This is a genomic window from Enterococcus sp. M-BR2, assembly GCF_056612775.1.
In genome coordinates, this window is sequence record NZ_CM152743.1 from 1,992,844 (window position 1) to 2,040,000 (window position 47,157).

Sequence of the window (47,157 nt, forward strand, 5' to 3'; positions counted from 1 at the left end):
CAATCGGCATCATGTATAACAACGGTGAAGCCAACTCTAAGATCCAAGCTGATTTGGCAGAAAAAGAATTGAAAAAAGCGGGCGTAAAAGTCAAAGTACTGACAGCAAATTCCACAAATGATGTCCAACAAGTGACGAAAAGTCTAGCTAAAGATGTAGATGGAATCTATATTCCTACTGATAACACGTTCGCAAGTGCGGCAAGTGTTGTCGGTGAAGTCGCAAAAGAAACAAAAACACCTGTCGTTGCTGGCGCAGTTGATCAAGTCAAAGACGGCGGTCTAGCAACAGTAGGAATCGATTACGAAAGCTTGGGCAAACAAACGGGGATCATGGCAGCAAAAATCTTAGACGGCAAGAAGCCAAGTGAACTTCCTGTCGAAACAGCGAATGATTTGGAACTGTATGTCAATAAAGACATGGCCAAAGCATTAGGCATCAATCCAGACAGCATCAAAGAAGCTGAATAAAACACAGGAGGATTCTCATGACAAATCTGCTCTCTCTTTTCTTATCATCTGCATCGCAAGGGGTCTTATGGGCCCTACTTGCGATTGGTGTGTATGTCACTTTCCGTATCTTGGACATTGCCGACTTGACTGCTGAAGGAAGCTTTCCTTTAGGTGCAGGGATTGCGGCAGTAAGTATTACAAATGGCTATCATCCATTGACAGCTTGCCTCCTAGGATTTTTAGGAGGTGCGGCAGCGGGACTTGTTTCCGGACTGCTTCACACAAAATTAAAAATTCCCGCCCTTCTTGCAGGGATCATCACCATGACTGGTTTATACTCTGTCACATCCCGTGTGATGGGTGCGCCGAACATCTCTTTATTGGGTCAGCCAACGATCTTTCATTGGGTCGAGTCATTCGGCATAACAAAAGACAACGCTGTACTGATCGTCGGTCTGCTTTTTGCTTTGATCGTTGTATGTTTACTTGTTTTGTTCTTACGTACTGAAACAGGTCTTGCCATTCGTGCAACTGGCGATAATCTGGCAATGAGCGAAGCAAACGGGATCAATACAGATAATATGAAGATCATCGGTTATATGATCTCTAATGGATGCATTGCTCTTTCTGGCTCCTTGCTTGCGCAAAACAACGGCTTTGCTGATTTGAATTCTGGTATTGGAACAATCGTGATCGGACTTGCCTCCATCATCATTGCAGAAGTTTTGTTACGTAACCAGCCGCTATTTCTCCGTCTCTTGACTGTCGTTTTAGGTGCGGTCATTTACCGCTTTATTTTGGCGTTAGTCTTCGAACTGAATGTTGAGCCAAGTGATTCGAAACTTGCTTCTGCTTTCGTGCTAGTAATCTGTCTTTCTTTCCCGCAGATTCAGCAAAAATTCCATTTATCTCAAAAAAAGAAAGGCGGTAGTGTCAAATGAATGACGTCTTAACATTGGAAAATCTCCATCATACCTTTGAAAAAGGAACGATCAACGAAAACCATGTCCTGAAAGGTATCAATCTTTCCCTGAAACCCGGTGACTTCGTGACGATCATCGGCGGAAATGGTGCAGGTAAATCTACTTTGCTGAACAGCATCGCCGGTACATTTTCTGTCGATCAGGGACAGATTTTATTGAATGAAAAAAATATCACGAAAAAATCCGTTGTTGAACGTTCGAAATCCATCAGTCGCGTATTCCAAGATCCTAAACTAGGGACAGCCGTGCGTTTAACGGTAGAAGAAAATCTCGCTCTTGCTATGAAACGAGGAAAAAAGCGCGGCTTCTTTCGTGGTGTCAAACCGCAAGATCGAACGTTTTTCAAAGAACAGCTGGCTCGGCTGAATTTGGGTTTGGAAAATCGTTTATCCTCAGAAATCGGTTTGCTGTCTGGGGGACAACGTCAAGCCATCACGCTGTTAATGGCTACATTGCAGCGTCCAGAACTAATCTTATTAGATGAGCACACCGCAGCGCTTGACCCGGCTACTTCCAAAACGGTGATGGAATTGACAGAAAAGCTGATCACCGAGCAGAATCTTACTGCTTTCATGGTCACACATGATATGGAAGACGCGATCCTCTATGGAAATCGACTGATCATGTTGCATCAAGGAAGAATCGTCGTTGATATCCAGCAAGAGGAAAAACAGCAACTCACAGTACCTCAACTATTGGCGTTGTTCAAACAAAACAGCGGCACGACGTTGAAAGACGATCAAGTACTTTTATCTTCATAATCAGAAAGAGGCTGGGAGAAAAATGAACGCCCACCCTCTTCTTTTTTCTCTTTCCTTCTTTCGTTTTTGTTTTATGTATCAACCGTTGTTTCTTCAAAAACTATTTTGTTCTCTCCTTCTTCCTGATAGAATGGATGGGAAAGGAGCTTGGTGCCATGACAACAAAAGACAAAGTACTTCATTTATTGAAGGAGACACCAGATTTTCTTTCCGGAGAAAAGTTAGCACAGCAACTGGAAGTTTCCCGGACAAGTATTTGGAAAGCCATCAAAGAATTGGAAAAGGCAGGCTATCGTTTTGAGCACGGGCCTACAGGGTATCGTTACCTGCCCTCTGACGTACTAGATGCAAAAGAAATCCAGCAAGAGCTACGGTCTTTTATTCCCGATTTGAAGGTACAAACGATGTTGACTTCTGAATCTACGATGAAAGATGCCAAACTGGCAGCAGTTCACGGAGATTCTGTTTCGAAGTTATTTGTTGCTGATACACAAGAACAAGCTCGTGGGCGTTTTGGACGACCTTTTTTTGCCGAACCTGGACGAGGAATCTACATGAGTCTCTTGCTCCATCCAGACAAACGTTTTGATGAACTGCCTCAATATACGATCATCGCAGCTAGTGCCTGTGTGAAAGCCATTGAATCGGTTGCCGGTCGCTCTGCTTCGATCAAATGGGTCAATGACATCTACATGGATGGAAAAAAAGTCTGTGGGATTTTATCTGAAGCAGTCAGTGATATGGAAAGTGGCAGGATCAGTCATATCATTATCGGGATTGGGCTGAATTTTTCTGTTCCTCAAAATCATTTTCCAGCTGATCTCCAAGAAAAAGCCACCTCTGTCTTTCCTGATGGACAAGCGAGTATCACAAGGAATCAGCTAATCAGCAAAATCTGGCAAGAATTGTTCACCTATCTTTCTCAACCGAAAAAAGCATTGGCCTTTTATAAAGAAAAATCATTCGTATTGGGAAAAAACGTGTCGTTCAATCAGAAAGGAACGACTTATGTCGGTCTTGCAAAAGAAATCGGCGATCATGGCGAACTGATCGTCCAAACAAATGAACAGGAAATGAGCCTATCTTCTGGTGAAATCAGCCTTACCTCTATCGGTTCCTGAGAAGAATAGCGCTCTGAAGAGGACACCGATTTCTATGCAGTGTCCTTTTGCGCTTTCCTCCGTATACCATTTTCCCTCACGCTGACCCTCTACACTTTTTCCATTAACCAGAAAAAGACGTTTCGCCCACACCGATAAATCATGCTACCCTTCATATGTATATCTAACTGTAAAATAGAGAGGGAGTACGCATATGCCGAATGAAAATCAGATAGAAGAATTTAAAAAACATATCTGTACAATCGAAACATATAAGAACACTTTAAATGTACTACAAAAGACGAAACCTAAGAATAGTAAAGAGATGAGAATTAAAGCAACAAAAATAAAGACTTTGCAAAAAAAAATAGAAAACGCACAAGACACGCGTCAAAATCTTCTGATAAACCTATCTAACGACTCCAATGTCAAAAAACTTTCTGAAATCATAGAAAAATTTAATAAGAACGCATTAGAAGTAAACACAAGTAAGCAGACAGTAAATTCGAGGATTAGCTTCTTAGAAAAACGCTTATCGAAGTTAAATAAAAATCAAAAGAAAATGGAGCATCCAAAACGCTATTTTTGGGTTTCAAAACAAAAACTTAACGAAAAGAACCGAAAAATTTTAACAGAAATCAATATAATTCCCTCGTATCAACAACTCGACCTGTTGTCCTCCACTACGCCTATGCCTACTGTCATAGGCTACATAAAAAAAACGTTAGAAAAAGAAAAAGACAGTCTAGAAGCTAAAGATGTAGTCCAAATGGAATACAAGAAAAATCTTCCTTATTTTAACCACATTCTGGACCAATATGTAATAGGAAAAACTACCTCTGAAGAAATAGAGGAAAAAATAGACGCTTTCTCTAAGATGTTCTCATCTATTGAGTATGTCGATCAATTGATATATACTAATTTCCCTGCAGCTAAAAAACTGATCGAGAACGCGCTAGAAAGAAGCCAACTAACTAACCAACCGGTAGAAGCTAGAAATGTCCGGCTTCTAAAAGAAAAAACACTTACTTCATCTGCTATACAGACAACAAATGAAAATAAAGAAATGCAAGGCTCAACTAGCAATAATTCTCAAATAGACGCTAATCTAGATAGTAATAATCTATCACAAAAAACTCCTACTTCATCTGCTGTACAGTCAACAAATGAAAATAAAGAAATGCAAGACTCAACTAGTGATAATACTCAAATAAACGCTAATCTAGATAGTAATAATCTATCACAAACAATGTTGCCTCAAAATAAACATATAACAACAACTCCAGAAAAATCATTTGTTCAAATAACAGACACCCTAGATTCTTTTAATATAAATTTGACGTTTACTAAAAATATTTCGGTAGATAACAAATTAGATTCCATACTAAGCGAAGATAACAACGGAAGGACAGATATGATCCATGTCAATAATTTCCATGAACTGACAGAGAACATTACTGCTAGTGATATTGATTCGGAACATTCTGTAGCTAGTAATTCTAATAAAAAAAACATTGAAGAAATACTATCTACTCCTTTATCAGAAATACCAGAAGAAAATAATTTTAACCATTTATCAGTAGACAGAAAGCGAAGCGAAATAAAGATCCTTAATATGAATATACCTGCCAATGAGCTCAAAGAGTTAAATACTCTTTTATCAAAAAGACCAGAAGAAAATAATTTTAACCATTTATCAGCAGACAGAAAGCGAAGTGAAACAAAGATCCTTAATGTAAATATACCTGCCAATGAGCTCAAAGAGTTAAATACCACTGTATCCAATGACACCAACAGACAGGAAGTAAATCCAAAGAAAGGATGCCCAACCACTCACGAACTCTAGCACAGGATTTTTATCCGCCTGCTCTCTCTTCATTGGCGTACCGTAAAGCAAAAAGCGATAGATGCTCCTTGAACTGGATACATCTATCGCTTTTCTATCAATGGTGATAAAGCTATTATGTTTTCTTTTACTATTCAGTTTTTATGATACCCACAAAGGACTATTTGCTAGTCCTTTGTGAACGTACCTATGAAAATCATAGGTTATGTGCTTTGATTCTTATCTATTTTTCATCGTCTTTTTATCAAAAGATCATTGAGGAACGATGTCAATAGAGCCGATAGAACCTGCGCGATAGTTTTCGATGACTATCAGTGGCAGGCATTGCTGATACCATCTTCTCCCCTAGGATTGAGATAGTTCACCTTTTCTTCTTGAAGCGTACGACTGATATTGAGCACGTGATTTTCCGCTTGCAAGTCTTCATTGATGAACATATTTATCATACTCGTCAACACTAGCGTTGATAGTAATAGACTACCAATGATTTTTTTTTTCAATCAAATTACTCCCCTTTTATTATCTATGTAGCAACCAACTTACAACTAAAAAATCAACGCATCCCATCCCCCCTATCTGACATTCTCGTGTTTCCATCTCCTATGATAAAGGACTATTTTGTTTTTTAATCTTTTTGTATGCGATTGCAACACTTTTAATAACATATTTGTTATTTTTTCCTGTTTGCTACATAGATAGAATAATAAATAGAGTGATCAAGAAAGTTCTTTTGCTTTTGGAAAGAACTTCAGCTGGTTCTCAGGTGCTTCACACACCACTTGCATTTTGAATTTTTTCTCTGCGACAGAACGGATCAAAAATTACGAAGCAACCTCAAATCGATAGCGGATGTCCAATCCAATGTTGACTTCTTACTGATAGTTTCCGAAGTATTGACCTTCAATCATAAACTGGGTTTGTTCATTCGGTGCTAGCTCAGCAACTGCCTGATTTGGTGTACTTTCATAAAGATCAACAAGGATATTGCTCGTCTTGTAATTCATACGAAGTTTTGCTGCTGCCCTCTCTGCAGATGGATCTGCATCAGCTGTGCGTAACAGCTCCAAGTTATTCGTATTGTTCGTGATGTTGATTTCTTCCACGCTGACTTTCAGATTTCTCGTTCCTGCATTTTCAATATAGTAAAGCGGAGAAGAAACGACTCCTTTATTCACATCAGATGTACCGAAAAGTAGTTTCTTAGAAATCTTGACATCGATCCATTCCGTCGAGTTCTCCACGATAAATGGCACCGTATAGTTATACTTCGCTGTGCCACCTGTCGCTAATGTTTCTTCTACTTCGATGATCCCGTTACTTGTTCCAGCCTTGCTTGTGTCAGGATATTGGATGAACTTTGTCACATTGATCGTATCGAATCCGTCAGTCGACAGATAGGATTCGATATTTTGACTTAATTCCTCTTCTGTCAATCCATTTTCAATGGTTTGCGTTTCTACCTTCAATTGGTTGATATGGAGTAGATTTAATCCAGACTAAGTTAGTTCATAATAGGCTGTGTCAAATCCTACTGTTTCTGTAATTAATTGATTATCTCTTGAAACCCATGTATTAGCTCCATTATAGTTAGTGAGATTATCTAATTTTTTCACTGAATGCGAAAGAACATCTCCATAACTTAAACTATTATTGATTCCATTCAACTGAGAATTCCATTTATCCATCAACTCTTCCGGTGTTTGATCCACCGTAACATAAGAAACAGTATGAGATGAAACAGTTAAATCTGGAGTAGTGAATAGCTGTATCGTCGGTCTTGCTGTTAACTGAACCCAATCACTAAATCCACTTCCTTTAGTAGCTACCAATTTAGGAACACCGTTGTTATCAAGTAAAGAAACAGCGCTGAGCGTTTCATTCATAGATTGTGTTTTAGAAACGATCGAATGCCCCCATGTCACTTCGTATGGAATTTCTAATTCTAAAGATGCAGTGGATCTAATAGAAGTTACTTTGACTTTTGCATTGCGAGTACCTACTGAGGCAGTATCAAAATTGGCGAGTAACTCTACTTCGTACTGATCTGAAGGAATCTCTAAACCATTTAGTGTGACATCTTCTAGCAAATCATGAAGGTCTAACTTACCCGTATCTTCTCCCAGTATAAATTCTTGAGCTATTGGTTTCGCTTCAAGCATAGCCATTGGCTCAAATCCATCTTCTGTCACTTTATAGTAAGCATAGTTCGTACCATAAGTGTAATTTTTCTCCTGTTCATTTTCCATCAATAAGTTTTTATTTTTATAGTTATTTGATTCCTCTTCTTCGATGTGATAGACTTTCACGACATCTCCGACAGCTACAGCTAGTGGAGACCCATTGTTGAATTGATTGATCGAATCTTCTACGATCATTCCCCCTGTTACTTCATGCATGAATTTCCTTGATCCATCAGACAATACTTCGATGGAATAGTAAACCGTGTCTGGGAACAACTGATGGACTTGACTGGTAAGTGAGTAGATCTCACCTTTCGTTGTAACGATCTGCATAGCCCCATTTGCATTTTTGTTTAGACTGTACACACCGACTGTTCCGTAACCATAACCTTTTAATTTAAGCGTACTTCCCCATTTTACTTCATAAGGTATAGTTATCTGTGTCACACCTAACCCGTCCGTAGTACGTACTTCGGCTTCCACTTCACGGGTACCGACCAATGTCGTATTAAGATCTGAGAGTAAGACTACTTCATACTCACTTGCGTCTACGACTGTGCCATTTACTCGTACATTTCTAATCAATTCCTTTAGATTGCGTCCATCGACACTTTCACCTAAGTTAAATGTCTGAGGAACTGCTTCGGCTTCCAACTGTTTGATCGGAACTAATCCATTGTCAGTCACTCGATAATAAGAGAAAAGTGTGCCGAAGGAGTAGTTCTCCGCAACTTCATTTACCATCAGTCTGCTTCGAGTCCGAGATTCTGCATGGTAGACTTTGATGATATTACCCGAAGAGACCTCTAATGGCTGGCCTTGATTGAACCCATTGATTGCATCCCTGATAACTGCATTACCCGTGACTTCATATTGATAGGTACTTGTTTCTCCGTCTAATACTTCGATTGAATAATACACGAGATTTGCGTAATAGGGGTGAACGTTTAAATATTGACGAGTACTGTTATCACCAAATGTCGAATGAAGTTGTAGCTTTCCGTTCCTATCTTTTATCAAACTGTAGGATCCGACTGTATTTCCACCAAGTCCTCTCAAGGAAATCGTACTTCCCCATTTGACCTCATACGGCACAGTTGTTCTCAGGATGCCTAATCCATCCGTCGTGCGTATTTCGACTTCTACTTCACGCGTATCGATTAATGTCGTATTGACTTCGGAACGTAACGAGATTTCATATTCACTTGCATCCACTGCTACACCATTTACCTGCACATCCGTAACGAAGTCTTTTAGGTCACGTCCGTCCGTGTTTTCACCTAAGTAGAATGTCTGAGGAACTGCTTCAGCTTCCAAGTGTTTGATCGGAACTAAGCCATTGTCCGTTACTCGGTAGTAAGAAAAAGGTGTACCGAAGGAGTAGTTTTCCGCGACTTCATTTACCATCAGTCTGCTTCGGCTGTTAGATTCTGCGTGATAAACTTTGACGACATTCCCCGAAGATACTTCCAATGGATTGCCTTGATTGAATCCATTTACTGCATTTCTGATAATCGCATTACCTGTGACTTCATATTGATAGGTGCTTGTTTCTCCATCAAATACTTCGATCGAATAGTAGACACTGCCTCCATAATAGGAATGGACTTGCGAACCTTGATTCGTTCTATTGTCACTAAATGTCGAATGAAGACGCAGTGTGCCATCGGTGCTTCTCGTTAAACTATAGGCGCCAACTGTACGATCACTAAGCCCTCTTAAGGAAATCGTACTTCCCCACTTGATGGTGATCGGTACCTCGATGATTGAAACAGCTCCTTCTGAATCTTCTAGTTGAATACTAGCTGTCATCTCTCCAACGAGATTTATATCTGGTCGATTTTGATAAGTTGCTTTCAGAGCTGACGGATCGTCTCTGTCATCTGATATATTTTCTAGTAGATCCATCGGCGAATCCGGCAATGCTTCTCCTAAATATAATTCTTGCGCAATTGGGTCAGCTGTTGGAGGGGTGTTCTCTGCCTCAACTGTGAATGAAATCTCATAATCATAGGAAACTATTTTCCCTGTAGATAAGGTTTCTTTTACACGGATCGTCCCACTTGCCGTACCGACTACAGAAGTGTCTGGGTACTAGATGAATTTATCCAAGCTGACACCTTCTACACTTGATACATCTAGAAACTCAGCTAATCGGCTATCTAACTCACTTTTCGTCGTTCCTTGTAGGATCATATGACTTGATGGAGTAAGTTTACTGATATTCAGTGCTCGATAACCGCCTGCTGTGATTTCATAGTAGACTTCACCGCCGTTATAGACAAATTGCTCGTTTTCTGTCACTGCATTCCCCGCTGGTACTGCTACCCATGAACGCACGACATCACCATAGTTAACTGATTGTGTAGTCCAGCGGCTTAAAACATCATCCTCTTGTTCTTCGCCTTGCGCAGTTACTGTTTGACCGGCAGAGTCATTCTTTAGATCCACACTGTTTTTTTGACTCAAGTCGTACCAAGAAAAGTTATAGTAATCTCTTCCAGCATAATTTGGAGCTATACTTTCAGACGTACCAGTAGATCTCCATCCTTTACTTGCAGTGATCAACGGATGATTTTCACGATGATGTAAAGTAAAAGCAGCAGCTGTCCTACTAACGAGTGGGAATCGTCCAAAGACGATACTGTCTCCCCATATGATTTCTATAGCGACAGGTATCTCTTGAGAGAGAGCTGTTTCATTTACAGTAATCCGTAACGATTGTACTCTTCTAGCACTCACGGTATCTGTAGCGATAGGCGCAGAAGTCATTTCCACTTCATATCGATCTTCATCAAGCTTTTCTCCATCCACCACGACATCTACAAACTGACGAAGATCCACTGTGTTCATGTCTGTTCCTAGCAATACTTTATTATCAGTCTTAGCCGTTACTTCAAGTTTAGAACTAACAACAAATGGTACTGTGTAGTTGTAAGTAGCTGTCTTTCCAGAATCGAGTATCTCTTCGACTTGGATGACCCCGTTTTTCCTTCCATTAGTAGCCGTGTCTGGGTAGGTAACAAAACCTTTTACTTTCACTCTACCAGAAGTCCCCACATTTATATAATTAGCAACATTTTGATCTAGTTCTTCTCTGGTCATCCCGTTAAAAATCTCATGTTCGGAGACCGATAACTTATGGAGTTCAAGTTGACGATACTGACCATGCGAAAGAATCTCAAAATATTCTGTTTGCGCGCTCCCAGTATAATCTGGCATCTGACCTTGCTTTGATAACCAGATCTTCCCCTCTGCATGGTAGGCAACGGCAAGATCCCCAGGAGTAGGAGTGTAACTGCTATTATTCCACCTGTCCAGAGCTTGTAGTTTAAAACTGCTTCCCATTACTCGGTGGGTTATTTTAGTGGTTCCACCGGAAAGATTATTTAACAAAATAGTAGAGTTGACCCCAAATATACCAAGGCTGTAGTAAGCGTTAGAACTGTTCATGCCCTCACCTATTATATCTAGGACATCATTTCCTTCAGCTGCAAATGCCTCTATCCTACTAGACATCATTCGATAGGCTCCTCCAACTGGTGCCCATCTGTAGTTGTTTCCAAAGACGATCGTATCCCTATCCGTATAACTCACCTCTATAGGAATATCCTGACTTATTACCGTACCATTGGATATCCGAACAGTTATTGGTAGTTGATGTGTACCAATCGTTGTAAGTTTCCTATCTGGCGCAGATATACTATAGTCATCCTGACCGATAGGAACACCATCTAGCAATACATTTATAAACTGCTTATAATTTATCCCATTCGTGTTACCTGGGTACGTTGAACTTACAGCAGTGTGTTGGCCTAAAGGAAATGATCCGGGATCATTGACCTGGAGTGTATATGGATTACTACTGACCGTAAAGTTCCCGATCGACAGATAAGAGATCGGTACATCTTCTATAGGCGTAGCAGGCACCTCACCACCTGAAGCTACGGCAGTAGAGCCTAATACAAGATTATGAATCCCAGCTGTTAATTGGTAGTTAGTACGGTTGCTGACTCTTGTTCTAGTGATCGTCCCTGACATCGTCATCGTGAAATTATTATTGTTTATCGTGTGATTCGAAGTAATACTAAGATCACCAGAAGGCCCCCCAACTTCGACGACTTCCGTGCGTCCGATCTGATAATTATTTGCATAAGAATTTCGGCCATAGTGCATCCTGTTGACAAAAGCAACACCGATATTACCATTACCAACGATAAATGAGATCCAGTCACTGCCGTTCCCATATACGAGAGAATGGGTCGGGAACGTAAAGCTGTAGGAAATACTGTCTCCTACATTAGGTCCCAATTCTGACAAGTTACTGACTCCCGTATTAAATCCAGATTGGACTGCTGCTCGATAAGAACTTTCCCCGTTTCTTCTCAGGTCTTCACGATATTGGGGAAGATTGGGAAGGGGAATCTGCGGACTTGGCACAGCTAGTTCCGGTACGGGAATAGCTGAGTCTGTCTGTGGATCGACGGACGTTGGTTCCGTTGATTGTTCTTCTGCTACAGGTTCTTCTGTAGGCTCTGCTACAGCTTCCTCCGCCACTTGTGGTTCGGCTGTTGGTGTTTCTTCACTTGCGACCTCGCTACTTTCAGACGTCAAGGTTGAAACTGCATAGACGAGGGTAGTTGGACTGATGCTAGAAATCATCAACGTAAAAACTGCTAGTATTTTGAATAGTTTCATTTTTCTCTCCTCTCTCTTTTGTATTTGTTCGCCTGTCTAAACATATGTGTCTCCAGACAAGGCTTTTTTACTCAATAAAGAAAGAGAACCGAGGAGAAGCAGCACACCTGCTGCCGTTACCCATCTACTTGTTTCTACAGCATTCGTTTGAGGCAAATTGCCCTTAGTGTCGCTAGAACCGGATGTTCCTGACGTATCTCCACCGGTACTTTTTCCAGAATCAGTTGCGGAATCTGCAGTTGAGCCTGTATCAGGCCCAGCACTTGATCCTGTTCCAGGATCTGTGCTTGGATCTGTTCCAGGTTCCGTTGGTTTTTCTGAATAGATCAGACCGCTGACTTCGATCGTGCTTTCTTTTTCTGCTGCATCTGTCAAACTGTTCATTGATAAGCAGAAAAATCCCAGAAGGAAAACCAGTGGAATGATCCCTGTTTTTTTCATTTTTTTATACCCCTATAGCTTCAAATTGTAAGACAAGTTCGTATTGAGGATTAATTGCTTCCCCAAATTGGAAATTTGCTCCGACACTACCAGAGAAAGTAAACTCTGAGACATCGTCCTTGTTCGGCAATGTCACTAACTCACGTGGAAATTGCGGCGCAGTTGTTGGATTGACTAAAGGGATGGATGTACTACTACTTACACTATCCATGTTCAACACTAATTCCGGCACTTTGTCTGCATCTTGCCCTTTTACGAAGTTTCCAACAGAGACTTTCACGCCTTTTACCGAGTTGTTTCTGATTTGGTAGATTGGCGCTACGATCTTTCCTTCTGTTGCATCTGTTTGTCCGAATAACACTTTTGTCGGAATCGATACATCGATCCAATCCACTGGATCAGTTGGTTCTGGTCCTGGTCCCGGATCTGTCGGGTCCCATTCTTTGAAGGTACCTTCTGCTGGGATCGTGGCATTGTCTTGTTTTTGGACAGAATCATACACCGTATTTGGATCAGGTTCTCCTCCGACCCATGTATAAGCGCTTACTGTTTGCCCAATCGCCGCCGTGCTTAATAAAGCAAGTGCCGGCACCATCACTTTTGCAGATAATTTCATTTCTTTTCCTCCTAAAAATATATGTTTGCTATCAGTTAACTTTCAACTGTTAACTTCCCTACGACAGAAGACGTTCCGACTACGTTTGATTCATCATCTAAAAACTGGACGGTACTAACTGTCTTGTATGTGCCTTCTTCAACTTTTCGCAGTAGTTTTCCTTCCGTCACATATTGTTCTGGCTGGATTACACCCGAGATATAAATCTCTTCGTCTTCCCCTTCTATATAAGTTGTGACTTTGATCGCATATTCATTGCTGGGCGGGTTTTGGATATTCACTGATCCCGGATCGTCAGAGGTATCAAAACGCATCGTTGTATCTAACTTCAATCGTACGTAATCACCGTCTGCTTGGTCCTGTAGAAAATTGCGCAGTTCTTCTTCTGACATGTCTTTGATAAATGACTGGTCTCCACTGTTTAAGTTCATGATCACTTCGGGTTCTCTCCAAAAATGATCATAGATAAAAAAGCCAATAAGCATAGTTGTCACGATCGCTAGAGCAGCGATAAGCTTTTTTTTATGTCGCTTTATCAGAATGCCTCCCTCCTTTGTCGTTTTTTTATCGATAGAGCTATTATGGTTTTATCTACAAAAACAAACGAATGGTATCTGATTTTTCTATTTGTTTTTCTCGTTAAAACCGCCTACCTGTTACTACTTTATCAGATGCCGAACGGTCTCTTAGAACAGTTTTTTCCTTTTACAGAAATATGTGGATGACCAGAAAAGTTAAATGAACTTCCTTCTTATTGGATTATTTATTAGGATGAAATAGTAACCGATTACAATGGAAAATGGAGGGATTTGAAATGAAAAATAGAAAATCACGTTTACTGACGGCTTCACTATTATGTTAGTACATTCCTTACTACTATTCCTACTCTACAAGTAGAAGGAACCTCTTTACCAGAAAGACAACCGAGTGTTGCAACAGTACATAGAGAAATGAATACAGAACTAGAAAATATACTCACCTCAGAAATAGACCCACTTGTATCTACTTTCATTACGCGAGTGGTCGAGCCTGAAAACCAAACAGCGATCCAAATCAAAGATAGGAACTTGGAACGTTGTTTGAAGGAGCACTTTGGTTTAAGTGAAAACGAACCGATTACCGATAAACATATGGAGAGTTTGATCGTATTAGATGTCTCTAATCAGGAAATTGCAGACTTGTCAGGCATGGAACATGCAAAGAATATAGAAAACTTTCGTTTCAACAATAACCGTGTGTCTGATTTGTCCCCTTTAGGAGAACTTCTTAATATAAAAATTATCGGAGCAGATTCTAACCAGATCAGCAGTTTGGAGACACTAAAAGATGTCCCTTCACTTGAACTGTTGTCCTTGGTAAATAACGGTTTGACTACACTAAGAAGAATAGCCATCTGTACCTCCTTAACTCATCTATGGATTTCAAGAAATCAGGTGCCTACATTAACAGAGCTATACAATCTACATAATTTGGAGATGATCGAGTTCAACTATAATCTTGTCGCAGACATCTCACCATTGAAGAACCATGTCAATCTAGAAAGAATTTACGGAGCACATAATCAAATCCGCCTATTGGATGACCAATTACAGTTTCCAAAATTGTCCCTCTTAGAGTTAGGGTACAATGATTTCCCTTACTTAAATAATGAGGCGCAACTCCAATTCTTGAATAAGATCGCACAATTCACCACACTGGAAGCCTTAGGTCTTTCAAACAATAATCTTTCTACGATCGAACCTTTAGAAAGTTTAGTGAATTTGAGAAGTGTCTTTTTAACTGCTAATAAATTGACATCAATTGACACTTTGAAAAACATGCCTGAAATAAGCTTTCTTAACGCCAGAGACCAATTAGTCAGCCCATCTGTCGCCACTGTCTATACACCATTTCCATTACGTATCAGAGATCGTTTTGGGCAGTTACCTGAAATCGTCTTTGATCATCCCGGTACCTATGACGGAGAGAATGTGATTTGGCATGAAGCTGGTACGAACAATCTTCACTGGTACACCACAGGCGGTGCTTCAATTGAATTTAGTGGTACCGTCATCCAACAAGCGATTCCTGATTACCGACCGTCTCAGCCTGGAAGAATTCGCTATACATTCAATCCAAGAAGCACGACAGTTACTTGGGAGCCTTCAGTAGATCATTACGGTATCAGTCACTACGAATTCTATCTATGGGACTTTCTAATTGCTACAACAACGGAACCCGAATTCATAGCTGAGGACATTCGTCATCATGGACAATACCCAATCACGATCATTGCCGTTTCTAACAGCAGGAGAAAATCAGATCCTGCTTTCGATCTTATATATAGATCATGGATGCCAATCAACTAAAATCAAAAAAGAACTTACGACTTGTTTTTGTCGTAAGTTCTTTTTTATTTAGTGTCTTAGTCTTTCAATCCCAATAAACGTCTCGCATAGATCACCTGACCAGAGTGCATGGCAGCATCATCAATAATAGAAACAAGACGCATCCCTCGCGTGACTGGTGGTGTCCAGTTTTCGTCAATTACTTCATCTAGCTCGGAAGGTTCTAACCCTCTTAAATAGGAAAAAGCAGAATCAGAAGCAGCCCGCAAGTACCCTAGCAAGTCTTCTACTTGATTAGTTTGGATTTGTTTTGCTCGTTCCAGACTGTGCTTCCAATCTTGTTCGTCATCTGCTATTCTCATCGGAAATCGGCTTTCCCAATCTTGGCTGTGCCAAATTGGAGAGGTACTGGCTAAATCAGCAATCTGGAAATCCAATTCTCGAGCGGTATGCCAAGCCAGCCAAGTCATTGATTTGATTTGTGGGGCTCTGTCTTCCACTGAAAAACGGTTGGCCTCCTCAATAGAGACACCTTCAAACAAACGTTCAAATCGCTCGTATGCTCGGTCTATGCTCTCGCATAACATATCTAAATAATTCATCTATTTTCCTCCTTTTTATTTATCCTGCTTGCTTTTTCCTAACTCTAGAATTTCTACTTATATGTTACTACACCCCCTCATTTTTTACACTTTCCAGTCACTAGTATGAATCGTTTGGAGATTGAAAGAGAAAGATGTTCTCTATTTTCCATTTGAACAAAAATCAATAAAATGAATGATTCATTAATATTGTTTAAATAAACAATGATTTTTTAAACGAACAGTTTAAGCCTAGGAAAAAAAGAGTATAACAGGAAAATGTTTGAAATGAAAGGAAGGGAAAAGATGAAAAAAAGGGTAAGTTTATTAATATTAGTTACTTTATTGTTCAACATCTTTTCGTATGGTGTGGCTGTTTCAGCGGAGACATTTCCTAAAGATCCTGGGAATGTTTATAATGATTTAACTGGTAACTATGGTTTGCTGGGAATTGCTGGTCAATTCCATGTATTTGCCAAAAACAAGACAACAGTTAATGCCCATACAGACGGAAATATAGCAACACATGAACTGGATGCAAATAATAATTTTGGGACAGAGCTTCATGAAGGCTTATTGAACCAAGAGATCAATTATATACAAAAAACTGATTCTTTCATTAATTCTTCAGGTATCCCTACTGGCGACACAAGAGTAAATAAATTTGTCGTTGGTAGTGATGTGGATATAGCATTACAAGATGGACATCCTACGGTTAAGTGATCAAGGCTTGATCACTTAACTCCGGATGATTTTTATAAAGACCGTGATGGAAACGAATATATTGATTTCGAGCAAGAGTTTGCTAGATTGAATGTAGCAGCAAATGACCTTGCAACTGCCACCCCAGGTAAAACATATACTGCTGCGGATTTTCCAGACATGAATAATCGAACAATTGATTTGACTGGTCTATCAGATTCTGGATTTTTATTGGTAAATATCGACGCAGAAGTGTTAACGATGAATACGCCACTTCAAATCATCAATCCAAGTGATCAAGTAGTCGTATTCAATGTCATCAACAGTTCTTCTGCATTGAACGTACAGTCACCAATCAAATACAACGATCGCTCAAATCATGAAACAGAAGATTTTTCGGATGCGAATATCTCTTGGAATTTCGGAAATGAGATGACTTATTTGACAATCAGTGCTCCTTTTCAAGGAACAATCCTTGCGCCTAATGCCACTATTCACATTACTCAAAACCAAGATGGAACGATTATAGGGACAAATGTGATTTTAGATGCGGCTACCAATCGTTGGGATCCTAACGAAATATTTATCAGCGACAATGGTACAGGCGGTACAGATACAACGTCCACAAGTGATAGTACCGACACAACGACTTCAAGCGATAGCTCGGATTCTACTACCACAAGTGATAGTACTGACACAACTGCTACAAGCGATAGCACAGATACTACTACCACAAGCGATAGTACCGACACAACGACTTCAAGCGATAGCTCGGATACAACGTCCACAAGTGATAGTACTGACACAACGACTTCAAGCGATAGCTCGGATTCTACTACCACTTCAAGTGACAGTATCGATACGGCAGATACAACATTTATCACAAGTGACAGTCGTCATGCAAGTGTCTCTTTCCCAAGAACAAGTTCGGATAACAAGACGAACGTTAACTTAGCTAATAAAACAAGCGATGATCGTTTAAATAAATCGAAAAAAGTACTTCCTAAAACTGGAAGTCAATCAAATAATTGGATAACAATCGCAGGCGTTATATTACTTGTAATCGGTTTAAGAATCACTTTCATGAGTAATAAGAAGTCGAAAAGATAAAAAAATGAACCGAGATAAAAAATAAAGAGCAACGTCAGTTAGTGACATTGCTCTTTATTTTTGCTTGTTAACATCAAAAAATCCATTTCAAGTGATCCAAAAACATGTAGATTTCATCCTTAGGAATTTATCCACGTGTTGCACCAATTTCTGTTCAGTCTTTGCGGTCTAGAATCAATTGAGTAAGGGAAAAAAGATTTTCTCTCGTTCGAAGAGAGGTATCAGGTAATTTCTTGATTTCTTTCAACGCCTTTTCTGTGTAGGCTGCTGCTAATTTCTTGGCTTCTCCCACACCTCCTGTACGTTCAACGATTTTGCGTACAGCTTCAATATCTTCTTCTGTCATTTTCGTTTTCTTCTCTAAATAAGGCAGTAAACTCTGTTTTTTTTTTTCAAAGAATAGATCAATGGCAAAGAATAGACTCCTTGACGCATGTCTTCTAGTACAGGTTTCCCGATTTCCTGACTCTCTTTTGTATAATCCAAAATATCATCAATAATTTGGAAGGCCATCCCGATAGAGAGTCCGATATCTCCTGCTTTTTTTGCGAAACGCTCGCTTGTTCCACTTTCAAAAGCGCCAACAGAACAACTTAGTTGGAACAATTCAGCTGTCTTACCTGAGATATTCTCCAAATATTCTTTTACAGAAAGTTCATAATTATAGCGATCATCCATCTGCCCTAATTCGCCATTCAATACTTTTTCCATACTGCGAGAATTCAATTGAAGACTTTTCAGGGAAGTCGAGTAATCAGACAATAGTTTAAAACAGCAGACGAATAAATAATCTCCTGCATAAACAGAAACGACATTCCCAAACTGACTACGGATATTAGGCTGACCACGCCGCAGATCTGCTTCATCAACGATATCATCATGAATCAGTGTGGCCGTATGGAGCATTTCGATGGAAGCTGCCAAAGCGATGGCTTTGTCCCGGTCTTGCTCTGGTCCAAATTGTGAGAACAGTAGCTGATAGGCAGGTCGCAACATTTTTCCGCCAGCATGGATCGTTTCTTTGATTGCTTGTTCGACAGGTTTGTTTTTCAGACGGACAGTTTCTTCCATCCGTTTTAGTGTTTCTGTCAATTCTTTACTTAAAGCAGGATAGTTTTCCCACATTGGATGTAGCTTCATAAAAAAACTCCTTGTGTGACGATTATTTTTTGGTAAACATCGGGCTCCATTGTTGTTTGGTTCCCTGCTCATAATCTTTTTGGAATCGTTGCAGTGTCTGCACATGTCGTAAAAGATAATTCGCCGCGATTCCGATAGCGATTCCTGACAAGATTCCTAAAACGGAAAGGACTGGCAAGTACAGCATGACTGTCCATGATTGCGCAATGAAAGAGGCCATCAAAAGCTGACCGACATTATGCATGAACCCACCGGCCGCACTGATCCCGATGATACTGATACGTTTGGGTCCTAATTGCTTGACCAATAACATCCCAAAATAACTAAGCAGAGCACCGCTCATGCTGTAAAGGAACGTGGAAATCGTTCCACCTAGCAAGGTAGTCAGAAATAGTCGCAGCCACAATAGCAAGAAGCTGTCCCGTTTTTTCATGGTAAAAATCGCAACGATCGTGATCAGGTTGGCTAAGCCCAATTTTGCTCCAGGCGCAAAAGCAAAAGGATAAGGAATCATATTTTCCAATAAGCCAATGATCACTCCTTGTGCAACAAGTAGCGAAATATAAATCATTTTTTGTAATTTGCTCATGGTGTGTGAAGGTCTAATAAATCAGACTGTCTTCGTCACCCCCATCTGTAGATCGGACCTCGATCACTAATTTATGTGGTAAACAAACAATGGTTTCACCATTTTTTGTTGCCCAGCCTCGACGTACGCAGATCTGGTCATCGCAGTCTGCTTCTTTTATCCGTACTCGATCGCCATCTATCTCAATCAAGTTATAATCTCCGTGTTTATCTTTGTAAGTATATGTGTAGCTCTTTTCTCCAGCCATCAAAGGGAATGTTTTGATTTCTGTGCCATCCACACGCAGTACCGCTTCTTTTTCTGCTGTTGCGGTATTTTGCTGAAGACCAAAAATCATGACTGGTAAAAAAGAAAGAACAGTCAAAAGCAAAATAATAAAAACATCCCAAGGTTTGAGCAGACTTTTTTCAGCAAATTCTTTAAGGCTCATTTTTGTTCTCCTTTTTCCAGATTAACTCACCCAATTTTAGCATAAAAACAAGAGGTTGTGACACCTGTGCCTTGCTTTGAGTAATAAGAACGAAGAATAGAAAGCAGCTTTCCATGTTTTCTAATTCTCTGGGCTTATTACCGAGAAGCAGCAGGTGGAACACCGTTTATATCAAGAGGTTGTGACAGAAGTGGGCAGCTTCAAGAAATAAGAAGGAATTTATGAAAATTGCTTCTCAAATTTTTGTGAAATTTCGTCTTATTTCCGAAGAAGCTACTTCTGGAATACCGTTTATCAGAGGTTATGACACCTGTGTCTTGCTCATGGAGGTTTATCTCGGGCATCTTATTCCTTTGTTTTACATAAAAAGGAGGCTGCGACGGTTTGCCTCAGCCCCTTTCTATTGAAAATCTTGCATTCAAATAACGTTGTTCATTTATTTTTATCTATTTATTTCTTGCCGTATTGGGCACTTGGTCTACCGTACCACCAATTGCCTAGTGTACGTTGTAGCCACGGAATCACCCAACGATCCAAACCAATCGCACGACCAGAGCCGTTCATCAATGCGAAAGCAACAAAAATGAACCAAATGTTTACCCAATAAAACATTCCTGATAAACAGAATGTGATCACTAATACGATCGTTGTCGCACTGCATAGCCATGTGAATAATCCAGCAATCAATGCTAATGCCAAGGCGATTTCAAAGAATACCATAAATTTTTGGAAGAACATTGCTACATCATTATTTGGCATGATTACTTGCATAATCTTCGTGAACCAGTCTGGTGACTTCTCGATCACAGCCATTGGTTCTTCTCCGTATGCATAACTCAAACCGAAATGTGCAGCATGAGTCGCTGCTTCTCCGGCACTTGCCCCTGCTCCGCTGGCAGCTGTGGTTGCATCTCCAGCAGCAGAAGCACCACTGGCAACATCTGTTACATTATATTCCCACGTCCAAGGAAATACACTGTTTCCAGTGAACCATGATCCTTCACCAAACCAAGTACTTGGTCTGAACACTTCACCATTACCAATGATTTTTTTGGAAGCTTCAACGAACCAAACTAAACCATAGAAAATACGAAGTGGCACACTCCATAAGACGTTACCGTAACGAGAAGAATGTCCTCGAGTCACGTTGCGATCGTCTTTGATATGGAAAAACTCATGCATTAAATATTGGAACATATAATAACCAGAACGAATATCAAAGAAGTATTTCAAATTCACGATATGTTTCATTACGATAGCTAAAAATCCGCTTAAATGGATCTTGTCAAATAGGTTAGCTACCCCCCATTTGGCACCAATAGAAACCATAAATCCTTGATAGTTTCCTTTAAATTTATGCTTTTCTCCGCCTTTGATCGAAGCCACGATATTCGCTGCGGCTGTGTGTCCTGTTTGTTCAGCAGCTTGGACGATCTGCGGTGTCGGTGTTCCTGGAAACTCTTCATAAAAGACTAAATCACCGATGATATAGATGTTTTTATCTTCGTAGCCTTTTGCCTGCATGTATTCATTGGCGATCAACCGCTGTCCGCGTGCTGCTTCTAATCCAAAATCAGCAGCATCAGAAGTTCCTTTAACACCAGCTGTCCAAATCAGTGTGTGGGTCGGAATGTTGCGTCCGTCCTTCAGCTTGATATGATCCGCAGCCACTTCTACGATTGGTGCATTCAATAATAATTCTACATTGTGCTTACGCAAATAGCGTTCAGCTTTTGCAGCATCATTTCGGTCTAACATATTCAAGATCGTCGGCATTGCCTCTACGACCATCAGTGTGATCTCGTTTGGATCCAACTTGTAATCTTTGGCTAAGCGATTTTTCCAGTCAATCAGTTCCCCAATCATTTCAATACCGGTAAACCCAGAACCACAGACAACGAAAGTCAGCATGGCTTTACGCAACTCATCATTTGGTTCCAACGCAGCTTTTGCTACTGTTTTCTCAATATGTTCACGAATCCTTACAGAATCTTCAAATGACCAAAGGGTGAATCCGTGAGCTTTGACACCAGGTGTACCAAAGTCATTCGGCTCTCCGCCCATTCCAAGGATCAGCTGATCAAAAGGATAGGAACCCAATTTGGTCTTGACGATTTTCTGTTCTTTATCGATACCGACAACTGTATCTGTGACAAGTTGTACATTCTTTTGACGAGCAAACAAATGCTGCAGATCGTATTGGATTGCTTCTGGTTCTACACGTCCGCCAGCTACTTCATGCAACTCGGTCATCATAGTATGGTACGAATGACGATCGATCAGAGTAATTGCTACATCTTCTTTTTTCAGTTTTTTTGCCAAGTATTTTGTAGCTGAAACACCGGCATATCCTGCTCCTACAACGACAATATTTTGCTTTGCCATTGATCATCCGCTCCTTATAGACTATCTATATCATAAATATATGATAATTCTTTTAGTTTGATACTTATTACACAATCTCCATATATTATATAGATGTTCTGTTCTTTTGTCTAACTCCTTTTGGATTTTTTTCAAATTTTAAAATAAAGCGTTTTTTCACGAAATTCGCTGAAAGAAAACGTTTGAAATATTACGTGGGTTATTTATCAAAAATAGTTGACTTATAGGCTAAAAAGATTAGAATGTATAATGAATCACAAAGAAAAATTGTGGACTAAAAATGGAATGGTGGGGTATTAAAATGAAGAAAAAACGTTTTGTAACTGGATTTGCCGTGTTAGCATTTTCAGCTCTAGTGTTAGGCGCTTGCGGCGCAGATGATAACGGAAGTTCAAATTCTTCTTCTGAATCATCTACAGCACAATCTTCAACTGCAAAAAGCACAACAGAATCATCTACAAAAGTTGTTGCTGGCGGAGACTTGCAAGACGGCACATATAAATTAGAAGAAAAAAATTATTCAAATGGTTACCGCGCAGTTTTTGAAATGGTTGTAAAAGACGGTAAAATTACTGAATCAAAATATGATAACATCAATGAAAACGGCGAATCAAAAACAAAAGATGCAGAATACAACAAAAACATGGAAGCAAAATCTGGCACAAATCCAGAAAAATATATTCCTGAGTTGAACGACCAATTCTTAAAAGCACAAAGCGCAAGCGGTGTGGAAGTCGTAACTGGAGCTACTCACTCATCTGAAAGCTTCCAAAACTACGCACAACAATTGATCCAAGCTGCTCAAGCTGGGAACACAGATACAATCGAAATCGACAATGGTGCTGATTTGAAAGACGGCACTTACAAGCTAGAAGAAAAGAACTACTCTAACGGCTACCGTGTGCAATTCGAAATGACAGTTGCTGGCGGCAAAGTAACTGAATCAAACTTTGATTATATCGACAAAGACGGTAAATCAAAACAAGATGATACAGAATACAATGAAAACATGAAAGCCAAAAACGGAACAGAACCAAAAACTTACATCCCTACTCTTAACGATGAATTCGTCAAAGCAATGGGTGAAGAAGATGGCTCACCTGCTGATGTAGAAGTTGTTACAGGTGCTACACACAGCTCACATTCATTCATCATGTACGCACAACAATTAGTGAATGCAGCTGAAAAAGGCGACACTCAAACAATCGAAGTAGACAATATCGTAACAGAGTAATATCATATAACCATATTAATAAAAGTTGGAGGGTGGGACGATAGCCAGATTAGGCAGTCGTCTCACCTTTCAAAATGAAGAGAGGAAAACAATGCGGAAAAAACTACTATTTTCCTTAATCACACTGGGCATCTCTTTTATGGTGCTAACTGGCTGTACTAATTCAGCAAAAAAAACAACCACTGAAAGTTCAGCTTCTACCAAGATCTTGAAAGATCCGTACTCTGATGAACAGTTCTTGTTAGGGACTTACGTTCGTATCCGTGTGTATGATGAAGGCAAAGAAGCAGCATTGAAACCTGCCTTTGATCGAGTAAAAGAGCTTGGTGATAAAATCACGATCAACCAAAAAGGTTCCGAGATTGATGAAGTGAATGAACAGGCTGGAATCAAACCCGTAAAAGTTTCTGACGACGTCTACACATTAGTCAAACGAGCCTATGAATACAGCCAAGATTCTCAAGGCGGATTCGATATGGCAATCGGTGCAATCACTCAATTATGGCGAATCGGATTTGATGACGCCAGAAAACCTTCACAAGAAGAAATCGATCAGGCATTGAAATTAGTGGATTATCATAAAATTGAACTAAATGACCAAGAAAAAACGGTCTATCTAAAAGAAAAAGGAATGATCATCGACTTAGGGGCAATCGCCAAAGGCTACATTACAGACGAAGTAGTGAAAGTCTTGAAAAAACAAGGTGTGACTACTGCTATCGTTGATTTAGGTGGGAATGTCTATGTCTTAGGACACAGCCCAAGAGGCGAAAACCAAGACTGGACAGTCGGCATCCAAGATCCAAATATGGCTCGTGGCTCTGTTTTAGGTTCTATCAAAGAACGGAACAAAACATTAGTTACTTCTGGAATTTATGAGCGCTATTTAGAAGTAGATGGCAAAAAATACCATCATTTGTTTGATCCAAAAACAGGTTATCCATTCGACAACGATATCGCAAGTGTCACGATCATAACAGATAAATCCATTGATGGTGACGGTCTGTCTACAGCAGTCTTTTCAATGGGTGTGAAAAAAGGTCTGGAATATGTTGAAAGTGAATTGAACAATGGGACGGAAGCAATCTTCGTGACAAAAGACGATAAAGTATATGTGACCGATCCGATCAAAGACACTTTCAAATTATCTGAGGACTCCCATTACACGATGGGTGACCGTTCTGAACTAAAATAAGGAGCACGAACCATGACACTAAAAATCTTTTTAGAAGTAGTTGAAATACGAACAAAGGTGGCTAGTGTATTTCCTTTTGCGGTAGGGGTATTATTCTCTATCGCTTTTTTTCACGAGATACATTGGTTGAACACTTTTTTATTTTTTGTTGGGATGCTAGTTTTTGATTTAGCGACAACCGCGATCAATAATTACATGGATTATGAAAAGGCGCATTCTGAAGTATATAAGTATGAAGAAAACGTCATTGGTCGCCGAAATCTATCCCCTGTATTGATCCGAAACATGATTTTAGCGATGATCGCATTTGTTTTTGTTATTGGCGTTATTTTAACAATCAATACGGGTTGGCTTTTGCTTTTGATGGGATTTATCTGTTGTTTTATCGGAGTATTCTATACATTCGGTCCCATTCCCTTGTCTCGAATGCCTTTAGGGGAAATCTTCAGCGGGGTGACTATGGGACTTGGGATTTTTGCAATGGTCGTTTATGTTAATACATTCGGTTCGGATGTCTATGATCTGACAATCGATTTTTCATCCGGGCAATTTGCTTTGGTAGGAAACCTTTGGGCTATAGCAGCCATTGTATTGGCTTCCTTACCCTTGGTGTTTACGATTGCCAATATCATGTTAGCTAATAATTTGCGAGATCTTGACCGCGATATTGAAAATCATCGCTATACACTGGTTTTTTATATCGGACGCCCAGCAGGAACAGTCTTATTCCAGCTATTGATGTATGCTTGCTATTTTGTGATCTTGATGGGCTTGTTGAGTGGTATCTATGAATGGCCAATCTTAGTCACCTTCTTGACTTTGCCAATTGTGAAGAAGCATTTAGATCAATTCAAGCAAACATTACCCCAACCTATCAGTTTCAGCTGTTCCATCAAAAATATGGTCTTGTTCAATGCTAGCTATGTATTGGGTCTATTACTAACGATCATTGTGCAATCCATTTAACGATTTGAAGAGGTTGTGACAGAAGTGGTCAGCTTCAAGAAATAAGAAGGAGTTTACGAAAATTGCTTTTCAAATTTTTGTGAAATTTCGGCTTATTTCCGAAGAAGTTACTTCTGGAACACCGTTTATTCGGAAAAAGGAACTGCGACAAGACTTTTGTCACAGTTCCTTATTTTTTTGATTCGTATCAGCGAACTTGATGAGAATTTTCTTGAACTAATGAATTTCTCATAGACTTAGCATTTTTACGCGCTTGTCCTACTTTATTTTCTAAGTTTGGATTTTGTTTATTAATCTCTCCTTCTCTACGCACAGCTGGCAATAAATTGTTCAACTCTTGAGATATTTCTTGTTCATTGAGAAGGTGTAACTTGACATTAGCAGTATCAGCAAGATCTTTGATCGTACTGATAATGATGATAATCAGTTTCAACAATATCGGTACTAAAATAAACAGCGCAATCAATAGCCCGATTAAATTCAAATTGCCGTCCCCATCTCGTCCTACCTTATCAATCACTAATTCCTTTATCTGTGAACGAAAACGATTTTTAGGCGAAATATTTCGTTGTAATGAACGGTCTACTTTATGTTTCATATTCTTGACGCTATATGTGCTCGCTCGTCCAGATTGTCTCTTATATTTCTGGCTCGTTTGACCCGTTTGCTTCGATTGAGCAGAGAGAGTCGAACGCTGATATTTTCTTTTATAAGATTGAGTAGAAAATTGAGTTGATTTAGCTTGTCGAGTAACGGTCGCTTGCTTTTGTTGTAAAGAAGCTTTTTTTGCTTCACTGACATATCCCGTATACTTCAATTCTTTTTGCAAAAACTGCTTTTGATATTTTTGCTTGCGAGTAATGTCTTGGGTTGTTTGCTTATCTGAAATGACACTATTTCGATATGTCTGCTCATTCGGTTTTTCCCGTTGAATGATATGTTGTTGGTTCGTTTGGCGAGCATTTTCCAACTTTAGCTCTTTTTTTGATTTTAAAAGTAATTGTCTTCTTCGAAATAACTTTTGCTGTTTCGCGATTTTTGGATTGTGCACTGCGACAATTCTTTTTTCGAGAAGCATGGCACGAAGGCGTTTTTTACGCGTATTCGAAGTTATCAGTTTTACTTTTTTCCCGTTTTTTTTCTTCAACCGAATGTTTTTCTTTTTCTCACTACTCGTTTTGAAGACTTTTGTTTTTGATGATTTCTCACCGTTTCTATTTAAAACAATATTTTCTGCTTTAGACTTGGAAGTGGAGCTGCTTCCTTTCTCATCCTCTCTTTCGTTATCCAGTTCAATATCTCCTCTTGGATTTTCCGAATCAGCCACTATCACATATCCTTTCTGCTTGTTTTTACTTTATTATGTTTCTCCAGGCTTGGTCGACATCATTTTGTACAGCTTCGTATCTTTTGGAAAATGATCGTAAAACGGGAGAGTGGTATCCCCAAATACCATTAATCCATAGCCTTCTGGAGAATTGACTACGTATTTCTCTTGTTCTTCTGAAATATCGAATAATCGAACGAGCTGTGTCCTGTCTGATTTAGCCTGATTGAGCATCATGACGAAGTCACTGTTAGACAACATTCTTCGTGCAAGATCCGATAGCAGCAATGTCTCCACATTCTGAGTAATCCCTGTTGGAATGGCCCCCCATTTTCTTGCCCGACTCCATAATTCAAAAAAGTAATTCTCTGAATATTCATTGGTGAACAAAAGTTGCATCTCATCGATATACAGCCATGTTCGCACGCCTCGTTCCCTGTTTTCCGTGATCCGATTCCATACTTGGTCTAAAACGATCAACATCCCCATTGTCTTCAATTGTTTCCCAAGATCTTTAATATCGTAAATGACAAGCCGCTTCGTGATATCCACGTTTGTTTTGGCAGAAAACACTGACAAACTTCCTTCGATATAAATCTCTAGATCCATGACTAACTGCTTTGCTTCTTCTTCTTCCTGTTCTTTTAATATGTTATAAAAATCAACAAAAGTCGGCATATCACCGCTCATTATTTCATATGTTCTACGACAGACTCGGTCGATCAGCGTTTTTTGAGCAGAACTCAAACCTAGTGCCCCACCAATAATCAAATCGAACAACGAAATCAAGAATTCTGACTTCAATACTACAGGGTCGGTATCGTCCCCATAGTTTTCATTGATATCCATCGGGTTGATCGTTGTTGCAGAATCACTGGATATCTTGATGATCTCTCCATTGAAATTCTGACCGATGACCGAATACTCCCGTTCTGGATCAATAATGATGACTTCATCTTCTGCATCTCGTAACAAGACATTGACTATCTCACGTTTGACAGAAAAACTTTTTCCGGAGCCCGGTGTCCCAAGAACGAATCCATTGGGGGCTTTTAAAAGTTTTCTATCTAGTGAAAGAATATTTTTAGAAATAGCATTCACTCCATAATATTTTCCGTTTTCTTGGATCAAATCAGATATGGTGAATGGGATAAAAATCGCTGTGCTGGCTGTTGATAGCGTACGATCTAACGGTATCGAATTTATTCCTAGCGGGAGTGTGGCATTTAGTCCATTCTCCTGCATAAATTCTAATTCAATGATCTTGAATCCAAAACGACGTCCTACTGCATTCACTTCGTCTTGAATCTCCGCCAGCTGTTCAGTTGTTCCTGCCCGAAAATGAATCGAGCTTGTCATCGCATAAAGCTTTTGACCTCTATTTTGCAAATCGTCTACCAAGCCTTTTGCTTCTGTTAATGAATACGAAAGGTCATAAGAAAGCATTTCGTAATCGTATCCGTTTTGCAACGCCTTTTTTTGCTCATCGACTTTTTGTTGCTCCATGAATGCTAGCTTTGTTTTCACTAAATCAAAAGCTTCATCTTGCTCTAGAGGATCAATATGAAGAGTAATCACTAATTCTTTCGGGATTTCTAACAGCTCGTATAAGAATGTATCTGCTAATTCAGAAGGATATTCTTGAAGATAAATCGTTTTTGCATAATGCGTATCTACCTTTAGATAGTTTTTGTTTTCTTTTATCTCAATGACTTCTGGCAATACATCTTCGACCTTTTGCTTCTCTCTTTTATCATCTGTCCCTAAAATCTCTGAGAGGATTGTCAATAATTCTGTTTTTTCGATGCGCTTGATCTTGCTTCCTAATCGACTGGCAAACATTGCAAAGCGATCAGCCACCATTTCTAGTTCTTTTTCTGCATGCTCTATTTTTGTATGTTTTTGTACAAAAGTGAACAAGATACATTTGCGGTACCCATTTTTTTCTTCATCTAATTTTCTAGAGATGACTTCATTCATTTCTGACCGGTAGTCATCTAAAAAGTCACCTTTTTCTTGATAATAAAGAACTTTTTGCAAATCTGCTAAAGGTCGTTTCTTTTTATAGACGGTCAGCTGTAATTTCGTCTTACTACTTAAGGAATTCAAAAAATCACAATACTGAGAAAAAATCTCGATTTGGTTGTCTTCAGACGATAATTGGTAATTGATGTCTTCTAGTTCGATGGTAGTAGAATAAGGGATATCATCGATTTGACAAATACCGCTAGGAAAGATTTGAAGATAGGAACGGATGGGCTCCTCGAATTTTCAAGATACATTCTTGCCCTTTCAAACTTGCGACTTCGTCAGGATCCATCAGGTTTCTCCCTAGTTTTTGGAAGCTTTCATTGAACGAACCGTTTGCCCCTTTCGTTACACTGATATTTCGTTGTTCGATCGTTTCTTTACCCAATAATTTAGAGATGTATTCATGGGTGCTTTGTTCCATCCCTCCCAAGTATAAGAAGGTGTCACTCGTACCGATGATCGTTTCCCATGTGTTCTTATACAATGTTTTCAGCTGACTGATATTTTGCAAGATCACACTCGTTGAGATTTCTCGGCTTCGAACAACGGAAATGACTTTTTCAAAATCAGGAATCTGGCCAATGTTGGCAAACTCATCTAGAATACAGCGTACATGGACTGGTAGTCTTCCTTTGTATACATTGTCAGCTTTGTAAACAAGCATATCGAACAACTGTTGGTACATCATACTAGCTAAAAAGTTGAAACTTGTGTCTGTATCCGGTAACAAGATATATAAAATAGTTTTCTGATCACCGATTGAATCTAACGCCAATGTATCTTTTGATACCAACTGTCTGACACTTGGAATGTCGAATGGCGCTAGACGTACACCTAAGCTGACTAAAATACTTTTTGTTGTTTTCCCGGCTGATAATTTGAAAATCTTGTATTGTGCAACAGCAAAATTTTGTGGGTCTTTTTGTTCTAATTCTTGAAATAATACATCTAACGGACTGACAAAATTAGGGACATCTTCCTCGATATCAGCTAATCGAACCAATTCGATCACACTTCCCAATGTTCGATCTTCTTCCACGACTTCTTGGATCAAGTAACTGAAAATCGCCATCAACAATGCAGTCTCTGCTTTTTCCCAGAATCCATCTCCACCTTTTTTATCCGGATCGGTTGTATTCTTGATCAAGTTGTTGATGATTTTTAAGATATCATCTTCATTTCTGATATATTTGAAAGGATTATAGTAGTCGGTTGCTTTCCGGTTGATCAAATCAAAAATCTTGATCTTATATCCCGCTTCTTCAAACATTTTTCCTGTCTCCATCAACAATAATCCTTTGGAGTCACTGACAACATAGGAAGAATGCATCTGCATCAGGTTAGGTTTTACAAAGAACCGAGTTTTACCACTTCCGGCTCCTCCCACCACGACGATGTTTTTATTACGGTTGAAGTTGTCTCTTTTAGTGATCTTCATTCGACCAGACAAAGACAGACTTTCTGTTTTCGTCAATAAGATATTGAAATCTTTCTTTTTATCAATAAATGGACGGATATCCCCAGCTTTTCCCCAACGTGCGCTTCCGTATTCTTCATTGGGTCTAGTATTTTTAGTATCGAACGTCTTATACAAAACGAATAACACATAGCTAACTCCTGAAACGACACCTACTAGAAGCGACATTTGTTCAAATTCGATATGGGGACTGAATTTCGCAATTTCTGCAAAGCTTTGATTAATTGCTTCCATAATTCGGTCTGCTAGCTCAAATGAAGTAAATTCCTCACTTAAAAACAAAAAAGCGATTCGATTACCAAAATACAAAAGTATACTAAAGACTAAAAAATGAAAACTAAAAACCATAGAACGTGAATTTTTCACATGACTCTCCTTTTCGTTTTTTCTTCTGTTTCATTTATAGAACACTCTGCTCCTTTTTTGGAGTTGGTTGACTGTTGCTTCTGGTACGTGCTGGGCTGTTTCTATTGCTATCATCTTTTCCGTTTTGATTACTTGCTCTAACAACTGCATCTTGTTTTAACTCTTGAAATTGACGTGGCCCTGCTACTGGTGAACCTTGAGAAGGCGCATTTCGATTATTTTCTGTCAATTTTTGATTTATAGGAACTACTTTGTTTGATTCCTTTCCTTGTTCGAGTGATACTTTCCTATTTGGCTCTGCGTGAATCTCTGCTTTCACTTGTTGGTTATCTTTTGAGTGTGCAAACAAGTTGTAGTCTATGGGTCCAAGAGAACCTTGAGAACTTATTGAGCTTCTTTTGGCACCTAAAGCATCCTGAGAAACTACTGAGCTTGTTCGAGAACTATCTGACGAGATGTTTTGTTCTTTTGTTTCTTGCACTTTTGAGTCTTTTGTTTTTTCTTGTACCTCTTTAACTTTCTCTTCTTTTTGATTCGAGAGGTCAAATGAATGAAGTGCTTTTTCTAATTTTTGATCAAAGTTTTTCTCTTCTCTTTTATTCAAATGATTTTCTACTTTTTTCAATCCAAATTTGTCAATCAGTTGCGCCCCGATACCCACAGAAGCCCCCATCAACGCTACAGTTCCAAGAGTAAATATATCGGCCCCAACTAGTCCAGGTGCAATGATTGGCATGAGGAATACAGAAGCCACTGCAATCAACGTACTTCCGCCTACTATAATCGCTAGCGTCTTCCAATTGTTCTTCAAGAAATCTTTCGTTTTGGCTTTCCAATCTTTTTTCGTGGAAGGTTCCAGACTTGGTTCTGCCGTTTTTTCTCCTTTAAGCGTTTCTTTGTCTTTTTCATTTGTCGTTATATCTATTTTCTTTGCTTCTTTTTCTGCTTCTTTTGTTACTTCTTTTGTTGCTTCTTTTGTTGCTTCTGGCTGCTCTTTTTCTTTTGTCAGTCCTTTATTTAGTTCTTCTTTATCTTTCTGAGCTTCGCGTCGATTGGCTATTTTTTTTCTCGCATAATTGATTAATTTAGGGACATAATAACTGGCACAAAAGAAAGAAAAAGCAGTAATCGCAACTGGTGCCGCATAGAGACTAACCGTCAGAGCTGGTAAAATCATCACTGCCCAACTCACAAATAAAGGATATGCCGCCAAAGGCCATAGATGCAACGCTCGGCGGAGCCAACGCATTTTTTTAGAATGTGGGAATAGTTCTTTTTTTAAATCTTTGATATCCATGCTTTTGATCTTTTCGATATCTGTTTTGATCTTGTCTGTATCTGCTTTGATATTTTCAACAGTAGCTGATTGCCCTTTTGGCAGTTGAATCATTTCGGGCTTCCACGTTTTAGGGTCATCTAACTGGATTTTCAGTTTCGCGAGTTCGGCTTCATTTTCTTGGATCTTCTTATCTATCGCATTTAATTCTGGTAAATGTTTCGCTTTTTTAGGAATGATACCAAATATTTCTTTTTGTTTTTCGATCGTCACTTGGAGTAGTTCTTGTCTAGCTTTTAAGTTTTCGCCGATTGCTGTATGTAAAGCATCTTTATTTGATATATCTGGTGTAACTTCCTTGGCTATTTCAGGTGTATCTTGCGTCTTTTTACCACTATCTGGTACGTCTGTCCGAGACTCTCCAGGATCGCTAGCAGCTCTTGGACGAGGTCCATTTTCCCGTTTTTGGCTAGGATTCTCTTGAATGATAACGTTCGGCTCAATAGGATGAGGTGCTTTCTCTGATTTTTGTGTTTCTTGTCTCTGCCATAATTCTTTACTTGGCATAGGAGATGGCACTGGAATACTCGGTTGCACCTTTTCACTATCAGCTCGATGCAGAGGGACACTTTCTTTGACTATTTGGCTAGGCTGCCCTTTTGGGATATCTTCCTTTTTCGGTAACTCTTGTGAAAATTCTTTTGTCTTAGTAGGAACATCTTGAGAACGTTCAATCTTAGCTATTGCCGATATCTGTGATTCGATGACTGCTTTTTCTTCTATTAGTTTTTGGAGCTTTACAATCACCACATTGTTATTCATTTCCCAACTTTTTCTTCGCTCTTTATCCTCAGGTGCTGGAGGCAAAGTGGATTCAATTTTTGTGATTTCTTGTTCTTTTTTCTCTAAATCTCTAGACAAATGTTTTTTTAACTGGGTAGCTTCTATTCTTAGTTTTTCTACTCTTTCCCTAGCTTTATTAGAAGGCTCATTTATTTGATCAAGACGATATTTGTTTTCTGCCACATTTATTCTAGATAAGATCAGCATTTCATTTTGATAGCTATCGGTGTTAAGAGCTGGTTTCTCAGGAGCTCCATAAGTAACAGATTCTCTTTGTTGTTCAAGTTTATTTTTATGTTCAGTGACTTTCTGGACCTTTTCCTCTAAAAAATTTTTTTCCTGCTCCATCTCCCCTAAAGGTTGTTTCTTTATGTTATTGATCACAATTTGAAGTTGCTTTTCCTCCGAAAGATAACTATATAGCTTCTGTTCATCAGTTAACGTTTTTATTTTCCCCTCAATTGCTTCTGAAACAGATTCGTTCAACTTATCCATATTGATTTCAATGTTCGGGTCGCGTGGGTTTACGAAGGGAGATGGTTCTTTTGTAAATCGTTCATCTGCCAAGTTGTATTCCAGAAGTTCAAATAACTTTTGATTGATTGGTGTAAGCATCTTTTTTACTTCCTCTCAGATTTTTACTCTATATACAGTTGCGGTTAACGACAAATTGCTTGTTCCTTGTGTAAAATCGGTTCGTTTTTTGACTCATTTGTCTTATCTGCATCCTTGAAAGCTTCTGATATCCGATTGGCAATAGTCCCATATTGTCTATTGTTTTCCCTTGATGATGTAGATGAAATATTTGAAAGATTACTCTCTCTTTTGTTGGCTTTGCATTCTTTGTAACACTTGTATCCTGCGACTGGTAATAAAACAAGGGTTCTTGCCACGCAATACAATGCTTTGAACATTGAGGCCAATATTCTGAACGTAAAGGATAAAATACAAAATAAACCGATTAACTCTTTCATTTTCGTTCCTCCAGTGTTTTTATTTTTATCTTAACGCTGAAAATTGTCTATACCACGCCTACTTTTTCCGAAATAATAATTTATTGGCAACTCTTTTCTCAAGTAGAATGAAGAAATGTTTCCAAATTATGCCAGAAAGCATCCGTCGGTACTTTAGAAATTTTCAGAATGGCAGAAGATATGCGATTCAAATTCAAATTCACATCGGTCAATACTAGGTCGTATTGGTTGATCAGTGTATAGTCTAAAGAAAAAACATCTTTTTCATAAATATCGATTTTCTTAAAAGAAGGGTACTTATTCAAAATCAAGTTCTTATATAAAATAGGCAGTCCCATTTCTTGTGAACTTAATAACAAAATAGACCGTTCTTTTAATTTTGGCTCCACTTGATGCAGTAATTCATTCGAAGAGACAATCAGCTCCAACAGTAATTCTTTTAACAAAAGTTCATTTTTCCGTACAGAGGACAAGTTAGAGATAATCAATGCACTTTGATAAGCTTCCCATATCTGGACTTTTTTCTTTAGGATTTTCTTATAAAAGATATCTGCATAGCTGACTTTGAAAAAAGTCAATTCTTTATAAAAGGTAATAAAACTGGTAAAATGCAAAACCTTTTCAGGTGTGACCGTTTCATTGATATTGGAAAGATAATAGAAATGTTTAAGAAACAGTTCTACTCTTCTGAGCATATACTCATCCGTTTCAGCTGGATTGGTAAAAAGCAGACTGAGATATGGACTCAAAATATTTTCTATATTTTCTCTACTGATCACAAATTTATAATTTCGCCGATTGTAAAATTAAGCTAGACAACTAAAAAAGTCATTTGTGCTACACTCAAAATAGTTCCGACCAAAGAATTATAAGGAGTGAGTACAAATGACCTATACCCATCTTACAACGGATGAACTTGTAATAATAGAGTCTTATTTCAAAATTAATCAATCTGTTGCTAAAACTGCCCATTGCTTGAATCGTTCAAGACAAACGATCCATAAAGTATATCTGTTCTTCAAGCAAGGAAAATCAGCCTTAGAATATTATCAACAGTATAAGAAAAACAAATCAAACTGTGGTAGACGTCCGCTTGTTTTACCCGAGGAACAATCAGAATATATTCAAAGAAAGGTTGTTCAAGGATGGACACCCGATGTGATTGTTGGTCGTGCAGCGTTTCCTATTAGTTGTTCTGCTCGTACCATTTATCGTATGTTCAAAAAGGGGCTATTTGATTCTTCTGACTTACCGATGAAAGGCAAGCGTAAACCGAATGGACATCAAGAAAGACGTGGAAAACAAACTTTCCGCCGCTCTATTCATGAACGTGAAAAGGATTATAGCCAATTCTCAAATGAGTTTGGTCACCTTGAAGGTGACACTATCGTAGGTCTGAAACATAAAAGTGCTGTAATTACCTTAGTTGAACGATTATCAAAAGTTATCATCACATTGAAACCGTGTGGTAGACAAGCGATTGATATTGAAAAAAAATTAAATCAATGGTTTGAATCTGTACCGAAAAACCTATTCAAATCCATCACTTTTGATTGTGGAAAGGAATTTTCAAATTGGAAACAGATCAGTAATGTCAATGATATTGCCATTTATTTCGCTGATCCAGGAACGCCGTCTCAAAGAGGCCTAAACGAGAATTCTAACGGATTGTTACGTAGAGATGGTTTATTGAAATCTATGGATTTCAATTCAGTAGATGAATTTTTTATTCAATCTGTCGCATCTAAACGAAATAATATTCCTAGAAAATCACTGGATTATCGAACACCTTTGGAAGTATTTTTGAGTTACGTAAGTATTGATGATCTGTCTAACTTAATTTGACAATTAAGATTTTGATTAATAAGTGTGCAGAAGACAGTATCACTCTTGATCGTTTCCATAATTGAATCAACGACAGCTGGTCGATCTGCCAGTTCCTCTTTAGGAATCAGATGGTCGTTCCCGATTCGAATGATCGAAGTAAAAATATAATAGACTGTATAAATGATTTTAGAAGAGCTAGCATCCCGTCCTTGCTTGATCAAACAGCGTTTCAACATTTTATAAATCATTTCAAAATAAGGAAGATCTTTTTCTTTGCAGATTTCTTTGAACATACTTGAGAAAAACTTGCGAATATAGATTTCATCACCGATGATTTGAAGTCTGGTGGTTAAGATGATTTGTATATCTAATCTTTCTTTTGAAAAGTACGTATTTATTTTGGTAATGATTCTCCTGACACTTGTCTTACTCAAAAATAATTTAGCTGAAATCTCAGTTAGTGATGGTTCTGAAATCAGAATGTATTTTAAGACTTCTATATAGATAGAATTATTTAGGATCTTGATAAAAATATCATCTAAATTGAGGTTACTGGGTATTTTCAACGTTACTTCTTTATACTGATTGACCTCGATGTACGCAGGAAAACAAGAAGAATTAAAATTATCAATATCTGCAATAATTGTTTTATCCGTTACTTTTAGCTCTTCCGCGAGGTCGTTGATCTCAGCCATATCCATGCTTAACAAGCAGATCAGCATGATTTGTCTCTCTAGTTGCTTTTCTAAAAATCCTACCATTTTTTTCTTCCCCTTTTCTCGTTTGCTATTAAATCTATCCTACAGTTATTTACGCTAGAATTTAGTATTTTTTTTTTCTATTTTGGAAAACCTGTTTCTTAAAAACTGTTTTTATATGTTATAATTATTATTTTTGGATAAACAGTATAAATAACTATATCTAATGGAGTATATATCAAAAAAATAAAAGAAAATGATCTTTTATTTTCGGAAACAAAAAATCGAATGAAGAGTAACTCCCTTGAAATATCATTTACAACCCTCGAAGATATAAATAAAAAAAACAATTTTATATAAAATAATTAAAAGTATAGTTGGTTTAATTTTCATTCAGTAGTTATATTTGCTATTTTAAATAACAATAATCTAAAGAACATAAGCATGGTATTTCTATCTAAGCTTTTTATTTATGTTTTATTTTTTTAATGTAAATATAGAGAGTACAATAAGGATTTATAAATACATAATTAAAAATAACAAAAATACAAAATATAAAACTATTTATTTTATAGTTATTACGTTATTTTAATTAACAAAAATATGAGGTCAAAGCATTCTGTTTTTGCTGTTTATTCTGCCTGTTGCTTAAAATTGTTGAACAAACATACAAATGAATCAATTTTCTCTATAACGTGGGATAATGATTAAGAGCGACTGAAAAGAAAGGAAGTGAAGGAGCGTTTTATCTATTATTTCTTAAAAACGCAGTTGGAAATATGACAGAAGATATAACTATGCTTGAAAAATTATCAGAAAGACAGTTAAGATTAGCCATGCTTTTGAGTATGGATTCATTTTATTTAGAAGACTTAGAGAAGAAAATTGCTGTAACAAAAAAAACACTCTTATCTGATATTGCCGCATTTAATTTTGTTCATTCTCCGGCATCTATTCATATCGACGAGCATCAGAAAGTTTCTTTGAGATTACCTTGTGAATATAATTTAGAAAGCATCACGAGTACTATCTTAAAACATTCAAGCCATATACAAGTGTTGAAAATCATTTTGATGCAAGAACCTTGTATTGCTAAACTAGCTGATCAGTTATTTATGAGTACAGCAAGTATTCGCAGAATCATTATGTTTCTGAATGAATCCTTTCAAAAGCGAGGATTTCTTTTTAGAATCCACACTACTCCATATGTACATATTCAAGGTGAGGAGAGACAAATACGTTTTTTCTACTGCAGTTTATTCGAGGAGATCTATACACCGGATCAACTTCCTCATTACCAAATATTGTCTGCAGCTATCAAACGATACATGAAACTTTATCCTCCATTAAACAAACTATCTGTCCACAAACAGCTGTTTTTGATTTATTATTTTTTGATTTCTATTATCCGGCTCGGAAAGAAACATAGATTATCCGATCAGTTGAAAAGCCAACCTCTCGAAATGGATATTGATTTATTTTTTGAGCGAACGAAAAATAACGTTACATTTTGCTCCGTTATGGAGAAAAATTATCATTTCTATTTAACTAAAGAAACAGCTAGTGAACTTTTGCGTCCAATCAGCCAGATGATCCATTTTGCTTCTGTAAAGGCGCCAGCTCATGAAATCAAAAAATTAAGAAATTTGTCACAAAATTTCTATCGTTCTTTATCTACTGATACGATGTTATCTGATCAGCAATTAAATTACTTGTATCATTTGATTTCTTTCAAGAAGGAGTTTTTACCTTTTCTAACCAATTCCTTTAAACAATTCTTTGTGATCGTCTTGAATTCGGATCCACTCATTCTTTCTTTTTATGAACAAGCATTAGTGGAAGAAAATTATTCGTTTATTCTAACCAATCGTCTATTATATGAAGAATTGCTGGAAGAACTGGTTTTGCTGTCTCCAGCTCTTATTGATCGAATCATTCCAAAAAAAAAGACATATACAGTCATGATCCTTTCTTCTCAAGAACCGAAAGTTTGTTTCTTATATAAGGAATTGTTAACTAAAAAATTTCCTGAGATAAAAGAAATAAAAGAATATCAGGATAGCTTTTTTGATTTGAACTATCGGTTGATCAATCAATATGATTTGGTTTTGACTGACTTTCCTTTAGATAGGAATCAGCTGAATACGAAGATAATCAAAATATCCAACTTCCCTGCTTATTCGTTTTGGGAAAATATCGAAGCCATCTTACATAAACAATGAAAAAATAAAAAGCCCGAAAATCAGTATACAGATTTTCGGGTTTTACATTGGTTTATTCAATAAAAAGCTACTAGAACTGCTAGTATTAAATTATCGCATCGTTACGAATTCTTCCGCTCCTGTTGGATGGATGGCTACTGTATTATCAAAGTCTTCTTTAGTTGCCCCCATCTTGATAGCCACAGCAAAACCTTGTAGCATTTCATCGACACCTACACCAATGGCATGCAAGCCGACAATTTTTTCTTCTTTTCCGACGCAAATCAATTTCATTTCGCATTTTTGGCGATATTCATTCAAAGCAAAGTACATTGGAGTAAAGCGTGAACGATAAACTTTCAGGTCATTTTCTCCGTATTTTTCCAATGCTTCTTCTTCTGTCAATCCAATCGTTGCAATTGGTGGATGCGTAAAGACGACTGTCGGAACAAGATTATAGTCAAGATAAGAATCTTTCTTCCCATTAAACAAACGTTCCGACAAACGTCGGCCAGCTGCGATTGCAACAGGAGTCAAATCTAATTTACCGATCACATCACCAACCGCAAAAATATGTTCATCCGTTGTGTTCTGGTATTTATCTACTTTAATAAATCCTTTTTCGTCCAATTCGACATTTGTATTTTCCAAACCTAAATTTTCAGTATTCGGCACACGCCCGCCTGCAAAAAGGACACAATCACCAGTTAAGGTTTCGCCATTTTCAAATAACACCGTGTATTCGTCATTGTTTTTAGTGATTTCTTTAGCCATATGATGTGCGTAAGTCTTGATCCCAGCTTCTTGGTACATTTGGATCAGATTGTCCGAAAGCATTTTATCAAACGTTCTAAGTGGACGTTCTTTTCGGTATGCCCACATGACTTCACTACCTAAACCACGAAATACACCTGAAAGTTCAGCTGCGATGTATCCAGCACCTAAAACGATTGCTCTCTTAGGTAATTCCCTTAATTCAAAAAATCCATTTGAATCAATGGCGTACTCACCACCAGGAATGCCCATATTGCTTGCACGGCCTCCAGTCGCAATCAAAATTTTAGGCGCATGATAAGTTTCACCGTTTACTTCAATCGTTTGACTATCGATAAAAGTAGCATATCCTTTTATAGCCTCGACATGATTGCTATCTAATCCTCTTTGGTAAGCACCGTGTAGAAAATCAATATATTTTTCTCGTCTTTCTACTAGACCAGCGAAATCAACACTTTTTAAATCTGCTTGGATGCCGTAACTTGGAGCATCGCGTTCAATTGTTTCCAAAATCGTACTTGCTTGCCACATGACTTTTTTAGGTACACAACCGACATTGACACAGGTTCCGCCTAATTCATTTGCCTCAATCAGCAAAACTTTTGCGCCATGCATCCCTGCTCTGTTTGCTGAAGCAATACCGCCAGAGCCGCCACCAATTACGATGTAATCATATAGTTGCATTTTGTTCCTCCTTATTGAAGAGATCAATCAAAACCTTTATTTAACGATCCTTTTTCTACAGAAAACAAGTGTAACACTTTTCTTAGATTTTGTATGCGAAGATGCTTGAAACAAAGATGTATCAGCTTTTTCTTTATTTGCGTTTCCGGATCATATCTCCAGGTTTCACTGGTTGTGCAACTGGCATGGCCAAAACCATCATTGGATTTGGTGCTCGGTCAATGGATTCCCCTTCTTCATTATGCATGATTTCGACTGTTTGACTGAAATGACTGAATCCTGGACCATAAAATTCGATTTCATCCCCTACAGAGAATAAGTTTCTCTGACGTATCGTAGCAATCTGTGTTGCCTCATCATAAGATAATACTTCACCGACAAATTTATATACTGGGATTTTACGACGTTCACCAAATAATTGCTCGTTTTCAGTTGGTGTATTGTAATAAAAGCCTGTAGCTAACTCTCGTTGTGCCACTTTCCATAACTCGTCGATCCATTCTTGTTTGCAGACATAGTTTTCAGGATCTTCCATATAGCTGTCTACAGCTGCTTTATAGACATTTGACACTGTAGATACATAATGGATCGATTTCATTCTTCCTTCGATCTTGAAGCTGTCTACGCCGTTTTCAATCAATTCTGGAATATGCTCGATCATGGACATATCAACTGCACTCATCGAGAATTCTTCTTCAATTTCTCCTGTATCAGTCAAACTATTTCGTTCTTGACCAAAAGGCATATCGAACAATCCATATTTCCAGCGACAAGATTGAGAGCATCCGCCACGATTCGCATCTCGCATTGACATATGGTTGGACAATGTGCAGCGACCAGAATAAGAAATACACATGGCTCCATGAATAAATGCTTCGATTTCGATATCCGTATTTTTACGGATTTCTGCCACTTCCTCCATTGAAACTTCACGAGCTAAAACGACACGTTCCAACCCTTCCTCTTTCCAGAATTCCAATGTCTCAAAATTGGTTGCTGAAGCTTGAGTAGATAAATGGATCGGCAGACCTGGAGCTTCTGTCGCGCAAATTTCGATCAAAGCTGGATCAGAAACGATCACTGCAGAAATACCAACATCACGCAGACTACGGAAAAATTCCCCAGCGCCTTCTTCATTTCCTTCATGGGTGACCATATTAGCAGCAACGTACACTTTTGCATCGTGTTCTTTTGCAAAAGCAACCCCTTCAGCCATTTCTTCATAAGTAAAATTACCTGCACGGCTTCTTAAACCATACGCATTTCCGCCAATATATACTGCATCTGCTCCATAATGGATCGCTGTTTTTAACTTTTCCAGTGTTCCTGCTGGCGCTAAGATTTCTGGACGTTTCAATTTTCTTTTTACTGTCATTTCATTCATCATGCTCCTTATTTGATAGCAGAAGGATCAATATAAAAGAATCCTGTATCTAATTCCCGGTTTTCAGGATGCAATTTGTTGATTTCGCTCGTCAATTTTTCTGCTTTTTCTTGATTCCAGCTACCTTCTAAAATTTGTTTTTTTGCTTCGGCGAATAGTTGAGTGATAGTCACGAAATTTTCGCCTGGAGTAAATAACCCGTCCAATTTCCATGTACGGTAATGATGCTGATAAAGTTCATTCAATTCATTCGAGAGATTTAGATCATCACTGGCAAAAATATGTGTGCCATGACTATCTTCATAAATAGAATAATGTGTCTCTTCTTTTTTTGGTTCCGAGATAAAAAGACCTCTTTCACGATCTTTTTGTTCGTCTTGCTTCGTATAGTTATAGTAATTCTGTAGCAGTGGACGTTTGGATTGATGGATGCATGTAGCACCATACACAAGGATTTCTACAGGAATGTCGAGTTTTTCTTCCATCGCCTTCATCTCTTCAAAAGGAACTTCACGAGCAAGTACTGCGCCAACTGCGCCTTTTTTCGCCCAGAAATTGATTTGACGTGCACTCGTTACTAATGTTTCAGCATCATAAATATACGGTATACGCAATTCAGGATTCTTTTTCATCGTATAAATGATACCTGTATCACCAACTGTGATCACATCTACGTTTATTTCTTTTAAAAAAGCCAAATATTCAGGTACATTTTTCATTTTTTCAGGATGAATGATCCCATTTACAGCAATATTTGCTTTTTTACCATGATTGTGTGCTAATTCTACTAATTGTCGCTGTTCTTCTCGTGTGAACGAAGCAGGCAGACGCAATCCAAATTGCTCTTCACCGAAATATAGTGTGTCTGCACCTGCAGCAAGCAACTGTTCTGCTTGTTTGATAGTCTCTACTGTGGTTATGAGTTCGATCATAATTTCCTCCTCCTACAACTTCATAATAGTAGCATAGCTCTAAAAACTTTCCAATACTTCTTCTATTTAAAGTCGGATTTTTGAAAATTATTTCACAAAAAGTCAAAATAAAGTTCGATATATTCTGTCCAAATATAAAAAGAGATTGAGACAAAAATCTTGTCACAACCTCTTAATCAAGTCTTACTATTATAAAAATTCAGTTAAATAGACCAAGTACCTATAGGGAACCTACTGTTTCCTTTTTAGGCCCGCGAACATTCAATGTGATCTTTCCTTTTGATGCACCTACTGTTACGTGGTCACCTAAGCGAATCTCTCCGCCAAGCAATGCCTCGCTCAATCGATCTTCAATTTCTTTTTGAAGTGCGCGACGGATTGGACGTGCACCATATTCAGGATCAAATCCGGCTTTCCCGATCACATCGATTGCAGATGGGGTGATTTTCACTTGAATATCTTGTTCTTTCAATCGCTTGATAATCGCTTTACTCATGATTTGGACGATTGTATGGATTTCATCTTTACTCAATGAATGGAAGACGACAGTCTCATCAATTCGATTCAAGAATTCAGGTCGGAAAGCTTTCTTTAACTCTTCTAAGATACGTTTTTGCATGGCTTTGTGATCCTTCGTGACATCTTGGACATTAAATCCGACATTTTTTTCTTCTCGAATTTGTGTCGCTCCGATATTTGAAGTCATAATCATGATCGTATTTCTAAAGTCCACTTTTCTACCTTTAGAATCTGTTAAATGACCATCATCCAATACTTGCAGAAGTAAATTGAAAACATCTGGATGTGCTTTCTCCACTTCATCTAAGAGAATCACTGAATATGGTTTTTGACGAATTTTTTCTGTCAACTGTCCACCTTCATCATACCCTACGTATCCTGGAGGAGAGCCGATTAATCGGCTTGTACTGTATTTTTCCATAAATTCTGACATATCAACACGGATCAGGGCATCTTCGCTTCCGAACATGACTTCTGAAAGTGCTTTGGCCAACTCTGTTTTTCCGACACCAGTTGGTCCAAGGAACATAAATGATCCAATTGGACGGTCAGGATCTTTCAAGCCGCTTCGTGCACGACGAATGGCGCGTGAAACTGCTTTGACAGCCTCATCTTGACCAACCACCCGTTCATGCAGGAGACCTTCCAATTCTAACAAACGTTCACTTTCTTTTTTCTCCAACTGCTGTAGAGGGACACCAGTCCACTCCGATACAACTGTAGCAACATCTTCTTCCGTTACACGATCAGAATATCCTTGTTCTTGTTTTGCTTCGATTGCAGAAACTTTTTGTAGCTTTTTACGTAGTGCTTTTTCTTGTCTACGTAATTGCGCAGCATTTTCAAAGTCTTGTTTTTGGATCGCTGCTTCTTTTTCTTGTACTAATTCATCAATTTCTAATTTGATTACAGTTGATTTTGTTAAGTGATCGGTTTGATCCAAACGGACTTTCGCCGCTGATTCATCAATCAAATCAATAGCTTTATCAGGTAGTTGACGAGAAGTGATATAACGAACAGAAAGATTAACTGCTGCCCGCACAGCTTCATCTGTAATCTCTACCCCGTGGTGCTCTTCATATCTTGAACGCAATCCTTGAAGAATCTCTTCCGCTTCTTCAGGAGTTGGTTCATCTACTTGAATTCGTGCAAAACGCCGTTCTAATGCAGAATCTTTTTCGATATATTTTTGATATTCGTCTAGAGTCGTTGCTCCAATCGTTTGTAATTCTCCTCGAGCTAACGCCGGTTTCAAGATATTCGAAGCATCAATTGCTCCTTCTGCGCCACCTGCACCAATTAAGGTATGCAATTCATCAATGAACAAGATTACTTGACCATCATTATAGATTTCGTCAATGACTTTTTTCATTCGATCTTCAAATTCACCGCGGTATTTCGTACCAGCAACCAAAGATCCCATATCAAGCATCATCAGGCGCTTTTCTTGCATGTCTTCTGGTACTTCACCTAAAATGATTTTTTGAGCTAACCCTTCAGCAATGGCTGTTTTACCTACGCCAGGTTCACCCACCAATACAGGGTTGTTCTTTGTCCGTCGGCTAAGAATCTGGATAAGCCGTTTCACTTCTCTAGAACGTCCAACAACTGGGTCCAACTTGTTTTCTTTTGCTAATTTCGTTAAATCACGTGCTAATGAATCTAGTGTAGGCGTGCCTTGTGGTGTTTGCCGTTTATCTTGTATATTTCTACGACGATTCATTCCCTTTCCACCCGAATCACCAGCTAGTCCCATTTTTTGTTTCAGAACTTGTCGGGCTTTTGAAAGGCTGATACCTAAGTTGATCATAATTCGAGTAGCCATGATACTTTCATCTTTTAATAAGCTCATCAAAATATGTTCTGTTCCAACTTTTTGAGAACCCGTTTTCTTTACTTCGCTACTAGCTAAAGCAAAAACTTGTTTCATTCTTGGAGAATATGGAAGAAAGACTCCTTTAGGGTAAGAACGGATACCGCCATAACCAATCAGATGTTCAATTTCTTCATAAATTTCTGTCTCATTCAAATCCATTTCACGTAATACTTTTCCAGCAATTCCATTTTGTTCAACTACTAACGCTAGTAAAACATGCTCTGAACTAACTGATTGATGTTTCAATCGTTTTGCTTCTTCTTGTGCAATTTCTAATACCGCTTGGGCTCTTTCAGTAAAAAGTTCTTCCATCTAATCTCACTTCCCATCTTCATAACTTAAACGTTCCAGAAATGCTCGGAGAATCCGAGCACGTGTATGATCTTCAAATTCATTGAAATTCAATGTGTTTTTTGCAATTGCACTTAACATCAAGTTTCCTTCTTTTTTTGTAATTATTTGGTCTTCATAAAGTTTTTGAATAATAGCAAAAGCATTTTTCTCACTGATTGTATCATCAAACAACTGATTTATCTGCTCAAGTAACTGTTTTTTATCTGATATTCTTACTTTCGCAATTCGTATATAGCCGCCACCCCCGCGTTTGCTCTCTACTAAATAACCGCGTTGGATGGTAAAACGGGTATTAATCACATAGTTGATTTGTGAAGGAACACAGTTAAAGAGGTCTGCCATTTCAATCCTTCGAATCTCGATCATTTCACTATTTTCCAGAATTTTCTTTATATATGATTCAATTAAATCCGAGGTATTCTGATGTGCCATCTTATTCATTCCCTTTGACTAATATTGACCTTAATTATAACGAATTTGGTAATAGAAAGAAAGAAGAACGCTTTTTGTTAAATAAATCCTTTAGAATCAACAAAAAAAAATACGGAATATGCTATTCCGTATCGACGCGCCCAAGAGGAGTCGAACCCCTAACCTTTTGATCCGTAGTCAAACACTCTATCCAGTTGAGCTATGGGCGCATATTCAATTTAAAAAAATTATAAATCATTTGAAAACAAAAAGCAAGATAAAAAAAATCGGGAAGACAGGATTCGAACCTGCGACCCCTTGGTCCCAAACCAAGTGCTCTACCAAGCTGAGCTACTTCCCGTTTAAAAAATAAAAAAGACTACGCGCCCAAGAGGAGTCGAACCCCTAACCTTTTGATCCGTAGTCAAACACTCTATCCAGTTGAGCTATGGGCGCATATTTGAAATGCCGAGGACCGGAATCGAACCGGTACGGTGATCACTCACCGCAGGATTTTAAGTCCTGTGCGTCTGCCAGTTCCGCCACCCCGGCGCGATTGCTTTGGCAAAGCGGAAAACGGGGTTCGAACCCGCGACCCCCACCTTGGCAAGGTGGTGCTCTACCACTGAGCTATTTCCGCGTGTTTAAAGATGCCGGCTAAAGGACTTGAACCCTCGACCCTCTGATTACAAATCAGATGCTCTACCAACTGAGCTAAGCCGGCATGTAAAACTTAAATTATGCGGGTGAAGGGACTTGAACCCCCACGCCGTAAGGCGCTAGATCCTAAATCTAGTGCGTCTGCCAATTCCGCCACACCCGCAAAAATATGAGCCGTACAGGGCTCGAACCTGTGACCCTCTGATTAAAAGTCAGATGCTCTACCAACTGAGCTAACGGCTCATATGGAGGTTAACGGGATCGAACCGCTGACCCTCTGCTTGTAAGGCAGATGCTCTCCCAGCTGAGCTAAACCTCCATGGATAACTTAAGCGTGGCGACGTCCTACTCTCACAAGGGGCAACCCCTCACTACAATCGGCGCTAAGAAGCTTAACTTCTGTGTTCGGCATGGTTACAGGTGTATCCTTCTCGCTATCGCCACCACACTGTGGTGTTATCTTTTATTGAGTAAATTTTGTTCACTCAAAACTGGATTTGAAGTCATATAAGTTTTTGCCGAGTTCTTTTCTTTTTAACCTATTGGTTAAGTCCTCGATCGATTAGTATCAGTCCGCTCCATACATCACTGTACTTCCACTCCTGACCTATCTACCTGATCATCTCTCAGGGATCTTACTTTCTTAAAGAAATGGGAAATCTCATCTTGAGGTGGGCTTCACACTTAGATGCTTTCAGCGTTTATCCCTTCCCTACATAGCTACCCAGCAATGCCCTTGGCAGAACAACTGGTACACCAGCGGTAAGTCCATCCCGGTCCTCTCGTACTAAGGACAGCTCCTCTCAA

At 38.6% G+C, this 47,157-nt stretch carries 28 protein-coding genes, 9 tRNA genes, 2 rRNA genes and 6 pseudogenes (2 of these 45 cut by a window edge); 12 read left to right on the forward strand and 33 right to left on the reverse strand.

Features of this window, described 5'->3' with window-relative positions:
• The 5 genes from AC1F25_RS09690 to AC1F25_RS09710 form a co-directional block, all read left to right on the forward strand.
• Positions 1-470, forward strand: partial view of an ABC transporter substrate-binding protein gene (locus AC1F25_RS09690; protein WP_002314279.1) — the 3' end only. 499 nt of this gene lie to the left of the window's left edge; 470 of the gene's 969 nt are visible here — the last part of the coding sequence; its start codon lies beyond the left edge, outside the window; it ends in the stop codon at positions 468-470.
• A gap of 17 nt (positions 471-487) precedes the next feature.
• Entirely contained in the window at positions 488-1,393 is a 906-nt protein-coding gene (locus AC1F25_RS09695; RefSeq protein WP_002320483.1) for an ABC transporter permease, read from the forward strand.
• Positions 1,390-2,196: an ABC transporter ATP-binding protein gene (locus AC1F25_RS09700; RefSeq protein WP_087062883.1), complete on the forward strand. Its 807-nt coding sequence runs from the start codon at positions 1,390-1,392 to the stop codon at positions 2,194-2,196. The genes AC1F25_RS09695 and AC1F25_RS09700 overlap by 4 nt, the downstream gene beginning before the upstream one ends.
• 155 nt (positions 2,197-2,351) lie before the next feature.
• Positions 2,352-3,317, forward strand: a complete 966-nt coding sequence (locus tag AC1F25_RS09705) for a biotin--[acetyl-CoA-carboxylase] ligase (protein ID WP_002344796.1) — start codon at positions 2,352-2,354, stop codon at positions 3,315-3,317.
• 193 nt (positions 3,318-3,510) lie between these two features.
• The gene (locus tag AC1F25_RS09710; protein WP_123861101.1) at positions 3,511-5,142 is read left to right on the forward strand and encodes a hypothetical protein; all 1,632 of its coding nucleotides are present in this window, start codon (positions 3,511-3,513) and stop codon (positions 5,140-5,142) included.
• Positions 5,143-5,453: 311 nt separating this feature from the next.
• Here AC1F25_RS09710 and AC1F25_RS09715 read toward each other — a convergent pair whose 3' ends face one another.
• The 5 genes and pseudogenes from AC1F25_RS09715 to AC1F25_RS09735 all read right to left on the reverse strand — a co-directional run bounded on the left by AC1F25_RS09715 (position 5,454) and on the right by AC1F25_RS09735 (position 13,562).
• Positions 5,454-5,642, reverse strand: coding sequence for a hypothetical protein (locus AC1F25_RS09715; RefSeq protein ID WP_104835490.1), 189 nt, complete (start codon positions 5,640-5,642; stop codon positions 5,454-5,456).
• A 372-nt stretch (positions 5,643-6,014) separates the two neighbouring features.
• Positions 6,015-12,020: pseudogene (locus AC1F25_RS09720) on the reverse strand (putative mucin/carbohydrate-binding domain-containing protein).
• A 36-nt stretch (positions 12,021-12,056) separates the two neighbouring features.
• Complete coding sequence (locus AC1F25_RS09725) at positions 12,057-12,461, reverse strand: LPXTG cell wall anchor domain-containing protein (protein ID WP_002310562.1); 405 nt, start codon at positions 12,459-12,461, stop codon at positions 12,057-12,059.
• Positions 12,462-12,465: 4 nt separating this feature from the next.
• Positions 12,466-13,077, reverse strand: coding sequence for a hypothetical protein (locus AC1F25_RS09730; protein ID WP_002314272.1), 612 nt, complete (start codon positions 13,075-13,077; stop codon positions 12,466-12,468).
• Between the two features lie 35 nt (positions 13,078-13,112).
• On the reverse strand, positions 13,113-13,562 hold the full coding sequence (locus tag AC1F25_RS09735) for a hypothetical protein (RefSeq protein WP_002316894.1): 450 nt from the start codon (positions 13,560-13,562) through the stop codon (positions 13,113-13,115).
• Positions 13,563-14,027: 465 nt separating this feature from the next.
• Here AC1F25_RS09735 and AC1F25_RS09740 point away from each other — a divergent pair, with 465 nt between their 5' ends.
• Positions 14,028-15,425 (forward strand): leucine-rich repeat domain-containing protein, encoded by a 1,398-nt coding sequence (locus AC1F25_RS09740; RefSeq protein WP_230311450.1) that lies wholly within the window; start codon positions 14,028-14,030, stop codon positions 15,423-15,425.
• A 56-nt stretch (positions 15,426-15,481) separates the two neighbouring features.
• Here the strand turns inward: AC1F25_RS09740 and AC1F25_RS09745 are convergent, their stop codons facing one another.
• The gene (locus tag AC1F25_RS09745) at positions 15,482-16,006 is read right to left on the reverse strand and encodes a mycothiol transferase (RefSeq protein WP_479994076.1); all 525 of its coding nucleotides are present in this window, start codon (positions 16,004-16,006) and stop codon (positions 15,482-15,484) included.
• 285 nt (positions 16,007-16,291) lie between these two features.
• On the opposite strand from AC1F25_RS09745, the pseudogene scm reads away from it, so the two are divergent.
• Positions 16,292-17,797: pseudogene (gene scm / locus AC1F25_RS09750) on the forward strand (collagen-binding MSCRAMM adhesin Scm).
• A 154-nt stretch (positions 17,798-17,951) separates the two neighbouring features.
• On the opposite strand, the pseudogene AC1F25_RS09755 reads toward scm, so the two are convergent.
• The 4 genes and pseudogenes from AC1F25_RS09755 to AC1F25_RS09770 all read right to left on the reverse strand — a co-directional run bounded on the left by AC1F25_RS09755 (position 17,952) and on the right by AC1F25_RS09770 (position 22,341).
• Positions 17,952-18,937: pseudogene (locus AC1F25_RS09755) on the reverse strand (polyprenyl synthetase family protein).
• 22 nt (positions 18,938-18,959) lie between these two features.
• Complete coding sequence (locus AC1F25_RS09760; RefSeq protein ID WP_002310572.1) at positions 18,960-19,526, reverse strand: Gx transporter family protein; 567 nt, start codon at positions 19,524-19,526, stop codon at positions 18,960-18,962.
• A gap of 13 nt (positions 19,527-19,539) precedes the next feature.
• The gene (locus AC1F25_RS09765) at positions 19,540-19,956 is read right to left on the reverse strand and encodes a NusG domain II-containing protein (protein WP_002310574.1); all 417 of its coding nucleotides are present in this window, start codon (positions 19,954-19,956) and stop codon (positions 19,540-19,542) included.
• Positions 19,957-20,406: 450 nt separating this feature from the next.
• Positions 20,407-22,341, reverse strand: coding sequence for an NAD(P)/FAD-dependent oxidoreductase (locus AC1F25_RS09770; RefSeq protein ID WP_002310575.1), 1,935 nt, complete (start codon positions 22,339-22,341; stop codon positions 20,407-20,409).
• A 301-nt stretch (positions 22,342-22,642) separates the two neighbouring features.
• Here AC1F25_RS09770 and pplA point away from each other — a divergent pair, with 301 nt between their 5' ends.
• From pplA to menA, 3 genes are all read left to right on the forward strand, one after another.
• A complete protein-coding gene (gene pplA / locus AC1F25_RS09775; RefSeq protein WP_087062887.1) occupies positions 22,643-23,575 on the forward strand; it encodes an extracellular electron transfer flavoprotein PplA in 933 nt (310 codons plus the stop codon).
• Positions 23,576-23,666: 91 nt separating this feature from the next.
• On the forward strand, positions 23,667-24,770 hold the full coding sequence (locus tag AC1F25_RS09780) for an FAD:protein FMN transferase (RefSeq protein ID WP_002310577.1): 1,104 nt from the start codon (positions 23,667-23,669) through the stop codon (positions 24,768-24,770).
• A 12-nt stretch (positions 24,771-24,782) separates the two neighbouring features.
• Positions 24,783-25,736 carry a 1,4-dihydroxy-2-naphthoate polyprenyltransferase gene (gene menA / locus AC1F25_RS09785; protein WP_479994077.1) on the forward strand — a complete coding sequence of 318 codons (954 nt, stop codon included), beginning with the start codon at positions 24,783-24,785 and terminating at the stop codon, positions 25,734-25,736.
• A 187-nt stretch (positions 25,737-25,923) separates the two neighbouring features.
• Here menA and AC1F25_RS09790 read toward each other — a convergent pair whose 3' ends face one another.
• The 6 genes and pseudogenes from AC1F25_RS09790 to AC1F25_RS09815 all read right to left on the reverse strand — a co-directional run bounded on the left by AC1F25_RS09790 (position 25,924) and on the right by AC1F25_RS09815 (position 34,725).
• The gene (locus AC1F25_RS09790; protein ID WP_244843392.1) at positions 25,924-27,063 is read right to left on the reverse strand and encodes a hypothetical protein; all 1,140 of its coding nucleotides are present in this window, start codon (positions 27,061-27,063) and stop codon (positions 25,924-25,926) included.
• A 33-nt stretch (positions 27,064-27,096) separates the two neighbouring features.
• Positions 27,097-29,304 (reverse strand): annotated as a pseudogene (locus AC1F25_RS09795) (VirB4-like conjugal transfer ATPase, CD1110 family); the annotation flags it as partial.
• Positions 29,303-30,937: pseudogene (locus tag AC1F25_RS09800) on the reverse strand (VirD4-like conjugal transfer protein, CD1115 family); the annotation flags it as partial. The pseudogenes AC1F25_RS09800 and AC1F25_RS09795, both read right to left, overlap by 2 nt.
• A 34-nt stretch (positions 30,938-30,971) precedes the next feature.
• Positions 30,972-33,671 carry an ATP synthase subunit B family protein gene (locus AC1F25_RS09805; RefSeq protein ID WP_479994078.1) on the reverse strand — a complete coding sequence of 900 codons (2,700 nt, stop codon included), beginning with the start codon at positions 33,669-33,671 and terminating at the stop codon, positions 30,972-30,974.
• 44 nt (positions 33,672-33,715) lie between these two features.
• On the reverse strand, positions 33,716-34,030 hold the full coding sequence (locus AC1F25_RS09810; RefSeq protein ID WP_479994079.1) for a hypothetical protein: 315 nt from the start codon (positions 34,028-34,030) through the stop codon (positions 33,716-33,718).
• A gap of 98 nt (positions 34,031-34,128) precedes the next feature.
• On the reverse strand, positions 34,129-34,725 hold the full coding sequence (locus AC1F25_RS09815; protein ID WP_244843388.1) for a hypothetical protein: 597 nt from the start codon (positions 34,723-34,725) through the stop codon (positions 34,129-34,131).
• Positions 34,726-34,915: 190 nt separating this feature from the next.
• On the opposite strand from AC1F25_RS09815, the gene AC1F25_RS09820 reads away from it, so the two are divergent.
• Entirely contained in the window at positions 34,916-35,875 is a 960-nt protein-coding gene (locus AC1F25_RS09820; protein WP_002336308.1) for an IS30 family transposase, read from the forward strand.
• 8 nt (positions 35,876-35,883) lie between these two features.
• Here the strand turns inward: AC1F25_RS09820 and AC1F25_RS09825 are convergent.
• Positions 35,884-36,618: pseudogene (locus tag AC1F25_RS09825) on the reverse strand (helix-turn-helix domain-containing protein); the annotation flags it as partial.
• A 734-nt stretch (positions 36,619-37,352) separates the two neighbouring features.
• Between AC1F25_RS09825 and AC1F25_RS09830 the strand changes: the two are divergent.
• A complete protein-coding gene (locus AC1F25_RS09830; protein ID WP_002320497.1) occupies positions 37,353-38,777 on the forward strand; it encodes an AcpB/EbpR/MafR family transcriptional regulator in 1,425 nt (474 codons plus the stop codon).
• Positions 38,778-38,867: 90 nt separating this feature from the next.
• On the opposite strand, the gene gor is transcribed toward AC1F25_RS09830, so the two are convergent.
• The 16 genes from gor to AC1F25_RS09910 all read right to left on the reverse strand — a co-directional run.
• Entirely contained in the window at positions 38,868-40,214 is a 1,347-nt protein-coding gene (gor, locus tag AC1F25_RS09835; RefSeq protein WP_479994080.1) for a glutathione-disulfide reductase, read from the reverse strand.
• A 133-nt stretch (positions 40,215-40,347) separates the two neighbouring features.
• On the reverse strand, positions 40,348-41,601 hold the full coding sequence (locus AC1F25_RS09840) for a peptidase U32 family protein (protein ID WP_002310597.1): 1,254 nt from the start codon (positions 41,599-41,601) through the stop codon (positions 40,348-40,350).
• A 5-nt stretch (positions 41,602-41,606) separates the two neighbouring features.
• Complete coding sequence (locus tag AC1F25_RS09845; RefSeq protein ID WP_151669072.1) at positions 41,607-42,530, reverse strand: peptidase U32 family protein; 924 nt, start codon at positions 42,528-42,530, stop codon at positions 41,607-41,609.
• A gap of 220 nt (positions 42,531-42,750) precedes the next feature.
• Complete coding sequence (locus tag AC1F25_RS09850) at positions 42,751-45,237, reverse strand: ATP-dependent Clp protease ATP-binding subunit (RefSeq protein ID WP_002310599.1); 2,487 nt, start codon at positions 45,235-45,237, stop codon at positions 42,751-42,753.
• Positions 45,238-45,243: 6 nt separating this feature from the next.
• Complete coding sequence (locus AC1F25_RS09855; RefSeq protein WP_002310600.1) at positions 45,244-45,711, reverse strand: CtsR family transcriptional regulator; 468 nt, start codon at positions 45,709-45,711, stop codon at positions 45,244-45,246.
• A gap of 135 nt (positions 45,712-45,846) precedes the next feature.
• A tRNA-Arg gene (locus tag AC1F25_RS09860) sits at positions 45,847-45,920 on the reverse strand.
• Between the two features lie 57 nt (positions 45,921-45,977).
• Positions 45,978-46,051, reverse strand: a tRNA-Pro gene (locus AC1F25_RS09865).
• A 21-nt stretch (positions 46,052-46,072) separates the two neighbouring features.
• A tRNA-Arg gene (locus AC1F25_RS09870) sits at positions 46,073-46,146 on the reverse strand.
• A gap of 10 nt (positions 46,147-46,156) precedes the next feature.
• Positions 46,157-46,242: transfer RNA gene (locus AC1F25_RS09875), tRNA-Leu, on the reverse strand.
• A 16-nt stretch (positions 46,243-46,258) separates the two neighbouring features.
• Positions 46,259-46,330, reverse strand: a tRNA-Gly gene (locus AC1F25_RS09880).
• Between the two features lie 11 nt (positions 46,331-46,341).
• Positions 46,342-46,414 (reverse strand) — tRNA-Thr (locus AC1F25_RS09885).
• Positions 46,415-46,431: 17 nt separating this feature from the next.
• A tRNA-Leu gene (locus AC1F25_RS09890) sits at positions 46,432-46,513 on the reverse strand.
• A gap of 7 nt (positions 46,514-46,520) precedes the next feature.
• A tRNA-Lys gene (locus AC1F25_RS09895) sits at positions 46,521-46,593 on the reverse strand.
• Between the two features lie 3 nt (positions 46,594-46,596).
• A tRNA-Val gene (locus tag AC1F25_RS09900) sits at positions 46,597-46,669 on the reverse strand.
• 13 nt (positions 46,670-46,682) lie between these two features.
• Positions 46,683-46,798, reverse strand: a 5S ribosomal RNA gene (rrf, locus tag AC1F25_RS09905).
• 94 nt (positions 46,799-46,892) lie between these two features.
• A 23S ribosomal RNA gene (locus AC1F25_RS09910) occupies positions 46,893-47,157 on the reverse strand (it continues 2,650 nt past the right edge of the window).

Coding starts and splice junctions, on each gene's coding strand:
- AC1F25_RS09770 (WP_002310575.1), bottom strand. CDS start 22,341: ATGGCAAAGCAAAATATTGTCGTTGTAGGAGCAGGATATGCCGGTGTT.
- AC1F25_RS09820 (WP_002336308.1), top strand. CDS start 34,916: ATGACCTATACCCATCTTACAACGGATGAACTTGTAATAATAGAGTCT.
- AC1F25_RS09730 (WP_002314272.1), bottom strand. CDS start 13,077: ATGAAATTATCTGCAAAAGTGATGGTGCCGGCACTTGCTTTATTAAGC.
- AC1F25_RS09745 (WP_479994076.1), bottom strand. CDS start 16,006: ATGAATTATTTAGATATGTTATGCGAGAGCATAGACCGAGCATACGAG.
- AC1F25_RS09850 (WP_002310599.1), bottom strand. CDS start 45,237: ATGGAAGAACTTTTTACTGAAAGAGCCCAAGCGGTATTAGAAATTGCA.
- pplA (WP_087062887.1), top strand. CDS start 22,643: ATGAAGAAAAAACGTTTTGTAACTGGATTTGCCGTGTTAGCATTTTCA.
- AC1F25_RS09705 (WP_002344796.1), top strand. CDS start 2,352: ATGACAACAAAAGACAAAGTACTTCATTTATTGAAGGAGACACCAGAT.
- AC1F25_RS09740 (WP_230311450.1), top strand. CDS start 14,028: ATGAATACAGAACTAGAAAATATACTCACCTCAGAAATAGACCCACTT.
- AC1F25_RS09725 (WP_002310562.1), bottom strand. CDS start 12,461: ATGAAAAAAACAGGGATCATTCCACTGGTTTTCCTTCTGGGATTTTTC.
- menA (WP_479994077.1), top strand. CDS start 24,783: ATGACACTAAAAATCTTTTTAGAAGTAGTTGAAATACGAACAAAGGTG.
- AC1F25_RS09765 (WP_002310574.1), bottom strand. CDS start 19,956: ATGAGCCTTAAAGAATTTGCTGAAAAAAGTCTGCTCAAACCTTGGGAT.
- AC1F25_RS09840 (WP_002310597.1), bottom strand. CDS start 41,601: ATGATGAATGAAATGACAGTAAAAAGAAAATTGAAACGTCCAGAAATC.
- AC1F25_RS09710 (WP_123861101.1), top strand. CDS start 3,511: ATGCCGAATGAAAATCAGATAGAAGAATTTAAAAAACATATCTGTACA.
- AC1F25_RS09695 (WP_002320483.1), top strand. CDS start 488: ATGACAAATCTGCTCTCTCTTTTCTTATCATCTGCATCGCAAGGGGTC.
- AC1F25_RS09830 (WP_002320497.1), top strand. CDS start 37,353: ATGCTTGAAAAATTATCAGAAAGACAGTTAAGATTAGCCATGCTTTTG.
- AC1F25_RS09760 (WP_002310572.1), bottom strand. CDS start 19,526: ATGAGCAAATTACAAAAAATGATTTATATTTCGCTACTTGTTGCACAA.
- AC1F25_RS09805 (WP_479994078.1), bottom strand. CDS start 33,671: ATGCTTACACCAATCAATCAAAAGTTATTTGAACTTCTGGAATACAAC.
- AC1F25_RS09810 (WP_479994079.1), bottom strand. CDS start 34,030: ATGAAAGAGTTAATCGGTTTATTTTGTATTTTATCCTTTACGTTCAGA.
- AC1F25_RS09815 (WP_244843388.1), bottom strand. CDS start 34,725: ATGCTCAGAAGAGTAGAACTGTTTCTTAAACATTTCTATTATCTTTCC.
- AC1F25_RS09700 (WP_087062883.1), top strand. CDS start 1,390: ATGAATGACGTCTTAACATTGGAAAATCTCCATCATACCTTTGAAAAA.
- AC1F25_RS09845 (WP_151669072.1), bottom strand. CDS start 42,530: ATGATCGAACTCATAACCACAGTAGAGACTATCAAACAAGCAGAACAG.
- gor (WP_479994080.1), bottom strand. CDS start 40,214: ATGCAACTATATGATTACATCGTAATTGGTGGCGGCTCTGGCGGTATT.
- AC1F25_RS09780 (WP_002310577.1), top strand. CDS start 23,667: ATGCGGAAAAAACTACTATTTTCCTTAATCACACTGGGCATCTCTTTT.
- AC1F25_RS09735 (WP_002316894.1), bottom strand. CDS start 13,562: ATGCTTATTGGCTTTTTTATCTATGATCATTTTTGGAGAGAACCCGAA.
- AC1F25_RS09855 (WP_002310600.1), bottom strand. CDS start 45,711: ATGGCACATCAGAATACCTCGGATTTAATTGAATCATATATAAAGAAA.